This window comes from Paraburkholderia sp. SSBN10T (assembly GCF_056619545.1).
The window spans coordinates 287,406-344,750 of sequence record NZ_JBWQQI010000006.1 but is presented as its reverse complement, the minus strand read 5'-3'; the positions used below and the strand labels follow the sequence as shown (position 1 = coordinate 344,750).

General features: G+C 63.9%; 50 protein-coding genes (2 of these 50 running past the window's edge). 13 read left to right on the top strand and 37 right to left on the bottom strand.

Going from position 1 to position 57,345, the window contains the following annotated elements; genetic code table 11:
- The 3 genes in view from AC1ECK_RS12420 to AC1ECK_RS12410 are tightly spaced (at most 17 nt apart) and all read right to left on the bottom strand, a layout consistent with a single transcriptional unit that may run on beyond the window.
- Nucleotides 1-100: the beginning of a DUF2827 domain-containing protein gene (locus AC1ECK_RS12420; RefSeq protein WP_480319380.1), read on the bottom strand. 1,055 nt of this gene lie to the left of the window's left edge; 100 of the gene's 1,155 nt are visible here — the first part of the coding sequence; the start codon lies at nt 98-100; its stop codon lies off the left edge, out of view.
- A complete protein-coding gene (locus AC1ECK_RS12415) occupies nt 97-1,263 on the bottom strand; it encodes a DUF2827 family protein (RefSeq protein ID WP_480319378.1) in 1,167 nt (388 codons plus the stop codon). The genes AC1ECK_RS12420 and AC1ECK_RS12415 overlap by 4 nt, the downstream gene beginning before the upstream one ends.
- A gap of 17 nt (nt 1,264-1,280) precedes the next feature.
- Nucleotides 1,281-8,645 carry a YadA-like family protein gene (locus tag AC1ECK_RS12410; RefSeq protein WP_480319376.1) on the bottom strand — a complete coding sequence of 2,455 codons (7,365 nt, stop codon included), beginning with the start codon at nt 8,643-8,645 and terminating at the stop codon, nt 1,281-1,283.
- A gap of 797 nt (nt 8,646-9,442) precedes the next feature.
- On the opposite strand from AC1ECK_RS12410, the gene AC1ECK_RS12405 reads away from it, so the two are divergent.
- The gene (locus AC1ECK_RS12405) at nt 9,443-10,279 is read left to right on the top strand and encodes an EAL domain-containing protein (RefSeq protein WP_480319374.1); all 837 of its coding nucleotides are present in this window, start codon (nt 9,443-9,445) and stop codon (nt 10,277-10,279) included.
- Nucleotides 10,280-10,308: 29 nt separating this feature from the next.
- On the opposite strand, the gene AC1ECK_RS12400 is transcribed toward AC1ECK_RS12405, so the two are convergent.
- The 4 genes from AC1ECK_RS12400 to AC1ECK_RS12385 form a co-directional block, all read right to left on the bottom strand.
- Nucleotides 10,309-11,649: a DUF3443 family protein gene (locus tag AC1ECK_RS12400; protein WP_480319372.1), complete on the bottom strand. Its 1,341-nt coding sequence runs from the start codon at nt 11,647-11,649 to the stop codon at nt 10,309-10,311.
- Nucleotides 11,646-12,116, bottom strand: a complete 471-nt coding sequence (locus tag AC1ECK_RS12395) for a DUF2844 domain-containing protein (protein ID WP_480319370.1) — start codon at nt 12,114-12,116, stop codon at nt 11,646-11,648. Before AC1ECK_RS12395 ends, AC1ECK_RS12400 begins: the two co-directional genes overlap by 4 nt.
- A gap of 229 nt (nt 12,117-12,345) precedes the next feature.
- Nucleotides 12,346-12,663 (bottom strand): chaperone modulator CbpM, encoded by a 318-nt coding sequence (locus AC1ECK_RS12390; RefSeq protein ID WP_480319368.1) that lies wholly within the window; start codon nt 12,661-12,663, stop codon nt 12,346-12,348.
- Nucleotides 12,664-12,672: 9 nt separating this feature from the next.
- On the bottom strand, nt 12,673-13,623 hold the full coding sequence (locus AC1ECK_RS12385) for a DnaJ C-terminal domain-containing protein (RefSeq protein ID WP_480319366.1): 951 nt from the start codon (nt 13,621-13,623) through the stop codon (nt 12,673-12,675).
- A gap of 317 nt (nt 13,624-13,940) precedes the next feature.
- On the opposite strand from AC1ECK_RS12385, the gene AC1ECK_RS12380 reads away from it, so the two are divergent.
- Nucleotides 13,941-15,107: a CHASE domain-containing protein gene (locus AC1ECK_RS12380; RefSeq protein ID WP_480319364.1), complete on the top strand. Its 1,167-nt coding sequence runs from the start codon at nt 13,941-13,943 to the stop codon at nt 15,105-15,107.
- 107 nt (nt 15,108-15,214) lie between these two features.
- On the opposite strand, the gene AC1ECK_RS12375 is transcribed toward AC1ECK_RS12380, so the two are convergent.
- Nucleotides 15,215-16,204, bottom strand: a complete 990-nt coding sequence (locus AC1ECK_RS12375) for a zinc-dependent alcohol dehydrogenase family protein (RefSeq protein WP_480319362.1) — start codon at nt 16,202-16,204, stop codon at nt 15,215-15,217.
- Between the two features lie 101 nt (nt 16,205-16,305).
- Between AC1ECK_RS12375 and AC1ECK_RS12370 the strand changes: the two genes are divergently transcribed.
- Nucleotides 16,306-17,193, top strand: a complete 888-nt coding sequence (locus AC1ECK_RS12370) for a LysR family transcriptional regulator (RefSeq protein ID WP_480319360.1) — start codon at nt 16,306-16,308, stop codon at nt 17,191-17,193.
- A 33-nt stretch (nt 17,194-17,226) separates the two neighbouring features.
- On the opposite strand, the gene AC1ECK_RS12365 is transcribed toward AC1ECK_RS12370, so the two are convergent.
- Entirely contained in the window at nt 17,227-18,144 is a 918-nt protein-coding gene (locus AC1ECK_RS12365; protein WP_480319358.1) for a transposase, read from the bottom strand.
- 556 nt (nt 18,145-18,700) lie between these two features.
- On the opposite strand from AC1ECK_RS12365, the gene AC1ECK_RS12360 reads away from it, so the two are divergent.
- Complete coding sequence (locus AC1ECK_RS12360; protein WP_480319356.1) at nt 18,701-19,822, top strand: ABC transporter substrate-binding protein; 1,122 nt, start codon at nt 18,701-18,703, stop codon at nt 19,820-19,822.
- A complete protein-coding gene (locus AC1ECK_RS12355; RefSeq protein ID WP_480319463.1) occupies nt 19,822-21,660 on the top strand; it encodes a sensor histidine kinase in 1,839 nt (612 codons plus the stop codon). The genes AC1ECK_RS12360 and AC1ECK_RS12355 overlap by 1 nt, the downstream gene beginning before the upstream one ends.
- Before the next feature lie 54 nt (nt 21,661-21,714).
- On the opposite strand, the gene AC1ECK_RS12350 is transcribed toward AC1ECK_RS12355, so the two are convergent.
- The 3 genes from AC1ECK_RS12350 to AC1ECK_RS12340 all read right to left on the bottom strand — a co-directional run bounded on the left by AC1ECK_RS12350 (nt 21,715) and on the right by AC1ECK_RS12340 (nt 24,147).
- Nucleotides 21,715-22,440 carry an amino acid ABC transporter permease gene (locus tag AC1ECK_RS12350; RefSeq protein ID WP_480319354.1) on the bottom strand — a complete coding sequence of 242 codons (726 nt, stop codon included), beginning with the start codon at nt 22,438-22,440 and terminating at the stop codon, nt 21,715-21,717.
- A gap of 2 nt (nt 22,441-22,442) precedes the next feature.
- Nucleotides 22,443-23,168, bottom strand: coding sequence for an amino acid ABC transporter permease (locus AC1ECK_RS12345; RefSeq protein ID WP_480319352.1), 726 nt, complete (start codon nt 23,166-23,168; stop codon nt 22,443-22,445).
- A 166-nt stretch (nt 23,169-23,334) separates the two neighbouring features.
- A complete protein-coding gene (locus AC1ECK_RS12340) occupies nt 23,335-24,147 on the bottom strand; it encodes an ABC transporter substrate-binding protein (protein ID WP_480319350.1) in 813 nt (270 codons plus the stop codon).
- A gap of 265 nt (nt 24,148-24,412) precedes the next feature.
- Here AC1ECK_RS12340 and AC1ECK_RS12335 point away from each other — a divergent pair, with 265 nt between their 5' ends.
- The 3 genes from AC1ECK_RS12335 (at nt 24,413) to AC1ECK_RS12325 (ending at nt 25,585) form a co-directional block, all read left to right on the top strand.
- Nucleotides 24,413-24,634: a hypothetical protein gene (locus AC1ECK_RS12335; protein WP_480319348.1), complete on the top strand. Its 222-nt coding sequence runs from the start codon at nt 24,413-24,415 to the stop codon at nt 24,632-24,634.
- A 284-nt stretch (nt 24,635-24,918) separates the two neighbouring features.
- Complete coding sequence (locus AC1ECK_RS12330; protein ID WP_480319346.1) at nt 24,919-25,188, top strand: hypothetical protein; 270 nt, start codon at nt 24,919-24,921, stop codon at nt 25,186-25,188.
- Between the two features lie 67 nt (nt 25,189-25,255).
- The gene (locus AC1ECK_RS12325) at nt 25,256-25,585 is read left to right on the top strand and encodes a DUF4148 domain-containing protein (protein WP_480319344.1); all 330 of its coding nucleotides are present in this window, start codon (nt 25,256-25,258) and stop codon (nt 25,583-25,585) included.
- Between the two features lie 240 nt (nt 25,586-25,825).
- Here AC1ECK_RS12325 and AC1ECK_RS12320 read toward each other — a convergent pair whose 3' ends face one another.
- The 14 genes from AC1ECK_RS12320 to AC1ECK_RS12255 form a co-directional block, all read right to left on the bottom strand.
- Nucleotides 25,826-27,547, bottom strand: coding sequence for a SpoVR family protein (locus AC1ECK_RS12320; protein WP_480319342.1), 1,722 nt, complete (start codon nt 27,545-27,547; stop codon nt 25,826-25,828).
- Entirely contained in the window at nt 27,544-28,815 is a 1,272-nt protein-coding gene (locus tag AC1ECK_RS12315; protein ID WP_480319340.1) for a YeaH/YhbH family protein, read from the bottom strand. The genes AC1ECK_RS12320 and AC1ECK_RS12315 overlap by 4 nt, the downstream gene beginning before the upstream one ends.
- A gap of 226 nt (nt 28,816-29,041) precedes the next feature.
- On the bottom strand, nt 29,042-30,964 hold the full coding sequence (locus AC1ECK_RS12310; RefSeq protein WP_137958367.1) for a PrkA family serine protein kinase: 1,923 nt from the start codon (nt 30,962-30,964) through the stop codon (nt 29,042-29,044).
- Nucleotides 30,965-31,652: 688 nt separating this feature from the next.
- A complete protein-coding gene (locus AC1ECK_RS12305; RefSeq protein WP_480319338.1) occupies nt 31,653-32,414 on the bottom strand; it encodes a 2-keto-4-pentenoate hydratase in 762 nt (253 codons plus the stop codon).
- A 368-nt stretch (nt 32,415-32,782) separates the two neighbouring features.
- Complete coding sequence (locus AC1ECK_RS12300) at nt 32,783-34,597, bottom strand: methyl-accepting chemotaxis protein (RefSeq protein WP_480319336.1); 1,815 nt, start codon at nt 34,595-34,597, stop codon at nt 32,783-32,785.
- A gap of 381 nt (nt 34,598-34,978) precedes the next feature.
- The gene (gene rbsK, locus AC1ECK_RS12295; protein WP_480319334.1) at nt 34,979-35,905 is read right to left on the bottom strand and encodes a ribokinase; all 927 of its coding nucleotides are present in this window, start codon (nt 35,903-35,905) and stop codon (nt 34,979-34,981) included.
- A 74-nt stretch (nt 35,906-35,979) separates the two neighbouring features.
- Nucleotides 35,980-37,032, bottom strand: a complete 1,053-nt coding sequence (locus tag AC1ECK_RS12290; RefSeq protein WP_480319331.1) for a LacI family DNA-binding transcriptional regulator — start codon at nt 37,030-37,032, stop codon at nt 35,980-35,982.
- Between the two features lie 168 nt (nt 37,033-37,200).
- A complete protein-coding gene (locus AC1ECK_RS12285) occupies nt 37,201-38,232 on the bottom strand; it encodes an ABC transporter permease (protein ID WP_480319326.1) in 1,032 nt (343 codons plus the stop codon).
- Nucleotides 38,229-39,824, bottom strand: a complete 1,596-nt coding sequence (locus AC1ECK_RS12280; protein ID WP_480319321.1) for a sugar ABC transporter ATP-binding protein — start codon at nt 39,822-39,824, stop codon at nt 38,229-38,231. Before AC1ECK_RS12280 ends, AC1ECK_RS12285 begins: the two co-directional genes overlap by 4 nt.
- 317 nt (nt 39,825-40,141) lie before the next feature.
- On the bottom strand, nt 40,142-41,098 hold the full coding sequence (locus AC1ECK_RS12275; RefSeq protein WP_480319316.1) for a substrate-binding domain-containing protein: 957 nt from the start codon (nt 41,096-41,098) through the stop codon (nt 40,142-40,144).
- 335 nt (nt 41,099-41,433) lie between these two features.
- On the bottom strand, nt 41,434-42,411 hold the full coding sequence (corA, locus tag AC1ECK_RS12270; RefSeq protein ID WP_480319462.1) for a magnesium/cobalt transporter CorA: 978 nt from the start codon (nt 42,409-42,411) through the stop codon (nt 41,434-41,436).
- Nucleotides 42,412-42,573: 162 nt separating this feature from the next.
- A complete protein-coding gene (locus tag AC1ECK_RS12265) occupies nt 42,574-43,014 on the bottom strand; it encodes a hypothetical protein (protein ID WP_480319314.1) in 441 nt (146 codons plus the stop codon).
- 64 nt (nt 43,015-43,078) lie between these two features.
- Nucleotides 43,079-43,495 carry a PIN domain-containing protein gene (locus AC1ECK_RS12260; protein WP_480319312.1) on the bottom strand — a complete coding sequence of 139 codons (417 nt, stop codon included), beginning with the start codon at nt 43,493-43,495 and terminating at the stop codon, nt 43,079-43,081.
- On the bottom strand, nt 43,482-43,718 hold the full coding sequence (locus AC1ECK_RS12255) for a FitA-like ribbon-helix-helix domain-containing protein (RefSeq protein ID WP_480319310.1): 237 nt from the start codon (nt 43,716-43,718) through the stop codon (nt 43,482-43,484). The genes AC1ECK_RS12260 and AC1ECK_RS12255 overlap by 14 nt, the downstream gene beginning before the upstream one ends.
- A gap of 248 nt (nt 43,719-43,966) precedes the next feature.
- Here AC1ECK_RS12255 and cydX point away from each other — a divergent pair, with 248 nt between their 5' ends.
- Together cydX and AC1ECK_RS12245 are read left to right on the top strand one after the other, a co-directional pair.
- Nucleotides 43,967-44,140, top strand: coding sequence for a cytochrome bd-I oxidase subunit CydX (cydX, locus tag AC1ECK_RS12250; protein WP_480319308.1), 174 nt, complete (start codon nt 43,967-43,969; stop codon nt 44,138-44,140).
- Nucleotides 44,140-44,718, top strand: a complete 579-nt coding sequence (locus AC1ECK_RS12245) for a P-loop nucleotide/nucleoside kinase family protein (RefSeq protein WP_480319306.1) — start codon at nt 44,140-44,142, stop codon at nt 44,716-44,718. Before cydX ends, AC1ECK_RS12245 begins: the two co-directional genes overlap by 1 nt.
- A gap of 191 nt (nt 44,719-44,909) precedes the next feature.
- Here the strand turns inward: AC1ECK_RS12245 and AC1ECK_RS12240 are convergent, their stop codons facing one another.
- The 3 genes from AC1ECK_RS12240 to AC1ECK_RS12230 form a co-directional block, all read right to left on the bottom strand.
- On the bottom strand, nt 44,910-46,007 hold the full coding sequence (locus AC1ECK_RS12240; protein WP_480319304.1) for a saccharopine dehydrogenase family protein: 1,098 nt from the start codon (nt 46,005-46,007) through the stop codon (nt 44,910-44,912).
- Nucleotides 46,008-46,250: 243 nt separating this feature from the next.
- Nucleotides 46,251-46,715 (bottom strand): Lrp/AsnC family transcriptional regulator, encoded by a 465-nt coding sequence (locus AC1ECK_RS12235; protein WP_480319302.1) that lies wholly within the window; start codon nt 46,713-46,715, stop codon nt 46,251-46,253.
- A 47-nt stretch (nt 46,716-46,762) separates the two neighbouring features.
- Nucleotides 46,763-47,647, bottom strand: a complete 885-nt coding sequence (locus AC1ECK_RS12230; RefSeq protein ID WP_480319300.1) for a LysR family transcriptional regulator — start codon at nt 47,645-47,647, stop codon at nt 46,763-46,765.
- A gap of 189 nt (nt 47,648-47,836) precedes the next feature.
- Between AC1ECK_RS12230 and AC1ECK_RS12225 the strand changes: the two genes are divergently transcribed.
- Together AC1ECK_RS12225 and AC1ECK_RS12220 are read left to right on the top strand one after the other, a co-directional pair.
- On the top strand, nt 47,837-48,292 hold the full coding sequence (locus AC1ECK_RS12225) for a Spy/CpxP family protein refolding chaperone (RefSeq protein WP_480319298.1): 456 nt from the start codon (nt 47,837-47,839) through the stop codon (nt 48,290-48,292).
- A gap of 211 nt (nt 48,293-48,503) precedes the next feature.
- A complete protein-coding gene (locus AC1ECK_RS12220) occupies nt 48,504-48,953 on the top strand; it encodes a PGDYG domain-containing protein (RefSeq protein WP_480319297.1) in 450 nt (149 codons plus the stop codon).
- 4 nt (nt 48,954-48,957) lie between these two features.
- On the opposite strand, the gene AC1ECK_RS12215 is transcribed toward AC1ECK_RS12220, so the two are convergent.
- From AC1ECK_RS12215 to AC1ECK_RS12180, 8 genes are all read right to left on the bottom strand, one after another.
- Nucleotides 48,958-49,323, bottom strand: coding sequence for a DUF3022 domain-containing protein (locus AC1ECK_RS12215; RefSeq protein ID WP_480319296.1), 366 nt, complete (start codon nt 49,321-49,323; stop codon nt 48,958-48,960).
- Nucleotides 49,324-49,367: 44 nt separating this feature from the next.
- Entirely contained in the window at nt 49,368-50,300 is a 933-nt protein-coding gene (locus AC1ECK_RS12210) for a YhfC family intramembrane metalloprotease (RefSeq protein ID WP_480319294.1), read from the bottom strand.
- Nucleotides 50,301-50,360: 60 nt separating this feature from the next.
- Nucleotides 50,361-51,572 carry a LacI family DNA-binding transcriptional regulator gene (locus AC1ECK_RS12205; RefSeq protein ID WP_480319292.1) on the bottom strand — a complete coding sequence of 404 codons (1,212 nt, stop codon included), beginning with the start codon at nt 51,570-51,572 and terminating at the stop codon, nt 50,361-50,363.
- Nucleotides 51,573-51,579: 7 nt separating this feature from the next.
- Nucleotides 51,580-52,545 (bottom strand): 2-hydroxyacid dehydrogenase, encoded by a 966-nt coding sequence (locus tag AC1ECK_RS12200; RefSeq protein ID WP_480319291.1) that lies wholly within the window; start codon nt 52,543-52,545, stop codon nt 51,580-51,582.
- 4 nt (nt 52,546-52,549) lie between these two features.
- Nucleotides 52,550-53,833, bottom strand: a complete 1,284-nt coding sequence (locus AC1ECK_RS12195; protein WP_480319289.1) for an MFS transporter — start codon at nt 53,831-53,833, stop codon at nt 52,550-52,552.
- A gap of 126 nt (nt 53,834-53,959) precedes the next feature.
- On the bottom strand, nt 53,960-54,946 hold the full coding sequence (locus tag AC1ECK_RS12190; protein WP_480319286.1) for a sugar kinase: 987 nt from the start codon (nt 54,944-54,946) through the stop codon (nt 53,960-53,962).
- Between the two features lie 61 nt (nt 54,947-55,007).
- Nucleotides 55,008-55,844: a sugar phosphate isomerase/epimerase gene (locus AC1ECK_RS12185; protein WP_480319284.1), complete on the bottom strand. Its 837-nt coding sequence runs from the start codon at nt 55,842-55,844 to the stop codon at nt 55,008-55,010.
- A 220-nt stretch (nt 55,845-56,064) separates the two neighbouring features.
- On the bottom strand, nt 56,065-56,991 hold the full coding sequence (locus AC1ECK_RS12180; protein ID WP_480319282.1) for a LysR family transcriptional regulator: 927 nt from the start codon (nt 56,989-56,991) through the stop codon (nt 56,065-56,067).
- Nucleotides 56,992-57,114: 123 nt separating this feature from the next.
- Between AC1ECK_RS12180 and AC1ECK_RS12175 the strand changes: the two genes are divergently transcribed.
- On the top strand, nt 57,115-57,345 hold the beginning of the coding sequence (locus tag AC1ECK_RS12175) for a YeiH family protein (RefSeq protein WP_480319280.1). The gene runs 855 nt beyond the window's last position; 231 of the gene's 1,086 nt are visible here — the first part of the coding sequence; it begins with the start codon at nt 57,115-57,117; its stop codon lies beyond the right edge, outside the window.

Sequence of the window (57,345 nt, the reverse complement as noted above, 5' to 3'; positions counted from 1 at the left end):
TGCCGTTTTCCCACACCGATTGCTCGCCCTTGCGCACGTAGATCGACACGCCGACGCGCAGCTTGCGGGGCTGGGAACCCGGGCTTAGTTCAATGCTCATGAGCGGCTCGCATGGGGGGCAAATGCCGTGTCGCGGCACAGGTGCAGCAACCGGGCCGCATAGGCGTCGAGATTGGCCTGGTTGAACGGGTCCACCGCCGCGAAAATGCGTTGCGAGCGGGCGCGATAATCGGCGAGGCCATCGGCGTGCTGCGCCGCTGCGTGCTGCAGTTGCGCCGCGCCCTGGCGCGTATCGAAGCCGGGGTAGTAATAGCCCGCTTCCTTGAGCCACGGCGAATTGTGGATCAGCGGATAGTCGCCGTACAGCGCGTCGAGATAGCTATAGTTCTGTTCGTTCTGCCATTGATGCGCGACGATGGCGTCGGCATGCTGCACCATGAAGCCGACGATATCGTGGCGGCCATGGAACGTCGCCTTGTGCTCGCGCACGAGGTCCAGCGAATTGGCGAAATACAGCATGGTGGGATGATCTTTGAGGTGCAAGGTGTTGAGCACGTGCATCGCCTCGACGAGGCTGCGCTCGACACGGTAGGCCTCGTCGCAGACCAGCATCGGAATGCTCGAGGTCTTCACCACCGAAATATTCGGCTCGAAAATCGCCACTCGCAGGCCACGGCGTGCGCCGTCGCCGGTTGCCTCAGTTGCCGTGGCGTCGGCTCGATAGCCATAGCGCATACCGAGCGCCTCGACTTCCCGCACGCGCTGCTGGACAAATTGCGGATGCCAGATGAAGGGCGCCTCGTGCACATCGCAGCGGTGCAGCAGCCGCATCATCGGCGCGAAGGCGGCGTCTTTGGGCAGGTGCCAGACCTCGTCGCAGCGGTCGGGCCGCGGCGCATGAGTGGGCTTGGTGAAAATGGCCGGTTCGGCAAGACCGACATACGGCTGGCCGCAGCAGTAGAACACCACCTTCTTGCCGCGCGCGCGCATCAGGTCGAGCCACTCGATGTCGAGCGCACCGCCCATTTCGACGATCACATCCACTTCGTCCGTGGCTTCACGCGCCCTCATCAGGCGCAGGTTGCGCGCGGCCAGATCCACCTGGGCGGGCATCACGCCCTGGTCTCCGACATCGATCAACACCACCGACTGCACGAACGGCAGGCGCTGGAAGAGTTCCGCCAGAAAGATGACGTTCTGCCCCAGCCCGTTCTGCCAGATGTTCTGGCCGGTGTGTGTAATGACGGAAATCCCGATGCGCATGTTCACACTCAGATGGATTACCAGGAATACCCCACCCCGGCGTTGACCAGCACGTGAGCCCCGTTCGTCGCGCTGGCGCCCAGCTTGACGATGGTGTTCTGTGTAACCCGGGCGCTGGCGCCGATGGCGATGGCGCTGTAGCCCGCGTAGTTGCCTACCCCTGCGGCAACCTGGAAGGTCTTGCCCGGCTCGACCTGCGGCAGGCCGGCCAACGCACCGGCCATGGCCACGCCCGAGTAGGCTGCGCGCGCAACGTTGTCGATATTCTGCTCAACGCCCTGCAGTTGCGCAACGTTTACCGCATCGGTCGGGTTGACGCCCGGCGCCACGTTGGTGATGGTCCGCTCGTTACCCGGCGAGCCCACCGATACCGAATTCGCCTCCGTTGCCACCGAACCGGCGCCGATCGCCACCGAGTTCGAGCCGGACGCGGTAGCATTGGCGCCTACCGCGGACGAGCTGGACCCGCTCGCCTGGGAGCCGGAACCGACCGCGACGGTGTTGCTCGCGCTCGCCGTCGAGTTGCCGCCGATCGCCACCGATTCGGTACCGGTCGCGCTTGCTGCGCTGCCGGTGGTGTTCACCGCCACGTACTTCGAATTGCTTGACGTGGTGTTAGTGGTGGTGGTCTGCGACAGTTGGGTCAGTTGGCTGGTGGTTTGCGACAGTTGCGTTTCGAGCGCATACAACTGGCTGCCGTTGACCGCGTCGGTGCTGGTCGCGGAGATCGCGCCGGCTGCGATGTTGGTCAGTGCAACCGCGGAGGCCGCGCCAACGCCGCCGAGCGTCACGCTGGTATGCGCGGCGTTGTCGTACAGCACGGCATCGCTCGCGACCGAGGCCACCGCCTGCAACTGGCTGACGTTCACCGCATCCGTGGCCGCGGTGCCGGCGGCCACGCCGGTCAACTGGCGCGCGCCTGCCGTGCCGGTGAAGTCGACGACGGTGCCGCCCGTGTTGGCGCCCACCGTGATCGCACCGTTGCCCGGTGCGCCGCCGACCTGCTGCACGAGACCCACCGTGCCGTTGGCGATGCCCGTCGACAGCGCGGTGACGCTGCTGGTGGCCGTGTTCAGGCCAGTGGACAGCGAGGCGACGTTGCTGTTGGTCGTGTTCAGGCCCGTCGACAGCGAGGCGACATTGCTGTTGGTGGTGGTGAGACCCGTCGACAACGAGGCCACGTTGCTGTTGGTCGTGGTGAGACCCGTCGACAGGGACGCGACGTTGCTGTTGGTCGTGCTCAGACCGGTAGACAGCGAAGCCACGCCACTTTGTGCCGTGCTGATGCCGGTCGAAGTCGAGGTGGACAGCGACGCCACGCTGCTATTGGTCGTGCTCAGACCCGTGGACAGCGAGTTCACGCCGCTCTGCGCGGTGCTGATGCCCGTCGAGGTTGACGTCGACAGCGAAGCCAGGCTGCTGTCGGTCGTGCTCAAGCCAGTGGAGAGCGAGCTGAGACCGGTCGAGGTCGAAGTGGACAGGCTCGCCACCGTGCTGTTGGTCGTGCTCAGGCCGGTCGACAGCGAGCTGAGGCCAGTCGAAGTCGAGGTGGAGAGGCTCGCCACCGTGCTGTTGGTCGTGCTCAACCCTGTGGACAACGAACTGACGCCCGTCGACAAGGACGCCACGTTGCTCGCCGCGGTGTTCACCTGGGTCGCCACCGCGTACAACTGGCTGCCGTTGATGGCATCGGTGCTCGCCGCCGTGATCTGACCGGCAGCGACGTTGGTGACCTGACGCTCGGCGCCCGCTGCACCGACGCTCACCACGCCGACCGGCGCGTTACCCGCAAACGTGCCGTACGTCGTGCCGCCGATCGTGGCCGAGCTGACCGGCACGGCGGCAGCCGTCGTCGAATTGGCGCCCAGCGCCACCGAATTGTTGGTGCTGGCGACCGCATTGGCGCCGAGCGCCACGCTTTGCGTGCCGGACGAGGTGCTGCTCACGCCGATTGCGATACCCGAAGTGGCCGCGGATACCACCGACGAGGAGCCGCCGATGGCAATCGCGTCGCTCGCCGCGGCGCTCGCGCCGCCCGTCAGCGATGAGCCCGTGCCGTTGCCGCCCAGGGCGATCGAACCGGTGCCCGAGGCGCTCGCCAGACGGCCGATCGCATTGCTGTCGCCGCCGCTGGCGTTAGCCAGTTCGCCGAGCGCGGTGGACGCCGCACCCGACGCCGTGGCCGCGAGGCCGATCGCCGTACCAGCCCCGCCGCTGGCCGTCGAGGAATAGCCCAGTGCGGTGCCTTCAGTAGCCGAGGCGGTTGCAAACGAACCCATTGCCAGACTGCCCGCGCCGGTCGCGCTGGCCTGCGCGCCGATCGCGGTCGCCGGCGCCGCGGCGCTCTGACCGTTGGCGGCGGCAGCCTGGCCGATGGCGATGTCGCCTTCGGTCGAAGCGATCGCCCCGTTGCCTTGCGCAATGCTGTTGTCGCCGATGGCCTGCGACGCCGGTCCGACGGCGACGCTGTTCACGCCGAGCGCCTGCGAATCGGCCAGGGTCGAATTGGCATGGAAGTACTTGATGCCCTGGCTGTTGATGCTGTTGAGCACCGAGCCGACGTCGTTGAGCGTGCTGGTCGTGCCGTTCGCGTTGTACGTGACATACGACGGTGCGGAGATCGCGCCGGTTGTCGCGTTGTAGGTCGCGCCGCCGCCGAGCGCGGACGCCGTGCTGTTGCCGAGCGCGGTGACGTTGGTCTGGATCGAGCCGACGCTGGTCGACAGCGAGGCGATGCCGGTCGAGGTCGAGGTCGAGAGCGCGGTGACTGTGCTGTTGGTCGTGCTCAGGCCGGTTGAAAGCGAGTTCACGCCGCTTTGGGCTGTGCTGATGCCCGTCGAGGTCGAGGTCGACAGCGAAGCTACGTTGCTGTTGGTCGTGCTCAGGCCGGTTGAAAGCGAGGTCACGCCGCTTTGGGCTGTGCTGATGCCCGTCGAGGTCGAGGTCGAGAGCGAAGCCACGCTGCTGTTGGTCGTGCTCAGGCCGGTAGACAGCGAGTTCACGCCACTTTGGGCCGTGCTGATACCCGTGGAAGTCGAGGTCGACAGCGAAGCTACGTTGCTGTTCGTGGTGCTCAGACCCGTGGACAACGACGTCACGCCGCTTTGAGCCGTGCTGATGCCGGTCGAGGTCGACGTTGAAAGCGAAGTCACACTGCTGTTCGTGGTGCTCAAGCCCGTCGACAGCGAAGCGATACTGCTGCCCGTCGTACTGAGCCCCGTCGAAAGCGACGCCACGCCGCTTTGCGCGGTGCTCACACCAGTCGACAACGAACTGACGCTCGTCGATGTCGTCGTGGACAGCGAAGTCAACTGGCTGAAGTTGACCGCGTCGGTCGGATTCACTCCGGCGGCGACATTGGTCAGGGTCACCGGTGTGGTCGAACCAACGCCGCCCAGTGTCACCTTCGTATGGGTCGAGTCGTCGTACTGGACCGAATTCGCCAGGCCCGTCGACAACGAGGCCACGTTGCTGTTGGTCGTGCTGAGTCCAGTGGACAGCGAGCTCACACCGCTTTGGGCCGTGCTGATGCCCGTCGAGGTCGAGGTCGAGAGCGAAGCCACGCTGCTGTTCGTCGTGCTCAGCCCCGTCGACAGAGATGCGACGCCGCTCTGCGCGGTGCTCACGCCCGTCGACAAAGAACTGACGCTAATCGACGTCGTGGTGGACAGCGAAGCGACGCTGCTTTGGGCCGTGCTGATACCGGTCGACGTCGACGTCGAGAGCGAAGCCAAGCCGCTGTTGGTCGTGCTCAAACCCGTCGACAGCGAGTTCACACCGCTTTGTGCCGTGCTGATGCCCGTCGAGGTCGACGTCGAGAGCGAAGCCACGCTGCTATTCGTCGTGCTCAGACCCGTCGACAAAGACGCTACGCCGCTCTGCGCGGTGCTCACGCCCGTCGACAAAGAACTGACGCTGGTCGACGTCGTGGTGGACAACGAAGCGACGCTGCTTTGGGCCGTGCTGATACCCGTCGAAGTTGAGGTCGAGAGCGAAGCCACGCTGCTGTCCGTCGTACTCAGACCAGTGGACAAGGACGCCACGCCGCTCTGCGCGGTGCTCACGCCAGTCGACAACGAACTGACGCTGGTTGACGTCGTGGTGGACAGCGAAGCGACGCTGCTTTGTGCAGTGCTGATGCCTGTCGACGTCGAGGTTGACAGTGAAGCCACGCTGCTGTTGGTCGTGCTCAAGCCGGTCGACAGCGAGTTCACGCCGCTTTGAGCCGTGCTGATACCCGTCGAGGTCGAGGTCGAGAGCGAAGCCACGCTGCTGTCCGTCGTACTCAAGCCGGTGGACAAGGACGCAACGCCGCTCTGCGCGGTGCTCACACCAGTCGACAACGAACTGACGCTGGTCGATGTCGTAGTAGACAGAGAAGCGACGCTGCTGTTGGTCGTGCTCAGCCCGGTGGACAACGAGTTCACGCCGCTTTGCGCCGTGCTGATACCCGTCGAAGTCGACGTCGACAGCGAAGCCACGCTGCTGTTGGTCGTGCTCAGCCCAGTGGACAACGCGTTCACGCCGCTTTGCGCCGTGCTGATACCCGTCGAAGTCGAGGTCGACAGTGAAGCCACGCTGCTGTTCGTCGTGCTGAGGCCGGTGGACAACGAATTCACACCGCTTTGTGCCGTACTGATGCCCGTCGAAGTCGACGTCGACAGCGAAGCCACGCTGCTGTTCGTCGTGCTCAGACCCGTGGACAACGAATTCACACCGCTCTGCGCCGTGCTGATGCCCGTGGAAGTCGAAGTCGACAAGGAGCTCAAGCCCGTCGACAACGAGCTCACCGAACTGCCCACCGAGTTCACCTGGTTCGCCACGGAATACAGTTGACTGCCGTTCACGGCATCGGTGCTGGTCGCCGTGATGCGGCCTGCTGCCACGTTCGTGATCTGCCGCTCGGCGCCCACTGCGCCGACGCTCACGACGCTCGTCGGGTTGGCCCCGGCAAAGCCGCTGAAGGTGGTCGAACCGACCGTGGCGCTGCTGGTGGGGTTCGCGGCCGCCGTCACCGAGCCGGAACCCAGCGCGACATCGCCCGGGTTGTTGGCCACGGCCGTCGGTCCGATCGCCACGCTATTCGTGCCGAGTGCCTGCGAGTCCGCCAGCGTCGAGTTGGCGTGGAAGTACTTGATGCCCTGGCTGTCGATGTTGCTCAGCGCCGACCCCACGTTATTGACCGTGCTGGTCGTGCCATTAGCGTTGTACGTGGTGTACGACGGAGCGGAAACTGCACCGGTTGCCGAGTTGTAGGTCGCCCCGCCGCCCAGCGCCGCGGCCGTGCTGGTGCCGAGAGCGTTCACGTTGGTCTGGACCGTGCTCACGCCGGTCGACAGGCTGGTGATGCTGCTGTTCGCGGTGGCGAGGCCGGTCGAAGTCGAGGTCGAAAGCGAACTCAGGCTGCTGTTGGTCGTAGAAAGCCCCGTCGACAGAGACGCTACGCCGCTCTGCGCAGTGTTCACGCCCGTCGACAACGAACTGACGCTGGTCGACGTCGTGGTGGACAGCGAGGCCACGCTGCTTTGGGCTGTGCTGATACCTGTCGAAGTTGAGGTCGACAACGCCGTCACACTGCTGTTGGTCGTGCTCAAGCCGGTCGACAGTGAGTTCACGCCACTTTGAGCCGTGCTGATGCCCGTCGAGGCCGAGGTCGAGAGCGCCGTCACGCTACTGTTGGTCGTGCTCAAGCCGGTGGACAGCGAGCTCACACCGCTTTGCGCTGTGCTGATACCCGTAGACGTCGAGGTCGACAGCGAAGCCACGCTGCTGTTAGTTGTACTGAGACCAGTCGACAACGAACTGACGCTGGTCGACGTCGTGGTGGACAACGATGCGACGCTGCTTTGCGTCGTGCTGATGCCCGTCGAGGTCGAGGTGGAAAGCGCCGTCACACTGCTGTTGGTCGTGCTCAGGCCGGTGGACAGCGAAGTCACGCCACTTTGCGCCGTGCTGATGCCCGTCGAGGTCGAGGTGGAAAGCGCCGTCACACTGCTGTTGGTCGTGCTCAGGCCGGTGGACAGCGAAGTCACGCCACTTTGGGTCGTGCTGATACCCGCCGATGTCGACGTAGAAAGCGAAGTCAGATTGCTGTTCGTCGTGCTCAAACCAGTCGACAGCGAAGTCACCCCGCTTTGCGCCGTGCTGATACCCGTAGACGCTGAAGTGGACAGCGCAGTCACATTGCTATTCGTCGTGCTCAGGCCGGTCGACAAGCTGGCATCACGACTAACCGCTGTGCTCAGCCCCGTCGACGTCGAAGTGGACAATGCCGTGACATTGCTGTTCGTGGTGCTCAAACCCGTCGACAACGAATTCACCCCACTTTGCGCGGTACTGATCCCAGTAGACGCAGAAGTCGAAAGCGAAGCGATGCTGCTAGTCGCCGTGCTCAAGCCCGTCGACGTCGAAGTCGACAAGCTCGAAATGCTGCTGGCCGTGGTGCTCATGCCGGTGCTGAGCTGTGCGACCGTGACGGCGTCCTGCGGCGCGGAGCCGTCGGCGACATTGGTGATCCGGCGCAACGCAGTCGAGCTGCCTACCGACACCACAGACGACGGCGCTGTACTGCCCGTGAGATAGCCCGTTCCGGTTGGTGCAGCCGTGCCTGTGGTGCTGCCATAACCAATCGCCACGCTGTTGGCATAGCTCGCGGTGCTGTTACCGCCGAGCGCCAACGCGTTGGCCCCCGACGCCGTCGAAGTCGTGCCGATTGCCAGCGAGCTGCCGCCGCTCGCCGTGGCGGATACGCCAAGCGCCATGTCGGACGTACTGGAAGCCGTCGCAGACTGGCCCAACGCCACGGCGCCTGCTCCCGAGACTGTCGACGCATAGCCAATCGCCACGCCCGAAGTCGCCGCCGTCGACGCAACCGAATAGCGGCCAATCGTGATCGAATTGGTCGCGAGCGCGGCCGAACCGCCGGTGCCGCTGCTGTTGCCGCCGCCAATCGCGATCGAGCTAGAACCCGACGCGGTCGCATCGTTACCCAGAGCCGTCGCGCCCGTATTGGTCGCCTTGGCGCCGGAACCCATGGCAATCGCGCTCAGGCCAGTCGCAGTCGTGGCCTGGCCGAACGCCTGCGAATAGCCGCCCGAGGCGGTGGCGTTGGCGCCGATCGCGATGGACGTGGCGCCCGATGCGGTGGTTGTGCTGCCGTTCGAGCCGCCAATCGCAATCGACTGCGCGCCGGTCGCCGTACCGTTGCCCACCGCGTACTGCGCCTGCGCGACGTTCATGCCGGCACTGGCGCCCAGAACGACCACGGCGATCGCCTTGGCCACGGAAGATTTATTCGGCTTGCCACGCGCAGACGAGATTTCCGATGCGGCTACCCACGCACCAAGGGCCTCATTCCAGATGGTTCTGTATGACTTGTTCATTTTAACGAAAGCCTCTCAGGTATCGCGCGACACTAACCGACCCACCGGTATTCAACAGACAAACCGATCCGATGTTTCGAAAATCGGAACCCCGGCGCGCATTAATTTGGGATAAGCGGATTTTATTGAGTTCGCTTCTTTTAAATTGACAAGCAATGCAAATTGCCCATATCAGTTCCGTTAAACATTGTCAAAATCGACAATTCGGTCCGAAGTATCGAGACGAAGATGGGAAATGCGCGCGCAGGAGAAGTGAATATCGGATGGTCTGCCAGCATCACACTAGCAACCGTGATTCGACCAGTAACGGTTCGACAAAGGCTCTACGAAAGGCACGCGGACACCCCGCCCAAAGGCAACCCTGGCAAGGATGAAAACACTATCGAGGCATCTGCCGACGCTGACCGCCGCCTCGCTGTTTCATACGAACGTTTATTTTAAGCGATTTTATAATTACCAGACCTATATCAAACAATCCTGCCCACCAAAACTCAATCGACTTCCTGAATTGCGAACTTATCTTTCACATGCTCACTGCATCGGCACTCAATCCGTTTAAATCATACGAATTCCATCCAAACAAAACCATCACCAACCAAAACCACCACACTTAACAATATTTAAAATTTTCTAGAATTAACCTGTTAATTCTTGACAGTCTTCATCAGTAACCGGCCTTATGCTTGGGCGCATAACAACGTGGCGGCCGGTAAATCGATTTACCGGACTTCGAAACGCCGGCGAGATGACTAAAGGCTGGCCAGGGGCCGGCTACCCATATTGGAAAGGAGCGCGCAGTGAACCGCACCGCAGATGCCGTGATACGCGTGACCGATGAGGACGCGGTCGAACACGCGGCCGAGCCGTCCAGCCACGACGCAGCGCTCGCGCAGCGGATTCGCGCCGGCTTGCGGGCTGGCGAGTTCAGTGTCGCCTATCAGCCGGTCGCCCATGCGCAGACGCTCACGCTGCTCAACGTCGAATGCCTGTTGCGGTGGCAGCATCCTCAATATGGCCTGCTGCTGCCGGAATGCTTCGTAACGGCCTTCGACGATCCGCAGACCGCATGCGCGGCCAGCGAATTCATGCTCGAAGCGGTATGCGTGCAACTAGGCGAGATACGGCGGGCCGGCCAGGTTCTGCCGCCCGTCACCATCAATATCCAGCCGGCGCAATTGCTCGATGGGGCGCTCTGCGCCGCCCTGCGCGACACGACCCGGCGTCATGGCATCGACCCGCTGCTGATCGAACTGGAACTGGTCGCCACCGAAGACACGGCGACGCTGCTGTCGACCCAGGAGTTCACGCGTTCGCTGCGGCAACTCGGCGTGCGGCTCGCGCTCAACGATTTTGGTTCGGGATACTCACCGCTTTCGCTGCTGGGGGCGGCTCATATCGATACGGTCAAGCTGGCGCGCGGCTTTATGAAGCGCGTGCCGTTCGCGCCGCGTGACTGCGTCGTGATGACCGGCCTGCTCGACCTGCTCGAGAGGTTGAAGATACGTGCGATTGTGGCGGGTGTGGAAACCGAGGCGCAGTTGCGCTGGCTGCGGCAGCGCCCGGAGGTCTACGTGCAGGGTTACCACGTCGCGCGGCCGCACGCCAGGCTCGCGAACGCGCTCGCGCTCAGTTGAGCGGCGGGGTGCGCCGCCGCTCCTGCGGCCTAGCTCGAGGTGAAGGCCACGTACGGCCCCGTGCCGCCGCCTGGCGAGGTGGTGCCGGTGATGCCGTAGTAGACATGGCGCCCGTAGAAGAACGGCATGCCCAGATCGAAGGTAGCGTTCAGATACGAGGCCAGGTTGTTGAACGCATAGTTACCCGAAGCAAACAGCGTGTTCGCGTTAGCCACGTTGAAATCGATCGTGGCGTTCACGGAATTGGCGCCGGTAATCGCGACCGAGCGCGCCAGTGTCGAACTGGGCACGAAGTACTTCAGGCCATTGGTCGCGATGGTCGAGTCCTGGAAGAACAGCACGTTCGAGCCCGAATCGAAAAATGCGTTGTCGCTGAAAGTAACGCCGTTGTAGGTCGCGGTGAAGTCGCCGGACGCATCGGTCGTGAGTAGGGTCGCCCCGCTACCGGTCAGCGTATTGTTGGACTGCGTATCGATCCCGAACACCAGCGTGCCCGAGGCCGACGCGGCCCCGCTCGAGCCGACTGCGGGCATCTCCAGCACCACACCGTTGTTGTCGGTGCTGAAGTACTGGACCGGATTGCCCACCTGCTGAGCCAGTTGCCGGTTGGCGACGTTGCAGGTCGTACCGCTGCAGGCGTAGTAGAAGCCCGCCGGACTATTGCTCACGCATTGGCTGCCACAGTCCTGCGGCGCTACGCCCACACCGAGAATGCCGTTCGCTCCGAGATCCGAGGCCTGTGCAAAGGCCGGCGCCTGTTGGCAGTCGCTCGGCGCAGTCGCCGTGAGCGTCGAATCGGCCATCACCTGAATCGGCACGTTCTGGCCGATTTCGCCACCTAGCTTGATGTCGGCATTGCGCACGGTGCCCCACGAGTAGCCGCTGCCGAACAAGGCGCACTCGGCCACCGTCGCGCTGCCCGAACTCTGCGCTGCGAGCGTGTTGAGCGTGGTCGACGGGATCGCCGATGCGAACAGCCGCAAGCCGAACGATTCGGTATCGACCAGCACATTGTCGATCGTCGTGCAGTTCGATGTGGCATTCGAGCCCGCCGTGCACACGGTGACGCTCGCCATTGGCGCATTGGCGCGGTTGAACTGCGTGACCGAAACCAGCACCGGCACTGTATTCACAGCGGTGCTCGAGGTCGGCACCGCCGTGGGATTTGCCGAACTCAGCGTACTCGCTGTGGCGGTCGTACTCGCTGAGGTGGTGGTCGAGGTACTGCTGCTCGAATTGCTGGTGGTATTGCCAGTCGCCGATGCCGACGAAGAGCCGCCACCCCCACCACCGCCGCAGGCAGCCAGACTCGTGAGAAGCGCCGCAACGAGCGCCCACGTCATGGTTCGCATCATGTTGATCCAGTTCATTGCAGGTCGTCCGGGCTAGTGCCTTGTGGGAGCGCCTGGGGCAGATACGCCCGGCCCGTGAAATTGCCCATATGACCACCGGTCTGGACGACCAGGCCGTCGTCCTGGACCATCGCGGGGCCGTGACCGCCGCCTTGGGCCGCGCGTGCCGCGCTGATCCCCTGCAGGTACTGGGGGAAATAGCTGCCTAGCAAAGTATTGAGCGGCGCCATCTGCGGGCCATGCCAAACCACCGCAAAGACAGCACCGTTTTGCGCGACGTACTCGCGCACCACTGTGCCGCCGCTCAGCGTGGTCTCGTTGACGGTGTATGAAACCGCGGCGGTGCTGACGTGCTGGACCAGCCTCGTCGCCTGGCCCGCATTGCTGGCCGACCAGGTGGGCGCGCTGCCGAGTTCGGCGTGCGCAGGTATGCCGGCGGCCAGCGCCGTCATGGCGGCCGCCGCGCAAAGCATGCTGGTTCTCATTGGATCTCCCCTTGTGATTCGTCGCGCGAAGGCGCGGCATTTCACATTTCGCGCCTTACACAGAGCGAATTATTGGGGCGGCAGGAAGATTTCGATTCGCAGAAAAGAGCCGGAGAAAGGGCCCATTTGCCGGTTTGCGCGGCCTGCCGTTGCGGCCTGCTGATAGGGCTGCACAGGTATTAAGCACGGCCAATTGTTAAATCGGAAGATTGCCAAATGACGGCGTAGCCTAGCCGCTGCGCGCACGCCGCGGATTGGCTCGCAGCGCATCGATTTCGTCGAGCAGATCGAGCACGAGCGCGATACCCGGCGGATTGATCTCGAGGTCGTGCGCAAGGCGGTGGGCAGTGCGCACACGCCGCAGCGCAGCGCCGCTAAAGCGCCATTCGTCCGGTCCCGCACCGCGCGGGGCGAATGCGCCTTCCGCGACCCACAGGGTCACTTCCTCTTGCGAGGCGCCGCTCGCACGGCACAACTCGACCAGCGTGATTTCCATCTCTTCATTGACTATCTGGCCTTCCAGGTAAGTCGTCACGGACTCTTTCATGATGAGCGGTCATCCATAAAAATGGGCGCGCGGGTCGAAGTCGAACGCCTGTCGCATCACGTTGTACGCAGCGGCGGCGCGCTCGGTGTCGGCCGGCGGCAAGACGAGGTTCAACACCACATACAGATCGCCGGGCGGCGTCCCCGGAATGCCCTTGCCCTTGAGCCGCAAGCGCCGTCCGCCTTGCGAACTCCTGGGCACCGTCATTTCGACGGAACCGTCCGGGGTCGGCACGGTGACCTGGGCGCCAAGCGCGGCTTCCCAGGGCGCAACCGGCAGGTCGAGCGAGACGTCGCGGCCGTCGACACGAAAGCGCGGATGTTCGCGGAACGCGATCTCCAGATAGAGGTCGCCGGCCGGCGCGCCACCCAGTCCCGGGGCGCCCTGGCCCGCGAGCCGCAAATGCTGTCCGGCGCGGATGCCCTTTGGAAACGTGACGTTCAGCGTGCGCGTTTGCAGCGTGAGATGACCTTGCTCGTCGACCACCGGCATTTGCAGCGAGATGGCGCGCTGCGCTCCGCGATAGGCATCTTCCAGATCGATCAGGACCTTGGCGTGGTGATCCTGTCCGGCCATCGCGGCCGCGGCGCCCTGCCGTTGATACGCGCCGCGGCCGTGGCCCCGGCCGAACATCGCTTCGAAGAAATCGTTGAGATTGGCCTCGCCAGCCGCATCCCCGCCCGCCCCGTGGAACTCGAAGCCTTCGTCCCAGTTCGGCGGCGGCTGGAACTCCTGGCCGCTCTGCCACTCGCTGCCCAGGCGGTCGTAGGCCGCGCGCTTCTCCGGATCCTTGAGCACCTCGTAGGCCTCGCCCACTTCCTTGAAGCGTTCCTCGGCATCCGCCTGCTTGTTGAGGTCCGGGTGATGCTTGCGGGCCAGCTTGCGGTACGCACGCTTGACCTCGTCCTGGGAGGCGCTGCGCTCCAACCCGAGGACGGCATAATAGTCCTTGTATTTCATACGAAAGACAGCCCCATAGAAGGTGAGGACAGCACTGCGTTCGGATCCGGTTGCCCTATTACTCTATACGACAACACTGCGAACGTGCCGCCGGCCCGGCGAACCTTCATGAGAGCGTCATGGATGCCGTGCGTCCACGGTCCAGGGCCTCCGTTTTTGACTGGACTGGCATGATCCATGCGTTCCGAGCACAATGCGTAATGGCTGCAACGACCCAATCAGCGCAGCCACGACGGCCCACGGGCGGGTTGTCGTTCATCGCGCATGACGCCGGCTGTTTCGGGGCGGCGTATGCGTGAAAAAATATCGAGCCGCGCATGAACGAACCTTGCGATGCGCCTCGCAACGAGAGTTCGACCCTGCGTATGCGTATCACCGCTTTGATCCGTCTGCCGGCATTCGCCGCGGCCTGCACCTTTGCCGTCGTCCTGGCTACAGCACTCAGCACATGGTGGCTGGTACGCGAGCAGTCGCTGCAAACGGCCCGTGGCCAGTTCGAGCAGCGCGCCGCCCATATCACCAACGATCTGCAAGAGGAACTGGCCACCTGCGAGTATGTGCTGCGCAGCGCGAACGGCCTGCTGGCAGTGTTGCCGAACGTCACGCCCGAGGCCTGGCGCCAGTACGTGACGCGGCTCGATATGGACGACACGCTGTCCATCGTCCGCGCGCTCGGCTATGCCACGGTGCGGCGAAATGCGGGGGCGGCATCGGTCCAGGCGTTGCCGTTCGCGCCCGTGCAAATGATGACGCCGGTGCGCGCCGGGGCGCCCGCCAGCGGCTACGATCTGGGCCGCGACCCTACGCGGCGCGCGGCCTTGCTGCGCGCGCTCGACAGCGGTGAGCTGACGCTCGATGCACTGGCAGCGCAGGCAAGCGCGACGCTCGAGCCGGCTCACGCTCATCTCGAACTGTACCTGCCGGTGTACGGCAATGCGGCGCCGGGTGACGGTGCCGAAACAACCGTGCCGGTGGCGGGCGCGGATGCTTCTGGGGCTTCTGGGGCTTCTGGGGCTTCTGGGGCTTCTGGGGCTTCTGGGGCTTCTGGGGCTTCTGGGGCTTCTGCGGCTTCTGCGGCTTCTGCGGCTTCAGCCGTTGCCGGGGCGAGCCTCCCGGCCGACACGCACCGTGACTTCAACGGTGTGCTGATCGCCGTCGTCGATCCCCAGCAGTTGTTCGAGCGCGGCATGGCTCACCAGTCCGGCATCGATCTGCAGGTTCTGGCCGGCTCGCCGGCCAGTGTGCTGTATAGCTCAGCGCCCGGCGGTACGGCGAACGATGCAGCGCCGCTCGTGCGCAAGACCGACACGCTGCGCTTCGGCGGCGAAACGCTCACGCTGGTCTACACCACGAGCGAACGGTATCTCTCCGCCGGCAACGACTACGCCGCCATGAGGGTACTGATTGCCGGGCTTGCGAGCGCGCTGCTGCTAGCCGCTCTCGCGTGGCTGCTGGCGCGCGCTCGCGGCGGCGGCGCCGTTTGACCCGCCGCACGCGCCGCACGGAAGTCAGTCAGGGACGCCAGTCAAGGACCTCAATCAGGCACCTCAATCAGACCACCCAGCGCACGCAACTCGCGCGAGTGCCCTCCTCACACCGTGACGACAATCTTGCCGAACTGCTGGTTCGACTCCAGGTAGCGATGCGCGTCGACAATCTGATCCAGCGCGAAGGTCCTGTCGATCACCGGCTTGAGCGCGCCGCTCGCGAGGCCGTCGAGAATAAAGCGTTTGGCTCGCTCGAGCCGCGCGGCGTCGCCGACGATCTGCTTGTACTGGTAGCCGTACACCGTCAGCATCTTGCCCAGCACAGGAAACAGCGGGAACGGCGTCGGCTCGAGGTTGAGCGCGCCATACTCGAACAGCATGCCATGCGGGGCCAGCGCTTCGGCCAGCTTGGGCATCATCGGACCCGTCACCGGATCGAAGGCGACACGCGCGCCCTTGCCGCCGGTAATCTCGCGCACGCGGGCCGGCAAATCCTCGTGGTCGGTGGCGATCACATGGTCGGCGCCAAAAGCCAGCAGCGCATCCTGCTTGGCGCGCGAGCGGGTCGTGGCAATCGTGATCGCCCCCACGCTCTTCGCGATCTGGATCGCGGCTAGCCCGACGCTGCTCGACGCCGCGGTGACGATCACCGCGTCACCCGCGCCGAGCCCGGCGATCTCGATCAGCGCGCCCCAGGCGGTCACGTATTGCATCCACACCGCGGCCGCTTCGGTCCAGCCCAGCGAAGCCGGATGCTTGACCAGCAAAGCCGCGGGCACGGTCGCCACTTCGCCGTAAGTGCCCCAGCGGGTGATCGAGAGCGGCGGGATCAGACTGACCGCGTCGCCCACCGCCACCGCGGTGACGCCGCTGCCGAGCGCACTGACCACACCTGCCGCTTCATAACCGAGGCGGGCCGGAAACCTGCCCTCCTCCACGTACTGGCCCGAACGGAACATCGATTCGGCGCGGTTCAGGCCCAGCGCTTTCACCTGCAGCGTGACTTCGCCGGCGCCGGGCGGCGCCACCTCGGTTTCGTCGATCTTAAGTACTTCCGGACCGCCATATTCATAAAAGCGCACGATTTTCGGCATTTTCCTTCTCCAACACGTTGACGTGCAACCACTATAATTGCCGCCAAACGGATGATAAATCTCACTTTCAACCCTTCTATCAAAACATCTGGTTTCTAATCATGGACCGATTAAGCAGCATGGCGGTTTTCGTGAAGGCGGCGGAAACCGGGTCGTTTACTGCGGCGGCGGCGGCCCTCGGTATCTCGTCGCAGATGGTAGGCAAGCACATCCGCTTTCTCGAGGCGCGCTACGGCATGCAGCTCATCAACCGCACAACGCGCCGCCAAAGCCTCACGGAAGCGGGCCATGCGTTTTTCGAGGGCAGCAAGGCGGTCCTGCTGGAGGCCGACGCGACCGAAGCGCTCGCCGCCAATCTGCTCGCGGCGCCGCGCGGCAAGCTCAAGGTGAATGCCCCGGTGAGCTTCGGCGCGCACAGTCTCACGCCAATGCTGGCGGACTATCTGCGGCAATACCCGGAGGTGCAGGTCGATCTGACCTTGAGCGACCGGATTGTGGATCTGGTCGACGAAGGCTATGACGCCGTGATCCGCATCGCTCCGCTCACGGATTCGGGGCTGATTGCACGGCAACTGACGCTCTACCGGCTCGTGACCTGTGCGGCGCCGGCTTACCTCGCCGAACGCGGCATCCCGAGCCGGCCCGACGATCTGGCGAATCACGAATGCCTTGGCTTTGCGTTTTCGACGCGCCCGCCGATGGCGGAGTGGGAGTTCGTCAGCGCACAAGGCGTGCATACGGTGCGCGTGACCAGCCGGTTCTCGATCAACAACGGCCAAGGCCTGCGCAGCGCGGCGCTGGCGGGCCTCGGCATCATTCAGCAGCCGCGCGAGATGCTCGATGACGATCTCGCCACCGGCCGGCTGGTGCAGGTGCTGCCGGGTTATGAAGCGCCGGCGCGGCCGATCTACCTGCTGTTCGCCCAGGACCGCCGACCCACGCCGAAGCTGCGCAGTTTTATTGACTTCGTGGTGGCGACGTTCGGTTGAAACCGTCAGTCAATCGTATGATGATAGTTCGCACTACCATCTAATATGCTCGTGACAAAGCGCTTCGAGTTCGCAATTGGCCGGCTCCGACTGGAGCGGATGGGCACGCTCAAGCGCTTTCGATACCACGGTTGCAGCAGCCGGCTCGGAAACCGGCGGCACGGGACAATGCCGGTCGATCCACCTGCGAGCCCAGTCGAGCGCGTATTGCTGTGCGGCCTCGAGGTTTGCGAAGCGTGGCCCGATCAGACCGGAGCGGACGACACGCCGTCCGCTCTTCACGATCTCTGCCCAGGCGCGGAACGACGCACCCGGGACCGAATCCGCGGCCGCGTGGATGACGTAGCCTCTCGCGTCGTCCACCTGCTTTCCATGTGAATACAGGCTCATCAGCGGCGAGTAGGCAGAGCAGCCGGACTGTGGCGAGCGCCCGTCCTCCAGCGCCGTAGCCGACGCAGCCTTCCTGTGACGATCAGGTTCGCCTCCCGAGAGTTGACGCGTGATTTCCGAAAACGGGGTCGCCCCGGGTGTCCTGGCGGCCGCATCCGACGAGGTTTGCCATGCGTCCGCGCTTTTCCAGAGCACCTGCGGAACGCCGTCGTCGCGAAGGAAACGCGGACTGTATGGCGCTGCGCGTCCAGCGGCGGAGGAAGGAGATGTCGGATCATAGACAAAGGTCCGCCCGCTCCTCGACAGCAATTCGACCATTTCCGAGAGCACACCGCTCGCCAGCCACTCTTCGAAACGGCAACGGCAGGTCGGACCAGACGGATATCCGCACGGCAGCCTCGACCACGGTTCGCCGGTTGTCATCACCCACAGGACGGCATTGGCCACGAGACGGGGGTCTACGCGGGGCCGTCCTCGACGGGTCAGGTGCTTGACAGTGCCATCCGACATCATGGGGCGCAGCAGCGCCCATTCGTCATCCCTTAGCTTGTCGAAATACATGTGTTTCTCCACGCAGCCCGCCGCGGCCACGCCTTCGGAACGTCACGAATCGCGTTTGCCGATCCGTGCAGCGCTCCCGGTTGCACAATGTTCCCGTGCCTACCACCGCCTGACGACCCTCACGCTGGGTCAGCGCGGCTATTCAGGCGTTGAGGCACGGAATCTGATCTCACTCGTGCATGGAGGTCTTTGTGCAGGAAGCACGCCAGGCTCACTCACATCGGCGGCACCGAGAGTGAACCGGGCAGCGTTCCTATTCTGGCTGTCATCTCCAGTCGCATCGGATCCTGCAGCGTCGATGGGGACGCTTCGTCCCGGCACAGGCACTGCGGATGCGTTGATCGTAAGCGCGATCAAAATCTGCTCGAAGTCGGGTAACGCGAAGATTTTCTGTGAGTAATGCTGATTTTGCTGTCAGGAAATACCTAATGAATGCAGCGCCGCGGCGCGAATATTGGCGGCATCGGGCCAGCACGTAAAATGACGCTGCCACGCGCCGCACGCTATCGGAGCCTGACCGTTCGGCGCTCAGCGGGCAAAAAGAAGTGGAGACGAAGTGGATCAGCCCATCAATCGTAGAACAGCACTACTCGCCTTTGCGCAAGCCGGCCTGCTGTACATGACGCGATCCGTTTTCGCGTCCGGCCCATCGCCCCGCGTCGTCTTCCTCAATCCTGGCGAAGCCGTCGAACGTGGCACCGGACAACAATGGCAGTTGGTGTCGCGCTTCATGCACGTTGCGGCCAACACCTTCAACATGCAGCTCGAAGTCCTCTACGCCGAGCGCGATCACCTGCTGATGCTGCGCCAGGCTGCAGAAGTGGCAAATCGTGTCGATGCGCCCGACTACGTGGTGATCGTCAACGAAAAGATGGCTGCCGATCAAATGCTGCTGACGCTCGCCAGGTCGCCCGCGAAAGTGATGCTGATCCACAACGATCTCACTCCGGGTCAGCGCCGCAAGGTCGGCGACGAACGGCAGACGATCCGCAACTGGATCGGCACCGTGACCGCAAACGCCGCCCTGGGTGGCTATCGCCTGATGCAATATCTGTATCAGCGCCTGGGTGCGGGCGGAGTGCGCGTGATCGGCATTACGGGCGACCCGAACACGCCAGTCTCGCTGGAGCGCGCCGCGGGGGTCGACGCGTTCCTGTCGCACGCACCGGATGCCCACCTGTGTCAGTTGGTGTTCGGCGACTGGGGCTATGCCGATAGCGCCGAAAAGGCCCGCGTGCTGCTGGCCCGGTATCCGCAAGCCAATGTGATCTGGGCGGCGAACGACTCCATGACGCTCGGCGCCTTGAGCGCAGTCAAGGCGCACAAGGCAGACGTTCTGGTGGGCGGGATGGGCGCGTTGCAGGAGGCGCTGGCCAGCGTGATCGACGGCGATCTGGCGGCGATGGTGGGAGGCGATTATTTTATCGGCGCCTGGGCGCTGGTTTTGCTACACGACTACCACCGCGGCAAGGATTTTGCGGCATTCGGCGGGGTTCGCCAGAAGCTGGACTACCTGAGCGTGATCCATCGCGAGAACGCCGTGCAATACAATGAGGCTGTATTCGCCGGAGGACAGACGCTGGACTTCGGGCTGTATTCGAAATATCTGCATCCCCGGCCCGGCCCGTACGACTTCGGACTGGAACGTCTCCTGCACACCGCATCGAAACCCTCGTGATGCGCTTTTTTCCGCGCCGGACACTCCGCTCGCTTAGCCTGCATACCAAGCTGATGCTGGCGCTTGCCATGCTCGTCGCGCTTGTGGCTGCTACCTCCGCCTATATCGCGGCCGAGCATGAACGCGAGCGCCGGCTCGACGCGCTCGAACTGCGGGCCACACGCATTGCCGATCTGCTGAGCCGCTCGCTTGCGCAGCCGTTGTGGAACGTCGATCGCAAGGCGATTGAAGACCAGCTTGCCGCGCTCGCGCCGAATCCCGAGGTCCTGGAATACACGGTCACGGCCGCCAACTACGGCATCGTGACGACAGTCAAGGGGCCGCGTCAGAACAATTCCGGTGGCCAGGTGGTCCGCATCAGGCCGATTGAATACACGCCGCCTGGCGACGCGCCACGCGAAAAAATCGGTGAGATCCGGGTCGTCTTCACACGAGCGGTGGCCGAGCAGTCCATCAATGCCGCGCGCCGGACGATCCTCTGGACGATGGCGGCCATCGTAGCGGCGCTCTATATCGCCACGTTCGTGCTGCTCAAGCGGATGGTACGCGGCCCGATCAATCGTCTCGAGGAGATGGTCGATCGTATCGCCGGTGGCGATCTGCACGCCCGCTGCATCGTGGAGTCCGACGACGAACTCGGGCGCCTCGCCATGCGCGTGAATGCCATGGCGGACAGGCTGCGTCATTCCACGACTTCCCTGCGCGAAAACGAAAGAAAATACCGCGGCATTGTCGAGAACGCCCTTGAAGGCATCTTTCTGCTCGATCGCTGCGGGCGGCTCAACGAGGCCAACCCGGCCATGGCGCAGTTGCTCGGCTATCGGACTCCGGCCGATCTGATCGCAGCAGGCGCGGCGGCCTCTTACTCGCTGCCGTTTTCCGCGGCACAAACGAGGAAGTTATTCGACATCCTGAGCGTCAAGGGCGAGATCATCGGTTTCGAACTGCGTTTGACGCGTCTGGACGGCACCCCGATCTGGGTTCAACTGAATGCGCGCGGAGTCAGCACCGGAGGCGGCGATCCACTCTTTCTGGAAGGCTTGATGACCGACGTTACCGCCCGCAAGCGCGCGGTGGAAATCTTGCGGCGCCACCGCGACCAGCTCGAACGGGAAGTGGTGGAACGCAAACGAACCGAGGTCGAACTGCTGGGCTCGCGAGAACGGCTGCGCCAGTTGTCCGCGCATCTGGAAACCATTCGCGAAGAGGAGCGCAAACGCATCGCAATGGAGATCCACGACGATCTCGGCCAGTTGCTCACCGCATTGAAAATAGACGTCTCGCTGCTGCGGATGCAACTCGCCGGCGACTCGGCCGCCTTCCACAAAGCCGAAGGCATGCGTGATCTGGTCGAACGAACCATCGGAATCGTGCGCAATGTGGCAAGCCACCTGCGTCCCGCGGCGCTCAATTTCGGCCTCGCCTCGGCACTCGAATGGCTGGCGCATGACTTCGAGCGCTACGCCCAGATCCCCTGCCACTTTCATCTCGAGGGATCGGAGCCGCACCTGGCGGACCCGACCGCCACGGCAATCTTTCGCATCGCTCAGGAATCGTTGACCAATGTCGCACGCCACGCACAGGCTTCTCATGTGGACGTGACGCTATGCAATACCGGAAATGGTCTCGAACTGACGATCCACGATGACGGGCGCGGTTTCGATGTGGCGGCGGCACGCGACGGCTATTCGTATGGACTGCTTGGCATGACGGAACGCGCACGGCTCATCGACGCCCAACTGTATGTCGAGAGTACGGCGGACTCAGGTTCGGTCATCCGGCTCTATGTCGGAGAGCATGCGGTTGCGGCGCAAGGCCAGGCTGCCGATGCGCGATGAGCGGTGCGAGATGAGTTAGAGGAGTGCTTGCGAAGTGACGCGCAGCCCCTGGGGCTAATCCCCCGCTACCGGTTGCGCGGCAGCACGCCTATGTGCCGGCGTGGTGCGGGCGGTGCGCGTGAGCCAGTAGGTCGCCATCCGGTCGAGCGCGGTGCACATCACCAGATAAACGAAACCGACGAACAGAAAGATCTGCACGGGATACACCATCAGGCGGTTATTCACCTGGGTCGCGACGAACGACAGCTCACCCACCCCGACGATATACGCGAGCGAAGTATCTTTCACGAGCGAGACCCACTGGTTCACGAACGACGGCGTCATGATACGGATCGCCTGGGGCAGCAATACATAACGCAAGGCTTGCATGCGGGTGAGCCCCAGCGACAGTCCCGCCTGCCATTGCCCCGCGCCGACCGCGAGAATGCCGGCGTGCACCGAATGCGCGAGATACGCGCCGCCGATCAGCGAGAGCGCGCAAACCACCGCCGCGAGTCCCGGCACATCGACATGGAACACGACCGGCAGCAGAAAGAACGTCCAGAAGATCAGCATCAGCACCGGAATCGCGCGAAAGAAGCCGATCACGAGCAGCAAGGGCACGCGCGTGATACGTCCGGCCAGCGCCAGCGCAATGCCGCCCGCCATGCCGAGCAAGGCGGAGGCAAGCGCGGACGTCACCGCCAGCACGAGCGTCAGCGCCGCCCCGCCCAGCGGCCCTTCAGGAAACGCGCCGACCAGCAGATACGGTAGATTGTTGATGAACAGCGACCATTCCATCGTCAGCGCCTCGCCGGCGACAGGTCGCGCCGATGTGTGACGAACTGGGACACCGTTTCGATCAGCGCGACGGCAGCGATATAGAGCACGGTCGCCACACCGAACGCCGCGAAGGTCTGGAACGTCTCCGTCTCCACCTGACGGGCCGCATACGACAATTCCGCGAGGCCGATCGCCATGGTGAGCGACGAGTTCTTGACGAGGTTCATGTACTGTCCGAACAGCGGCGGCAGCGAGATCCGCACCGCCTGCGGCAACACCACGTAGCGGAATGCCTGCCGTGGCGTCAGTCCGAGCGCCGCGGCGGCATGATGCTGGCCCGACGGCACGCCGCGCAGTCCCGCCTCGAACTCCTCAGCGATGAAGGCCGCCGAATAGCACGTGAGCCCGAGCCAGCCCGCCACGAATTCGAACGACGGCCAATGCACCGAAAACCACACCAGGTGGACGCGATGCGGCGCGTTGAGCCATTGCATCAGGGCATCCGGCAATAAGGTCGCCACGCCGAAATACCAGAACAGCAATTGCACCAGCAATGGCGAGTTGCGAAACGCCACCACATAGGCGCGCGCGGCATGGCGCAGCGGCCGGTGACGCGCGTGCCGGCACATCGCGAGTCCGAACCCCGCCAGCGTCGCGGCGACGGCCGCAGAGAGCGCAAGACCGAGCGTGACGCCGAACCCTTGCCATAACCACATCAGATATTTCGGAGCGAGCCACGCCTGCATTGTCGGACCTGCCGGATTTCATCGAACTGTAGAACACCAACGGGCACGCGTTGGCGTGCCCGTGGCAAGTTGCTTGCGCGTCGGCCGGAGCTGGCGCTTTAGCTGTCGGCCAGAGTTAGCGCTTTAGCGCTTACTCTGGTCCCATGCAAGATCATTGCGCGGTACCTCAGACCTTGTCGCCGATCTTGAAGATGCGCACGAGCGGCGTCTTCGTCTGTGGGCCGAACCAGCGGTTATAGATCTGGCCAGCCGAGCCGTCGGCTTCAAGCCCCTTCAGGGTGGTGTTGACGAAGGCCGTCAGGCGTGTCTCGCCCTTCGGGATGCCGACGCCCATATAGTCGTTCGAGATGGTGAACGGCGGAATCTCGTAGTTCTGCTTGTCCGGCACGTTGGCCAGCAGGCCGACCAGCTTCGGACCATCCTGGGTGATCGCCTGAACGTTGCCGGCGCGCAGAGCCGCGAATGCAAACGGTGTGTCGTCATAAGCCACGATAGTGGCCTGCGGGAATTTCTCGCGCAGCGTGATCTCGTTGGTCGTGCCCTTGTCGGCGCCCACGCGCAAGCTATTGATCTGGTCGGGCGACTTCAGTACGCCCTTCTTCGCCAGAAACTGCTGACCCGATGAAAAATAAGGAATACTGAAATCGACCTGCTTGGCGCGTTCGTCCGTGATCGTGAAATTGGCCAGCACCAGATCGACCTTGCCCGAGGTCAGGAACGGAATCCGGTTGGCCGGGTTGGTGGGCTGCAGTTCGAGTTTCACGCCGAGCTTGTCGGCCAGCGCCTTCGCGTAGTCGACATCGAGACCCACGATATGGTTGGTAGCGGGATCGGCAAAGCCGAACGGCGGATTGCTGTCGAAAGTGGCGACGCGCAGCACGCCGGCTTTCCTGATGTCGTCGAGCCGATCGGCATGCGCGACGCCCGAGACCGTGAACATCAACCCCATGAACCATGCAGCGAGCGTTCTGGATTTCATTTTTATGGACCTTCTTGTGCGAGTTTGTGTGGCGGCCGGGAAGCGCAACCCGGCAATCTGGCGAAATACCTGGCACCGTTCGAGCGATGCACGGACGCCACCTTAGCAGCCATGCTCATCCAGCAGAACCAACAAATGTTCCTGTCATAAGCGGCTTTTCTGCTAAGCAAGGCGATGATTTGCAAAGGCCGATTCGTCGTTTGCCGCGCCCACGGACGCTGACTAGCATCGAGACTCCGCAGTCAGATCTCTGAGGAGAGTTGCCATGTCCGAGCGTGCCGCTTTCAAGCCACGGGTGATCGAACCGGTGGCCGTCAATCAACCCGAAGGCCTCGGACTCGCCGTCGAATTGTGGCTGGCGCGCCCGGTCGACGGCATCGCCGGGCGCGCAGTGCAGATTCATCTGCGCAGCGATGCGCGGATGGCTCAGGCCGAGGCGTTGCGCGACCTGCTGCATCAATTGGGCACGGATATCGTCGTGGCCTGACGCCAGGGCAGCGCAGCGCGGCGCCGCGCTTGCGCCCCATCTGGACAGGCCAGGCGGCGGTTACGACCGCCCGCCTGCCCTTGCGCCACCCGCTCTGCGTTGTCCGGCGGACCTGAGCGGATTAGCAGCCAATCCGAAATAGTCATTTCATCCTATCGATACAAAGTTTCGATAGCTAGGGTATACACTGCCTCCATCGACGTTGCAGACAGACCGGGCAAACCTCACCAGCCCTTGTCGCGACGCCTTCCTGAGTTGAAGTCGAAACGTATATGGAGTTCATCATGAAGACCAAGATCCTTGCTGCTTTGCTGGTTGCCGCTTCTGCCACCCTCGCTGCCCCTGCCTTTGCGAGCGGCTATGGTCCGGCGCCGTTTTATCGTCCGGCTGACGGCGCCCCTGCGTCGCAACAAGGCCAGAACGCGCAGACCGTTGCTGCGGAGCGTGCCAATGCCGCTAGCGACACTTCGTACGGCGGCGTGGCTAACCAAACCTCGCAATCGGGTTCGCGTGAACCGGTTAGCGGCCCGCGCTCGGTGTTCTTCGGCCATTAAGCCGCGCTTTGCAGCTTAAAAAGTTTGCTGCTGGCAAGCCCAAAACAATCTTCGGAGGTCAAATATCATGAAGTCGCTCATTCAAGCTGTTGCTATTGCTGCTGTTCTCGCCACCCCGGTGGTTTCGTTTGCCCAGTCGAACCAGCCCCTGACCCGCGCCGAAGTGCGTGCGCAACTGGTGCAGATCGAGCAGGCCGGTTATTCGCCCGCTCGCGGTCGTGACCCGTACTATCCGAGCGACATCCAGGCCGCCGAAGCACGCGTCGCAGCGAAGAACGGTACCGCTCAAGCCGAGACCACCGGTTACGGTCCGGCCACAAGTGGTAACTCGCAGTCGGGTCAGCGCGCCGAAATCACAGTCAGCCCGTACTCGTCGCCGGTCTACGTCGGTCATTAAGCGGCCGGTTGCATCTGACAGAGCCTGTTCAACGGCTCGCTAGAACGAAACAGGCCCGCGCTAGCCATCCACGCGGGCCTGTTTGCCAAGAATATGGAACTCCTCCGTCGCCGGGTGCCCGGTGACTTCGCCCAGCCCTTGATGACTGGGCTTTTTTTGTGATCAAGCGGCGAAGGATGCGCCTCCTCTGCGAACCGCGCTCCTCAAGGCTCGCTGCGCAAATATCCCACCTTCACCGGATCAGAGTCGTACCGCCGGCGGCACATAGCGGCACTCATAGCGCTTTCTGACCGTGCCGTTTTCATCGACGCTTTCAAGATACACGTCGAACTGCCATAGCCGCGCCATATGCTTGAGCACCTCTTCGCTATCGTTGGACAGATGGCGGTTGTCGCTCATGAAATGCCGCAGCGTCAGACTGCGGTCGCCGCGCGTATTGACCGACCACACCTGGATGTTCGGCTCGCGGTGATGCATGTCGTACTGCCGCGACAAAGCCTGGCGCACGTACTGATAACCGCTGTCGTCGTGGATCGCGGAGACTTCGAGCGCGTCGCGCATATCGTCGTCCAGCACCGAGAAGAGCCGCATTTCGCGGATCAGATGCGGGGACAGATACTGCGCAACAAAGCTCTCGTCCTTGAAATTGCGCATTGCGTAGTGCAACGACTGCAGCCACGGACTGCCGGCCAGCTCGGGGAACCACTTGCGGTCCTCGTCGGTTGGGTTTTCGCAGATGCGGCGAATGTCGCTCATCATCGAAAAGCCCAACGCGTAAGGATTGATCCCGCTGTAATACGGCTTGGTGACAGGCGGCTGATAGACCACATTGCTGTGCGAATGGAGAAACTCCATCATGAAGCCGTCTTCCAGCTTGCCCTGGTTATACAGCGTGTTGAGCAGGGTGTAGTGCCAGAAGGTCGCCCAGCCCTCGTTCATCACCTGGGTCTGGCGCTGCGGATAGAAATACTGGCCGATCTTGCGCACGATGCGAATCACCTCGCGCTCCCACGGCTCCAGCAACGGCGCATTCTTCTCCGCGAAGTACAGCAGATTCTCCTGCGGCTCGGGCGGATAGCGGTCGTCGGTTTCTTCCGGCAGCGGCGTATGCTTGGTCGGCAAGGTGCGCCACAGTTCGTTCACCTGCGACTGCAGATACGCCTCGCGCTCGCGGCGCGCCGCGGACTCCTTTTCCAGCGAAAGCTTTTGCGGCCGCTTGTAGCGGTCCACGCCGTAATTCATCAACGCGTGGCAGGAGTCGAGTAGTTCCTCCACCCGGTCCATGCCGAAGCGCTCCTCGCACTCCGCAATGTAGTTCTTTGCATAGACGAGGTAATCGATGATGGCGTGGGCATCCGTCCACAGCTTGAACAGATAGTTGCCCTTGAAGAACGAGTTGTGGCCGTAGGCCGCATGCGCGATGACGAGCGCCTGCATCGTCATCGTGTTCTCTTCCATCAGATACGCGATGCAAGGGTTCGAATTGATGACGATTTCGTACGCCAGCCCCATCTGGCCACGACGGTAGCTTTTTTCGGTAGCCAGGAAATGTTTGCCGAACGACCAGTGCCGGTAATTGACCGGCATGCCGACGGACGCATAGGCATCCATCATCTGTTCAGCGCTGATGAGTTCGAGCTGGATCGGATACACGTCAAGCTCATATTGCTCTGCAACACGAGCAATATGCGTGTCGTATTCCTCGATCAGTTCGAAGGTCCAGTCGGACGGGCACGGCAGTGGCCGCCTATCGGCTACGTTCATACGGACTTCCCTTTGCCCATCTGAGGGCGTTCCGGTGTGTCCCTGTGCTGCTGCAGCATGCTCAAGACCTGCTCCCGCGTCAACGGCCCCAATTTCGGCCGCTGCGGCTTCGGCATGCCCTGATTGCGGCTTCGGCACGCCTTCGTTGCGCTCCGGCTGATAGCCGCGCGCCTCATTGTGCAGGTGTTTGGTGCTCATGACGAAGCCACCTGCTTTTCAAACAACTCCCGGAACACTGGATAGATGTCGGCGGCCGTCTCGACCTTCTTCATCGCCATATGCGGCTGGGATAGCGCGAGTTGCGCATATTCGAGCCACAGGTTCTGTTCTTCGGGCGTTACCTGAATATACGCAAAATAGCGCACCTTCTCGAGAATGTCATCTGCAAGGATCTTGCGGCACTTGGGCGAATCGTCAGTCCAGTTGTCGCCGTCCGAGGCCTGCGCGCCGTAAATGTTCCATTCTGTAGGCGAATAACGCTCCTCCATCACTTTCTTCATCAGTTCCAGCGCGCTCGACACCACCGTGCCGCCGCTTTCCGTCGAATGGAAAAAGGTGTCTTCGTCGACCTCCTCGGCACGCGTGTGGTGGCGGATAAAAACCACCTCGATGCGTTCGTAATTACGCTTGAGGAACAGGTACAGCAGGATGAAGAAGCGCTTGGCGAGATCCTTGCGCTGCTCGTCCATCGATCCCGAGACGTCCATCAGGCAGAACATCACCGCCTGGCTCGACGGCTGCGGCTGCTTGACTCGGTTCACATAACGCAGGTCGAACGGATCGATGAACGGGATGCGCCAGATCCGCCCGCGCAGATGATGGATTTCCTCCTCGAGCACCTTGATCTCCTCGCGGCGATCAGCGGGATCGGCCTTCAGCTCTTCGAGCTTGCGCTCCAGCTCGTGCAGGTCGTTGACAAGCGGCGCGCCGAGCGCGATGCGCCGGCCGAGCGCGCTGCGCAGCGAACGGACCACATCGATGTTGTTGGGGGTGCCTTCCGCCGCCCAGCCGGCGCGAATGCTCTTCCAGGTGGGGACCGCCAGCAGATGGGTTTTCACCAGGCGCGGCAGTTCGAGGTCGTCGAAGAAGTACTGCATGAACTCTTCGCGGCTCAGTTCGAAGACGAAGTCGTCCTGCCCCTCGCCTTCGTTGCTGGCCTGGTTGCCGCCGCCTCCGCCGCCCCCGCCTTGAGGACGTGGAATCTTGTCGCCGCGGATATAGTCGGCGTTGCCCGGGTGCACCATTTCGCGCTTGCCGCCAGGACCGTGCCGGAACGACGGCTCCGCGATGTCCTTGCGCGGAATCGTAATGCTCTGGGTGTTCTGGATATCCTTGATGCTACGGTCGCGCACCGCTTCCGAGACGGCACGACGAATATAGTTCTTGACACGACGCAAGAAGCGTTCGCGGTTTGCAATACTTTTGTTCTTGCCAGCTAACCTGCGGTCGATGATTTGATGAAGCACATCCGGTCTCCCATGCAGGTACTGCGAGTCGATCGGAGTTTGTGCTTCAGCACTGGGTCCGATCCCGTGCAGCGCCTCTAATTTCGGGTTCGCGAGACGTACGCTGCTGACGCGCGTAGCAGATGCACGGTGGCATTTACAACGTTATGTCCATGCAGCTTGCGCCTCGCAAGGTGCCCGCGCAGTCTCCCTGCGCGGGCGGCACGCTATCATTTTCATGAGCAGATCACGATGACTTGCGCACGCGCAGATACCAGTCACACAACAACCGCACCTGCTTGGGCGTATAACCCTTCGCAACCATCCGGTTGACAAAGTCTTCGTGCTTGCGCTGTTCCTCCGCCGAACCCTTTGCATTGAACGAAATCACCGGCAACAGTTCTTCCGTGTTCGAGAACATCTTCTTTTCGATCACGACGCGCAGCTTCTCGTAGCTGATCCACGCCGGGTTCTTGCCTGCGTTCGCAGCACGTGCACGCAGCACGAAGTTGACGATCTCGTTGCGGAAGTCCTTCGGATTGCTAATTCCAGCAGGTTTCTCGATCTTCTCCAGTTCCGCATTCAGCGAGGCACGGTCGAAACTCTCGCCGGTGTCGTGGTCGCGGAACTCCTGATCCTGGATCCAGAAGTCGGCGTACGTGACGTAACGATCGAAGATGTTCTGCCCGTACTCCGAATACGATTCCAGATAAGCGGTCTGAATCTCCTTGCCGATAAACTCTGCGTAGCGCGAAGCGAGCACGTCCTTGATAAACGACAGGTACTTCTGCTCGGTTTCCGGTGGGAACTGCTCGCGCTCGATCTGCTGTTCGAGCACGTACATCAGATGCACCGGGTTCGCAGCCACCTCGGTCGAGTCGAAGTTGAACACGCGCGACAGGATCTTGAACGCGAAGCGGGTCGACACACCGGTCATGCCTTCGTCGACGCCGGCAAAGTCGCGGTACTCCTGATACGACTTGGCCTTCGGATCGGTGTCCTTGAGATTCTCGCCGTCGTAGACCTGCATCTTCGAAAAGAGGCTGGAGTTTTCCGGCTCCTGCAAGCGCGTCAACACCGACATCTGCGCCATCATCTTCAGCGTGCCGGGCGCGCATACGGCGCTTGCCAGCGAAGAGTTGCGCAACAGCTTCTCGTAGATCTTGATCTCTTCCGAATAGCGCAGGCAATACGGCACTTTCACGACGAAGATCCGGTCGAGCAAGGCTTCATTGTTGCGGTTATTGCGGAACGCCTTCCATTCAGACTCGTTCGAGTGGGCGAGGATCACACCGTCGAACGGGATCGCACCGAAACCTTCCGTGCCCTTGAAGTTGCCTTCCTGGGTGGCGGTGAGCAGCGGGTGCAGGACCTTGATCGGCGCCTTGAACATTTCGACGAATTCGAGCAGGCCCTGATTCGCGAGACACAGGCCGCCGGAATAGCTGTACGCGTCGGCGTCATCCTGGGCGTATTGCTCGAGCTTGCGGATGTCGACCTTGCCGACCAGCGACGAAATATCCTGATTATTTTCGTCGCCCGGCTCGGTCTTGGCGATACCGATCTGCCGCAGGATGGAAGGATAGCGGCGCACCACGCGGAACTTGCGGATGTCGCCGTTGTACTCGTGCAGCCGCTTGACGGCCCACGGGCTGAGGATGCTTTTCAGGTAGCGGCGTGGAATACCGTATTGTTCTTCGAGGATCGGACCGTCCTCGTCGTAGTCGAACAGACCCAGCGGCGACTCGTTCACCGGCGAGCCCTTGATCGCGTAGAACGGTACGCGCTCCATGAGTTGCTTCAGACGTTCCGCGATCGACGATTTGCCGCCGCCGACCGGCCCCAGCAAATACAGAATCTGTTTCTTTTCTTCGAGCCCCTGGGCCGAATGCCGGAAGTACGCGACCACCTGCTCGATCACTTCTTCCATTCCGTAGAACTCACGGAATGCGGGGTATACCTTGATGACCTTGTTCGCGAAGATCCGCGACAGGCGCGGGTCGTTACGAGTGTCGATCTGTTCGGGTTCTCCAATTGCCGTCAACATGCGTTCGCCGGCTGTAGCGTACGCGGCGGGATTGTCTTTGCAGAGCGCGAGATACTCCTCGAGCGAGAGTTCATCCTCTCGCGTTTTCTCGAAGCGGGTCGCGAAACTGCTGTAGATATCCATGCTACCTCCTCGCCAAAGTCTAGACCGATGTCGTGCGCGGCGCGCTAATCGGAAACGACATCGCTCGAATTCATCCTAAACCCTTTTAAATTTTTTTTCACGGACTACGTGATGAAAATCGTGCCGTGTTGCCCTCCCTACAATCCTCACTTGGAAACACAGATTCGGTCACCTACAATCTTCGACCGCATTGCCACGATTCGTCAGGCTCGCAGCAACAACCTGTGCTGCTCCCATACACGAACCATCCGTGCTTCGACCTGCGCTTGCACCATTGCGTGTCACGCTTTGCCTTGCGCTTTTTTTCCTCAACGCGCAGCGAAGCGTTTCCGTGTACAGCGTTGATGCAGTGTTACATGTTTGTCTGCATGCCGTGCTGTTACATCTTCGTCGCTGACAGGTTCGTCACCGCAGCGCCGCTTTCGTTCGTCTCGAATTGCAAAGCGGTGTGCGTGCTCGCACCAAGCTGCCCGATATCCACATCGGCTGCATGGTCTGCCACTTACATAACTTAACTGTATGTCGGCGCTGCGTGCGTTCGATTACATAGGTGTATACGGGGAGGCGCGCCTGGCGGATGCGTCATGCCGCGGCGTGACGGGCCATGGCAACCATGCCGGGCGGCACGGCGGCCGTGTCGCGTGATGAGTTCAGCGCACACGGCTTCCCGGAGGTAGGGCGCTGCGGGTCAGGTCAGCTCGATCTCGACTTCGCCCAGGCCGTCGATGCGGCCATACACGGCGCCCGCCCGCTCGACCCGGTGCGCGCCGACATACGAACCGGTTGTAATGGTCCATTCCGGTTCGATGGTGATGCCCATTGCCGCACAGTGGTTGACAAACCAGACCAGCAGTTCGCGTGGGTCGCCGGCCGGATTGCCGGTTGCTTCGGGCACCAGCGACGCACCGTCAAATGTCAATTCCAGCGCCGGCGAGACAAAATCGAACGTGCGCGCAAATCCCGCGTAGGCAACCGGGTGTCCGGTCACGAGCGCACCGTTGTTTTGCGCATCGGCCAGTTGCGCGAGCGGAGCGATATTGGGCCACTCGCTAAAGCGGCTATCGACAATCTCGATCGCAGGCAGCACTGCGCCGACGCGCGCGAGCACCTCATCGCGCGCATAGGCTTCGCCGCGCGGCTCGATCGCCTCGTTGAAGCGAAAGGCAATCTCCAGTTCCAGCAAGACGCGGAAAAAACCGCGATGGGCGAGCGTGGCCGGCGACCCGTGCACGAGCGAGGCCGGGATGGGCGCACCCGAGGCGGCCGCCCCCGGCGCCTTGGCGCCGATCTTCCAGGCGCCGGTCGACTGCTCGAGGCCGGCGATCACGGCCTGCTGGATCGCATAGGCGGTGGCGGCGTCGGGCGGCAGGCTGTCGGGCGGAGGAGCGTCGATCAGGCGGTGCTGCCTGCGCGCCTGAACGAGGCGTTGCGCAAGGTCGTGTGGCGTCATGTCGGTCCTTTCTGGCTGGCGCATTGAATGGGCAATCGCGCCCGACAATGTACCGGAACACAAGTCGAACCGGGGTGCTTACTGCGTCGACCATGAAAAAAGACCACGGTTGTACGCGCAACCGTGGTCCTGTTCGTGCTGCTGGATTCCGCCATGGCGGCGATGGGTGGGCCGTGCCGGCAGCGCCGGCCGTCAAAGCGGCGCGGCGTGCGCCAGTGCGCCGTAAGGCTGCTGCAATGCGCTTTGTGTCATCGCGCGCCGGAGCGGACGAGCGCTGTGCTCTCTGCGGTCTATGGCCGCATGCTTCCCATCACGCTTAAACCCTCTGCTAACGCCTGGCTAACCCTCAAGCGCCGCGTCGAAGGTCATCAGAACGTTTCCCAGTCGTTATCGCTGCCGGCGGCAATTGGCGCCTTGGCGACAACCGGTGCTTTGGCAGCAGCCGGTGCCTTGGCCGCGGCTACGGCCGGAGCGGGCGCGGACGGTGCGACAGGCGCAACACCTGTCGTTGCCGCAGCCGGCGCAGACGACGGCGTGGCCGCCGGCGCGCGGCGCGGGCTCGCTGTGGTGGCCTTCTTGCGCACCGCCGGCTTGTGGACCGCACTGCGCACTATGTGGGCAGCCGGCGCCTTGGCATCGCCATCGGCGATCTGGAACACGGCCACCGCAGTACGCAGCTTGCCGGCCTGATCTTCAAGCGACTGAGCCGCGGCGGCCGCCTCTTCAACCAGCGCCGCGTTCTGCTGGGTCACTTCGTCCATCTGCGTGACCGCCCGTGCAACCTGCTCGATCCCGCTGCTCTGCTCCTCGGAAGCCGCGGCGATTTCACCCATGATGTCGGTCACGCGCTGCACGGCGCCGATGATCTCGGTCATCGTGCGGCCGGCCTGGTCGACCAGCGCCGAGCCGGACTGCACCCGCTCCACCGAGGTATCGATCAGTTCCTTGATTTCCTTGGCTGCCGCCGAAGAGCGCTGCGCCAGGCTGCGCACTTCGCCCGCCACCACGGCAAAGCCGCGCCCTTCCTCCCCGGCGCGCGCCGCTTCGACGGCAGCGTTGAGCGCCAGGATGTTGGTCTGGAAGGCGATGCCTTCAATAATGGAAATAATGTCGGCGATCTTGGCCGAGCTCTGGTTGATGTCGCCCATCGTGCCGACCACCTGCCCGACCACCGCATTGCCCTTGTTGGCGATTTCCGAGGCGTTGGCCGCCAGCGAGCTGGCCTGGCGGGCGTTGTCGGCGTTCTGCTTCACGGTGCCGGTCAACTGGTCCATGCTCGAAGCCGTCTGTTGCAGCGCCGACGCCTGCTCTTCAGTGCGCGAGGACAGATCGATGTTGCCCGCGGCGATCTGGCGCGTCGCCGTGGCGATCGACTCGCTGCCGCCGCGCACCGAACGCACCGTCTCGGTCAAGCTGCGCTGCATCTTCGCGATGCCTTCCAGAAGTTGCCCCATTTCGTCGCGCGTCGCCACGATCACCGGGCGGCGCAGGTCGCCGGCGGCGATCGCGTCGAAATGCTCCAGAGCGTCGGCCAGAGGGCGGCCAATTGCGCGGCTCAACGTCAGATACGAAAACAGCGCCGCCAGCAGGCCGACAGCCAGCGAGACGATGCTCACGAGGCGGAACGTACCGAAGCTGTCCTGCTCGGTGTCGAAGCCCTGCTGGGCCTGGGCGAACTGCAGCTTGCGCAAGGCGTCGTCGGCAACCGCCAGGTCGTTGTACTTGACCTGCAGGTCCTTCGCGGCGTCGGGAATTTTCGACTGGTCGGTCCCGGCCACGAGCGCGGCAAACGCGTCCAGCGCCTGATGCAGCGTTTCACGTTTGGCCGCCACGTCCTGCGCCAGGCGATCCTCCTCCGCCTCACGCGGCAGGCCGAGATATTTTTTCCACCAGGCGTCCGATGTAGTGCGCATGAGGCGGGCGCGCTCCAGCGTGACAGCAACCTCCGGCGTGCCGAACATGAACGCCGCCCGGTCGAGCGCGAGACGCTCGCGCGCCGCGTACAGTTCGGCGTTGCCGATATCGACTGCACTCGGCATCTGGTTAGCGAACGTTTCGTGATGGGCGTCGTTCGCGCGGCTCATGCCCATGAGCCCGAGAACGCCGATGATCAGCAGCAATGCGGCGAGAAAAGCCATGGTCAGGCCGATCCGTGCCTTGATGGTGATGCCCTTGTTCAACATGCTGGTTCCTGTGACGTGACGAATGAGAGGGGGCGTGTGCGGCGCCAGGTACGGTTGACCTTCGCCAGGCCGGCGCCTTCTAGATGCGGCGCTCTAACAGTCGTTTACGGCATTCGGACAACATACTTAAAGTTTTTATATGGTCTGACGATTGACCGGGTTAAAGCTTGTACAAATTACAACTCGCTTGGAGCCTGGCCAGAAACCAGGCAACGCGCGCATGACGAAGCGCCCACCGGCGCGGGTTGGACCCATTGCGACCGCCGGGGCTGGCTGATGAAAAGGAAGAAAGGCGCTTGCGGGCGATGGCGCGAAGCGTTTGCGGCAGAGTCAGGCGTGGAACCCGTGACGCCCTGTCAGGCAGACGCCACGTGTTCGGCCTTAGGCGCCCAGTTCAGCGAGCGTGGGGATAGAGGTTTGCGCACCGGCGCGCGTCACGGAGAGCGCCGCCGCCCGCTGGGCGAAGCGGATCGCAGCATCGATGCTCTCGCCGCGCGCGAGTTGAGCCGCCAGGGCGCCGATGAAGGTATCGCCGGCAGCGGTCGTGTCCACGGCCGCCACCTTCTGCGCGGCGTAGAGCGTGGGCTCGGCGCCTTCGAGCGCGACCAGCACGCCGCGTGCGCCGAGCGTGACCAGTACGTTGCGCGCGCCGGCGCTGCGCAATGCCGCTGCCGCTTTGGCTGCATCCTCGGGAGAGTCCACCGGCAAGCCCGTGAGGGTGGCGGCTTCCAGTTCGTTCGGAATCAGATAGTCGATCAGTTCGAACCACCCGGCGGGGAGCGGCCCGCTCGCGGGCGCCGGGTTCAGGATCACCGTCTTGCCGAGCCGGCGGGCGCTCGTCAACGCCGCCTGCACGGCGGCCAGCGGCGTTTCGAGCTGGCAGACCACCACGTCCGCCGCGGCCAGTGCAGTTTCGTGCAGGGCGATGGTCGCCGGCGTCACTTCCCCGTTGCTGCCCGCAATGATGACGATGGCATTCTGGCTGGCGTCGTCGACCACGATCAGCGCCACCCCGGTCGGAGCCGATGGGCTCGTTTCGAGCGCGGCGCAATCGATGCCCTCGGCGGCAAGCCCGGCCCGCAGTTGCGCACCGTTCGCGTCGGCGCCGACGCAGCCGAGCATCGCCACCTGCGCGCCGAGGCGCGCCGCCGCGACGGCCTGGTTGCCGCCCTTGCCGCCCGCCACCTGGGCAAACGTGCTGCCGGCGAGCGTCTCGCCGGGCTGCGGCAGGCGCGGCGCCCGCGCGACGAGGTCCATGTTCAGGCTGCCGACTACCGTTACCCGTCCGCCTGCTGACTGACTTGCCAAGTCGCTTCTCCTTCAGATTGTCATGGGTGGATCCGCCCTCGCGGCACGCCGGGTGCGCGCCGTGGCGCGCGAGACTAAGCCGCGACGCCCGCGCGCCCCGCCCCGGCCCCGGCGCCCGTCCACGTCGCGGTGGACTCGCGCACGATCAGGCGCGGCGCGACCACGCGCCGGCGAGCCGGTGCGCCGGCCGTGCCGGCTGCGGTCCCGGTAATCCGCTCGATCAGCGTCTGCGCCGCCATCTCGCCGAGCGCGCGCACCGACTGCCCGACCGTCGACAAGGCCGGATAGGTAAACCGTCCCAGTTCGATATCGTCGAAGCCGATGATCGAACAGTCGCGCGGCACGCTGATATTACGTTCCGCAGCGGCGCGCAACGCGCCGATGCCCATCATGTCGTTGCCGGCAAAGATTGCCGAAGGCATCACGGTCTCGAACAACTGGCTCGCGGCCCGATAGCCGCCGGTGCCCGAAAAGTCGCTTTCGACAATCGCGCCCGGCGCGATCTCGATGCCGCGCTCCGCCATTGCGCGGATAAAACCGTGCACGCGCATCGCGCTGACGGCGGTCGCGACCGGCCCGGTGATGCAGCCGATCTTCACATGGCCGAGTTCGAGCAGGTGGCGCGTCGCCAGATAGGCGCCCTTTTCATGGTCGATCTGCACCAGATCCGCGTTCAGTCCTTCGATGTTACGGTCGACCACCACCAGCGGCTCGCGCGCGTCGGCGAGCGCCTGCGCGAGCACGGCGTCGTCGCCGGCCGAAGCCACGATCAATCCATCGATACGCTTTTCCTGCAGCACCCGCAGGTAGTTGCGCTGCTTGGCGGGATCGTCGTCGGAATTGCAGAAGAACACGCAGTAGCCGTTGCGCGCGCAACCGTCCTCGATGCCGCGCGCCAGTTCGGCGAAGTACGGATTCGTACTGTTGGGCACCACCAGACCGATCGTCGCGGTCGCCCGGGCCTTCAGCGAGCGGGCGACCGCCGACGGCACATAGTGGAGTTGCCGGATCGCATGCTCGACTTTTGCGCGCACATCGGCCGACACCGGCCGCGAGTTGTTCACGACGTGCGAAACCGTCGTGAACGACACGCCTGCCACGGCCGCTACATCCTTGATGGTCGCCATAACCTGTTGCTCTCCTGCCTGTTTTTCCCGCCGGCCGGTGCGACGCGCACCGGGCCCAGCGTTTGCATCAATGACAGATCCAACCTGCTGCACCCACACCCTGCTTGCTGCCCTGCTTTCCTGCCTGGCCGCCGGTACGGCCGCTCATGCGATCGCTCACATGACCGCTCAGGCCCGCTTGCGCCGGCTCCGGTAGGTATCCAGCACGACCGCCACCACGATGACCGCGCCGGTAATGATGCGTTTGGTCGGCTCGTTCGCGCCGATCTGCGCGAGCCCTGCCGCCAGCACCGAAATGATCAATACGCCGAAGAAGGTGCTGATGACCGAACCCCGGCCGCCCATCAGGCTGGTACCACCAATCACGACAGCGGCGATCACCTGCAGTTCCATGCCGACGCCGGCATTCGGATCCGCCGCTTCGAGCCGCGAAATCTGGAACAGCGCCGCGAGGCCCGCCAGCGCGCCCATCAGCGCGAACACGATCACCTTGTAGGGACGCGGATTGACGCCCGCGAGCCGCACCGCCTCCTCATTGGTGCCGATCCCGACCAGGTACCGGCCGAACACCGTACGCGTGAGCACCAGATGGGCGCTCACCATCACCACCACCGCGATCAGGAAGGCCGGCGAGATGCCGAAGGCGATCGGGTTGGACAGCACGTCGAAGGCGTCGCCGATATAGGCCGTGCGCGAGTTCGTCATCTGATAGGCGACCCCGCGTGCCGCTTCGAGCACGCCGAGCGAGACGATGAACGACGGAATCCGCCAGCTCACCGTCACGGCGCCCGTCACGGTGCCGGTCAACGCCGCTGCGGCGACGCCGAGCAAAGCCGCCGGCAACGGCGCCCATTGCCATTTCAGGGCCGCCACGCTCACCACCGAAGCGCCCAGCGCCAGCACCGAGCCGACCGACAGATCGATGCCGGCGATGATCAGCACGAAGGTCATGCCGACCGACATCACGACGAGGTCGGGAATCTGGTTGGCGATCGTGCTGAACGTGTCGTAAGTCAGAAAGTGCGAACTGAGCAGCGAAAACAGCACGATCATCGCCAGCAACGCGCCGGCCAGACCGAGGTAATTCGAAAAGCCGAGGCGCGTGCCCGCCGGCTTGCCGCCCGCGAGCGGCGCCGACGGGTCGGACACCGGAGCGGCGTTGGCCCCGCTCGAGCTGCCGCCTTGGGGTTGATGCGTCATGACAGACTCCCTGCTGAATGGGTGTCGTGGGTGTGCAGCAAGGTTTCGCGGGCGCGGTAGCCGGCGAATGCCGCGGCCAGCAATGCGTCCTGCGACCAGCTCTCGCGCTCGAAAATCCCCGTGAGACGCCCCGCCGACATCACGCCGATCCGGTCGCAGATCAGCATCAGTTCGCGCAGGTCGCTCGACACCACGACGAGCGCGCGGCCCTCGCGAGCCAGCGCGCCCATCAAGCCATAGATATCGAACTTCGCGCCGACGTCGATGCCGCGCGTAGGTTCGTCGAATAACAGCACGCGGCAATCGCGCGCCAGCCAGCGGCCGATCACGACCTTCTGCTGGTTGCCGCCCGACAGCTCGCCGACAATCTGCCCCGGCCCGGAGCTGCGAATCCGCATCGCCTCGATCTGTTGCCGGGCCAGCGCGTTTTCGCGCTTCGCGTCGACCACACCGTGACGCGCCACGTTGCCGAGATTGCCGAGCGAGACGTTGGCTGCGATCGGTTGCGGCAGCAACAGTCCTTCGCCCTTGCGGTCCTCGGTGATCAGCGCAATGCCCGCGCGCACCGCATCGACCGGCGAGCCGATCTGCACGGGCGTGGGCGCGGCGCCCGGCGTGGCGGCGAGCGATACCGTGCCGCGGTCCTTCTGGTCGGCGCCGAAGATGAGCCGCATCAGCTCGGTGCGGCCCGCGCCGATCAGACCGCTCACGCCGAAAATCTCGCCGGCGCGCACCTCGAACGACACGTCGTTCACGACCTTGCCGCGCGTGAGACCCTCGACCTTCAGCAGCGGCGCGCCGATGTTGCGCACGCCCAGATCGATCCGCTCGCCCAGCTCGCGCCCGACCATCAGCGTGACGATCTGATCGCTGCTCAACGCATTCATCGCTTCGACCTTCACCAGCCGGCCGTCGCGCAACACCGCGACGCGCTCGGCCACCTTGGCCAGTTCTTCGAGGCGGTGCGAGATATAGACCAGCGCCACGCCGCGCGACTTGAGGCGCTCGATCTGCTCGAACAGCAGGTCGACTTCGCGGGCGGTCAGCATCGCGGTCGGCTCGTCGAGAATCAGGACGCGGCAATCGCCGATCAGGTTGCGCGCAATCTCGACCATCTGCTGATGGCCGATGCCGAGCTCGCCGACCAGCGTGTCCGGGTCGATCGCTTCAAGCCCGACCTGCGCCATCGCGGCCCGCGCGTCCTCGCGCAGACGGCGCCGGTCGATCCAGCCGAGGCGCAGCGGACCGGCTTGCGGCAAACGGTTCAGGAACAGGTTTTCCGCCACCGACAAGGTCGGCAGCAAATTCAGTTCCTGCATCACCATGCGCACGCCTAGCGCTTCGGCTTCAGTGCGGCTGGCAGGCGCGTACGGCGCATCGGCAAGACGCATCGAGCCGGCAGTGGGCTCGACGAGTCCGCCGACGATCTTCGACAGCGTGCTCTTGCCTGCGCCGTTTTCACCCGTGAGCGCCAGCACCTCGCCGGCAAACAGCGAGAGCGCGATATCCGCGAGCACGGGTTCGGCATACGTCTTGCCGATCCCCGTCACGGACAGTACGGCGGGCAGTGCATGGTGGGCGGTCAATTCCATCGCGATCCTGGTTCCGGGGCCGCCTCGCAAGGGCTTCAGACGGACGGCAGCCGGCTGGAGCCCGGAGCGGGCAACCACGTGTCATGCCGGCTCAAGGCAGGTTTTGCGCTGGATTTTCCAACACACCCGGTCCCGCCGCATCCGCCGACATGGCGCTTATCTCTGAAATAACGGCGGCGGCGCAGCTTTCTTGAGCGTTTATTGAATTGAAGCGGACCGGCGGACCGGCGGACCGGCGAACCAGCGGGCCGGCGGGCCGCGCTCGCGCCGAGCGGCTGCGCGAGCGCGGCGCCCGCTTGCCGGCGGCGCGGCTGGACTTACTTCGTCACGAGATCGACGGGCGTTTCGACCACGCCCGACAATTCGGATTGCTTCTTGTGCTCGCTCAGGGCCTTGAGCGCCGTATCGATGCCGAACACGGCCTGCTTCGCCGCGTACTGATCGGCGGTGGCAAGCACGCGGCCGTCCTTCAGCATCGGCTTGATCGCGCCGATGTTGTCGTAGCCGACCACGTAGACCTTGCCCTGCTTGCCCGCGGCACGCACGGCCGAGACTGCGCCGATGGCCATATTGTCGTTACCGCACAGCAGCGCCTTGATGTTCGGGTATTCGTTGAGGATGGCCGAAGCAACGGCGTTGCCCTTGTCGATTTCCCATTCGCCCGACTGCACCGAGTCGATCTTCGCGCCGACCTTCTGCATGGCCGCCTTGAAACCGGCGGTCCGCTGCTGCGCGTTGGTGGTCGTCGACACCCCCTCGACGATGCCGACTTCGTCGCCCGCCTTCAGCTTCTGGGCCAGGTAGTCGCCGACCTTCTGCGCACCCTTGGCATTGTCGGGACCGACGAACGGCACGTTCAGGTCCTTCGACTTCAGCACGTCCGGATCAAGCCGGTTGTCGATGTTCACGACGATGATGCCGGCGTCGACCGCCTTCTTGACCACCGGCACCAGCGCCTTCGAATCGGCCGGCGCCAGCACGATCGCATCGACCTTCGAGACGATCATCTGCTCGACGATCTGGATCTGCGCCGCCGTATCGGTCTCGTTCTTGATGCCGTTGGTGATCAGGTCGAACTGGTTCGCGTTGTGCTTCTGATAGTCCTTCGCGCCGGTTTCCATGGTGAGGAAGAACTCATTGGCGAGCGACTTCATGACGAGCGCCACTTTCGGCTTTTTTGCAGCCTGGGCGTGGGCGGTGGAAAACGGCAGCGCAACAGAAGCGGTGAGTGCGACAGCAGCCGCCAGAACACGGCGGCGAATGCGGTGGTCCATGCGAATCTCCAGGTTTATAGGCTCGGGATGAGCCGTGTTTTTGACTTCGCGCAAACGTTTGCGAGGCTCATTCTCAGCGTAGCCTGTTCACCATGTCAACGACTTGCATTGTTGCACTGCACAGGCGCCACGCTCCGCCGTGCGCCGGCAATGCGGCCGTGACGGCCCGCATCCGGCATACCTCAAGAGTTCGCTTTGGCATGAGTCTCCCGCTTCGTCCGCGCTTGCTGGTTTCCCGCCGTCTGCAAGCTTTGCGGGCGGCGGGCCGCCTATCCTGGACTTATATTGCGTGCGATGCAAGGGGGAGCGACGAGGCGCGGCGCGAGCACAGGCGTCTAGAGCCAGCCGGCCTTGCGAAAGCGCCACCACAAGAAAATGTCGACCGACAGCATCACGGCCAGGCATAACGGATAACCGTACTTGTAATGCAGCTCGGGGATGCTCTGGAAGTTCATGCCGTAGATGCCGGCGATCATCGTAGGCACCGCGAACAGGGCAGCAAACGAGCCGAGGCGCTTGGTCACCTCGCTCTCGGCGAGCGAGATCATGCCGAGGTCGACCTGGATCGCCGTCACGATCATTTCGCGGCGGCCGTCGATGGTCCGCACGATGCGTTCCAGATGGTCGTAGATATCGCGGAAGTAAGCTTCCATGCCCGAGCACACCTGCGGCACGCGGCCGCCGCTCAGCTTGCCGATCGCTTCCTGGAGCGGCGCCACATGATGCTGCAGGCTGACGAGGCGGCGCTTGAGCGAATACAGATCCTCGATGATCGCCCGCGATGCGCTGACGTTGTTCCTGTCGAAGATACGGTCTTCGACTTCCTCGATTTCGGCGCCGAGCGCCTCGAGAATCGGGAAGTAGCGATCGACGATATCGTCGGCGAGCGCATACAGCACGAAACCGGCGCCCTCCTTGAGCAGCTCGGGCTCGCGCTCGCAGCGCGCGCGTACGTCGCTAAAGCCGAAGCGGGTGCGATGCCGCACCGACAGCACGTAGTTCGAGCCGACGAACACGTCGACTTCGCCGATCAGCAGTTCGTGGTCGTCGTCCATCTCGACCGTATGCAGCACTGCGAACACCGACTCGCCGTACTCCTCGATCTTCGGCCGCTGATGGCCCTGCAGCACGTCTTCGACCGCCAGTTCGTGCAGGTTGAATTCCGCTTTCATGACGGCCAGTTCTTCGGGACCCGGGTCCTTGAGCGCGACCCAGACGAAGCATTCTGGCCGCGCCACATACTCGCTGATGTCCTCGATCGGGATATCGGCGAGCTTGCGGCCGTCCTGGTAGGCCGCGCAATTGATCAGCATGGTGTGGATTACCTCGAAAACGGCGGCAGGCTGCGGCGCCGCCATGGCGCGTGCCTCGGCACTGCCTCGCCTGCACGTTTGAACAGATGACAGCCGCCATGTTAGCGGCTTTGCCAGCCGGCGATGTCCGCGAAGTGTCATCGCGGTGCGTCGCGCGCTGCGCTACTGCGCGACGCGGTGCAGTTCGATGCGGTGATCCGCGTTGAAGGTAACCGACGCCCGGTTGCTGTAACGGGTGTCGGGCGTCACGATGAAATGCATTTCGACGACCGGGTCGAACTGGGTCGAGACGGCGATCCGGTGCGCGCCGGGGCTCAGGTAGAAGACGACGTGCTCGCCGTTCAACAGGTCGGTGACCTGCTCGCCGTCCACGTAGACGAGCGCATCGCGAAAGCGCACGATCAGGTCGCGCGAGCGCTCGCGCCGCACGTCGACAGCGACGAGTCCAGCAGCGGGGTCCGTGTAGCCTGGCTGGAGGATGCGCGTAGCGGGCACGGGTTTGAAGGCCACCGGCTCGGCCGGTTCGGAGGCGCACGCGGCCAGCAAGGCGAACACGATGCCCAGCACTGCGGCTTTCCAGGCGACCAGCAGGTGCTTCGACATGACGCGTCTCCCCTTTTCTATTGCTGTGGCATGCGACGGATGCTGCGGGTTCGCAGTGGCGGCGTTAGTCGAACGGGTTCAATACGCGCACCCCGGTACCCATAAAATCCTTGACATTGCGCGTGACCACCATCAGGTCACGGGTAAGCGCTGTCGCAGCGATTAGCTTGTCCATTGGGTGCTCTGCGCGTGGGACGCGCAACCTCCCCCATACTTGCGCTGCGTCCTCGCCGATCGCAAGGATGCGGTCAGCGAACATCTCCAGTACCGAATTCGTCCACGCTTCGAGCAACATCGCCTGCGGCGCGTCGCCTCGATATTGCACCACTTCGACGCCCCGTCGTAGTTCTCCTACGGTAATCACCGAAAGATACAGAGCGTGCCCCTGGTCGGTCGCGTGTTCGAAAAATCGCCGAACACCAGGGTTGGCCCGCCCCCATCGCCTGATCTCGCTGATGACGTTGGTATCAATCAAATACAACCGGCGCCTCGCCCGTATCGTCCACCCGCTCGAAATCAGCGTCTTCGCCGACATCGGGCATGCTCATGAGCAATTTGATGAACTGGCGGTTTTCCAGCCGATGCAGTGCGTCTTCAAGAATAGCCAGGTGTTCGGCTTCGGCACTACGGCCGTGAGCCGCCGCCTCGCGCTCCAACGCCTTGACCAGCCGTTCGTCTACGCCTCTTACCAAGAGATCTGCCATATCGCCTCCCATTCACACGTCGCCATCCATCATAGCAACGTACCGGCGATCCGCCAGCCTGGCCGAACGGCCGAGCCCACGCCCTCTTGCGCGCGGCCCGCTTCTTGTTCATGATCGTGCCGTATGGGCGACACGCCGCCCGGTGTCCGGATGAACGCCCGTCACGTTCCAGCAGGTTTGCTTCGCTTCACCCACGCACCGGATGCGTCGCGCATCGAGCGCGCGGGATTTCGCTCAAGGAGACTGCAATGTGGTATTTCAGTTGGATTCTCGGTATCGGCGTGGCGCTGGGCTTCGGCATCATCAACGTGATGTGGCTCGAGGCCAACGGCAAGTTCGCCCGTGATGCGGCGCCCGGCGAGCCGCTTGCCGACACTACCAGCGCCACCACCCCGGCCGGCGCGACGAAAGGCCAAGCCTAGTGACGTACCTGGTTTTTATCTGTGGACATGCCGGCACGGGCAAGACGACACTCGCCAGACGCCTGCTCGGCCCGTTGATGAGTTCGACCGGCCAGGCCTTCTGCCTGCTGGACAAAGACACGCTCTACGGCGGCTACAGCGCCGCCGCAATGGGACTCCTCACCAACGATCCCAACGACCGCGACAGCCCGCTGTTCCTGCAGCATCTGCGCGACCCGGAATACCGCGGCCTGATCGACACCGCACGCGACAATCTCGAACTCGGCGTCAGTGCGCTGGTGGTGGCGCCGCTCTCGCGTGAAGTGCGCGAGCGCAAACTGTTCGATCGGGCGTGGCTCGGGGTGAGCGACGAGGTGGCGATTCGGGTCGTCTGGGTGCACACCTCGGAAGAGACGGCGCGCCAGCGGATACTCGCACGCGGCGATCCGAACGACGCCTATAAGCTGGCCCATTGGGACGAATACCGGCAACGCCGTTTCACGCCGGACGGCGAGAGTTGCGTAGGCCTGCTGACGTTCGACAATACCGCAGCGGGTGCGGCCGAAGACAACGCGCTGCTGGCGCAGATTGTGGGCTAGGCGCCCGTCGTGCGCTGACCAGGCGCTGACCACGCGCCGAAATCGTGGGCTGAAATCCAGCGCTGGAAATAAAAAAGCGCCCCCAATGACTGGGGGCGCCCGGGCAGCCCTCTGCGGAGCCGTTCCATTCTGCTTACCGCTTACCTACCTCACACGGCCCTCGAATTGGCCTATGACCGTCGTCTGGCTGCTTAAACCGTCGCCATCGCGTCGAGCGACTGGCCTTCGTATAGCTGTCCGAAGCGGTTCGCCAGGAAGTCGCGCAGCGACACCTGCTCCTGGCGGACAAACCCGCTTTGCGGCAGCTTCTTCTCGCGGAACAGGTCGAGCACGGCACACATCGCGCCTGCCGTGGTGATCTGGATCGCGCTCATCGGCATGCCGCACACCGTCTTCGCGAAGATCTTGCGGGTGAACACTTCTTCGACCAGTTGGCCGTTGCGCATCCCCGTCACCGTGATGAAGACCAGTACGACGTCCTGTGCGGTCGACGGCACCGAACGGCGCATGATCGACTTCAGCGTGTCGCGATCGGTGGCGAGGCGCAGGTCTTCGAGCAGGAATTTCATCAGCTCGCGGTGGCCCGGGTAGCGCACCGACTTGTAGTCGAGCGTTTCGACGCGGCCGGCCAGCGTTTCGCACAACGTACCGAGGCCGCCGGAGGTGTTGAAGGCTTCATACTCGATGCCGTCGAGCGAGAAATGTTCGAGACCTTCGAGCGGCTGCACCCATTGCGTGCGGCTGTCGCGAATCGCTTCGCACGGCTGGCAGTATTCGTTGATCAGACCGTCGACGCTCCACGTCAGGTTGTACTTCAGCGCGTTGGTCGGGAATTGCGGCAGCGCGCCCACGCGCATCTTGACGTCGCGGATTTCCGTGAAGCGCTTCGCCAGTTCATGCGCGGCAATGCCGATAAAGCCCGGTGCGAGGCCGCACTGCGGCATGAAGGCGTGGTCCGATGCGTCGGCGATCGCACGGATCGCGGTGGTGGCGCGCACGTCTTCGGTCAGGTCGAAGTAATGGACGCCGGCGCCCTTGGCGGCGGTCGCGACGTTCACGGCGAGGTAGTACGGCAGCGCGTTGATCAGCGCGTCGAAGCCTTGTACGGCTGCGCGAAGCGCGGCGGCGTCGGCCGAATCGACGCGGCGGGTCGGAATGCCCTGCTCGGCCAGCTTGTCGAGCGCCTGCTGATCGCGGTCGAACGCGACGACTTCGTAGTCGCCGGTTTCACGCAGCATATGGGCAATGGTGTGACCGATCAAACCTGCGCCAACGATGGCAACTTTCATGCGCTTCTCCTTGTTCTGTGTATGCTGTCTCCAGCTTCGAAAGTGCGCTGCGCTTGGCGCTGCGCCCGGCGGGCCGAACCCTTGCGATACAGTTTAGGGAGAAGCAAAAACAGTTTATAGGCACAAAATGCTGCGCTATGACCATTAAGATCGACGATATGACGAGTGAATACGTCAATTTGACCAAATGACGTAAAAGCAGCGTAAACGCGCCCCCCGAAGCTCGCTGCCCAATCCCCTCAGTCAGCCCCCAATCATGCCCCGATCGATCTTACGGGCCAGAATGATCGAGGTCGTCGTGCGCTCGACCCCCTCCAGCGCACCGATCTGGTCGAGCAGATCGTTCAGCCTGTCCGGGGAATCCGCGCGCAGCCACGCGACGTAATCGAACTCGCCGCTCACCGCGCACAGCAACTGCACCTCGGGCATCTTGCCCAAACGCCTCTGTACGTCCGGACCGTGCTTCGGCGCGATGATGATGCCGACATACGCGTAGATGCTCGCATCGAGCACATCCTGACCGAGCCGCACGCTGTAGCCCGCAATCACATTGGTGCGTTCGAGCCGCGCGATGCGCGCGATCACGGTGGTGCGCGCCACGCCGAGCTGGCGCGCGAGGTCCGCGACGCTTTCGCGCGCGTTGGCCTGCAACAGCGCAACGAGGTTGCGGTCGAGGTCGTCGAGTTGGTCGAGGCGCGGTGGTCTCATCGATGGCGATCTGGTTTGAAAAGAGTCAAGTAGCGGATTATCGCCGCTCACGCGCCGAGGCGCTCCATCACGAAGTCGATAAAGCTCGTCAGCTTCGGCGTCGCGCGCCGGTCACGCGGATAGATCAGATGCACGGGCGAGCCCGGCGGCAAAAATTCATCGAGCACCGGCACCAGTTCGCCACGGGCAATCTCGCTGGCGAGCAGCGCCTCCGGCTGCAACACCAGACCGAAGCCGCGCAACGCGGCCACCTTGAGCGCCTGGCCGTTGTTGGCGCGAAACCGTCCCGCCCGCAACGGACTCTCGCCTTCCGGTTCGCCGTTGAGCCGCCAGATCCCCTCGCGTCCCCAATGCAGAAAACCGAGGCACTCGTGCTGCGCCAGATCGGCCGGGGTGCGCGGCGTGCCGGCCCGCGCGAGATACCCGGGCGAGGCGCAGGCGCGCATCCGGTAAGGCTTGAGCGGTCGCGCGACAAAGCTCGAATCCGGCAGACGGCCGATCCGTACGGCCGCGTCGAAGCTCTCTTCAACGAGATCGATCACGCGGTTCGACAGGTCGAGTTCGAGACTCACGTCCGGCCACGCCGTGAGGTAGTCGGTCATCGCCGGGGCGAACACTTCGACGCCGAAGGTGAGCGGCGCGGTCACCTTCAGCAGGCCGCGCGGCGTTGCGCTCATCGCTTCGGCCAGCGACTCGGCCGCTTTCACATCGGCCAGAATGCGCCGACACTGCTCGTAGTACTGACGACCGATCTCGGTCAGACTTTGACGGCGCGTCGTGCGCGTCAGGAGCCGGGTGGCAAGGCGCGTCTCCAGCGAGCGGATATGCTTGCCGACCATCGCCGACGAAATGTCGAAGCGTTCGGCCGCCGCTGTCAGGCTGCCGGCCTCGACCACGGCCACGAAGATTTCCATGCTGACCAGTTTATCCACCCGCTGTTTCCTGTTCGTTTCGGTTGTAAGCGTTTGTCGCAATGTAGACGCATTGTAGGGATATCGTGTTACTAATAACGCGCTTGGCAAAGCGGTCGTTCCGGCCGGCGCATCAGCAGCACGCCGTACGCATGACCCGCGCCTTGTCCGCACGCTGTATCCGAATACGAACGAACATCAGGAGTTTCGATGAAAAAAGCACTGGTAATCCTGGCCTCCGCGCTTGCCATGAGCGGCGCCTTCGCACAGACCGCCGCACCGGCCTCGGCGCCTGTCGCAGCCGCCGCACCGGCGGGCAAGCACGAGCGCAACGTGGAAGACCGCATCGCATACCTGCACTCGCAGCTCAAGATCACGCCGGCGCAGGAACCGCAGTGGAACGCTTTTGCCGACGTGATGCGCAGCAACGGCGAGACCATGGGCGATCTGTACAAGCAACGCAAGGCGGCCACCAACCAGTCCGCGCTCGACGACATGAAGCAATACGCGACCATCGCCCAGGCACACGCCGACGGCATGAAGAAGCTGGTCGACGCGTTCGATCCGCTCTACAACAGCCTCTCGCCGGAACAGAAGACGCTGGCCGATCAGACCTTCCGTCAACAGCCGCATGGCGGCAAGAAGCACGGCAAGGCTCCGCAGTAAGGATGTGAGGCTGGGTTGAGCCACATGCGGAACAGGGCAGCGCAGTCCTGCTGCCCTTCTCTTGAAGCAAGACGGCCACGGTAAGCACCGCGGTCTCCATGCCCTCCGCTCGAACGCTTAAGATAACGCCTGCCCTCACCGGCAGGCGTTGTGCTTTATGCTTCTGGCATCATTCGCGTATCCAGCTTTTTCCTTACCGGCAACCTGCTTCATGATCGAACTCAAGAATCTCGACCTGCGCTCCGACGCAGCCGCTCAACGTGTCGTCAAGGACGAAACCGTCACCGTCGAATTTGCTACCGCCGACGGCGAACTGATGAGCCTCGAAGGCCCGAACCGCTACACGCACGGCGACGCGCTGATCACAGGCGCCACCGGCGAGCGCTGGGTGGTCTCGCGCGATCGCTTCGATGCGAAATATCTCCCCGCTGCCGCAGGCCTCGCCCACGGCGAGCCGGGTGCATACCGCAACCGTCCGGCGGTCGTGCTGGCTCGGCAAATGAACGAACCGTTCTCGCTGGCGCGTTCGGCGGCCGGGGGCGACGTGCTGCGCGGCACCGCGGGCGACTGGGTCATGCAATACGCGCCGGGCGACTATGGCGTTGTGCAGGCAGCGCGCTTTGCCAAGGTGTACCGGCGCGCGGACCAGGCAAGCCGCTGAACCGTCACGCGAACTGCTCGTCCAGTTCGATCGTCACCTCGCGCGGCACGGCCTCGCCGTTCGCGTACTGCTCTTCGAGCGAGCCGATGGTCGCTTCAGCGTACGCCCGCAGCACCGCAAAGCTGCGGCCACGATGCCGCGGCGGCAACGCCCGGTAGCGCGCCCATACGGCCGGCGAGCTCACCACACTCACCGTGATCCGGCGCGCCGCCGCGCCGAAGCGCATCGCAACCCAGTGGACCGCGAGTGTCGGCGTGCCGTCCTCGGCGGGACGTTCGATGAACTGGGTCTGTTCGGGAAACAGGTCGCTGATGACCCGCGCCAGCTCTTCCACATCGGGGCTCGCGCAGTCGTATTGGTAGGCTTCCATTTTTACAGGCCAAAGGTTGGAGAATTGCCGGAGGATAGCCGCGCTCAGGCGCCGCTGGCCGTGCGCCGGAACAGCTTGACGAGCACGGCGGCCACCAGCACCGCCAGCACAGCATACAGGCCATCCACTGCGTAGAGCGGTAGCACCCTTGCCTGAAACAACGCCGCGGGCACGTCGACGAGCGCGTGCGCGAGGATGGCGAGCGGCAGGATACCGCGCCAGCCGGCTCGCACGCCACGCCACATCAGCACCGACAGGCCGATCTGGAACACCAGCGCGGCCGCCCGTTCAAGCACGAAAATCCCCGTTGTCTGCGGCGACAGGCTCGCGAGGATCAGATGGATACGCATCAGCGAATCGACCGGAAGATTGCCCAGATAGGTATCGAGCTCGCTGCGGTTTTCCAGCACTGCGAAAACGATCCACTGTATCTGCACCAGCACCCCGACCATCCACGCCTCCGCGCCGCCATGGCCGATGCCGTAGCCGAGCGCCGTGCTGTCGCCCTTCGAGGTCGGCGCCGCTGTCTTCCTGCGCATCGCCACGCGCGCCTCCAATGAAGGCCGCGAGGCCGCCGTAGTGGCCTCGCGAGCGGCGCTCGTGACGGCTCCATCCGTGGTCCGGTTCGCCGACGCATCCGGCGCCGCATCAGCCGCCATGGCGCGCCGCCACATCAGCTTCATGGCGACGAAGCGCCCCACTTCCTCGCATACCCCCGCCGCCAGCGCGCCGTAGATCACGAACACAAGCGGATTGGACAACCATGCCGCGGTGGTCTCGTTCTGATGCAGGACATAACCATTCAAGGCGCGTTCGATCACCATGGCGCACAGCGCGAACACGGCAACGCCGGCAATCGCATCGCGGGCGCTCAGCCCGAGAGGACGGTGCAGGCGACGGTAGAGGACAATCGGTAGAACGGCGACGAACAGCGTCGCGAGTGCGAGACAGGTAAGCGTGAGCGGTGCAACGACCATGGGTTTCCTTGCGATGACCGGCGCGCACCCGCTGCGCGCCGCAGCCCGAATCATCGCAGATCAGCGCGAAGTTGACGCGCGCACGATCAATTCGCCGGGTAGCAGACAGTCGCGCACGGCCGTCTGAACCCCGTCGATGCGTTCATGCAAAAACTCCACCGCGCGGTAGCCGATCTGATAGGTCGGCTGGCGGATCGTCGTGATGCCGGCGAATTCGGCCCACTCGGGGTCGTCGACGGACAGCAGCGCGATGCGCTCCTGCCAGCGTGCGCCGTAGCGTGCGTTCAGATGGCGGGCGAGGCACAGCGCGACGGGAGCGTTGGCTGCAAACAGCGCGAGGCGGCGCATATCCTTGGCGGCAGTAGCGTGCGGGTGGCCGGGGACGGCGCCTGACGGCGCGTCGGACGTGGTGCCTGGTGTCGTGCCGGACGCGAGATCGACGGGGACACCGTGCACGAGGTCGAGCGTGGCGCCGGTCGTGAAGTCGAGGCTCACGCTTGGAGTAACGCCAGCCACGTCCTCGAGCGCGGTGTCCAACGCGCGATCGAGCTCGGCGAGTATCGCCTCGACCGCCGCTGCATCGCCCAGTTCCAGCACGACGGTCCGGCCTCGCGCCCGCGTTTGCCCGTCGATCGCCGCGCGAAACGCCGCCTCGCGCAAGCGCCGCGAACTGACGTGCTCGAACGGTTGCACGACGAGCCAGATGTCCTCGAAGCCGCGCTCGAGCAGATGACGCGTGCCCAGTTCGGCCGCAGCGGTATTGTCGAGCCCGACCAGATCGGCGACGAGGCCGTCCACCGTGCGGTCCACCAGCACGGCGGGAATCCCGCCTTCCCCGACCGGCCGCAAGGTCTCGTCGCGCACGCCGAGCGCGTTGACGATCACGCCCTCCACCCGGTAAGTGGTGAGCAGTTGCAGATAGCGGCGCTCCATCTCCACTTCGTTGGCCGCATGGCAGATCAAGGGCATATAGCCAAGCGCGTGGCAGGCCGCTTCGACGCCTTGCAGCACCTCGACCGAAAACGGATTGGTCAGGTCCGCGACCAGCATGCCGATCAGCCGGTTGCGGCCGCGCTTCAGGCCACGCGCCATCTGATTGGGCTGATAGTCGAGACGCTCGATCGCCGCTTCGATGCGGGCACGCAGCTCCGGCGACAACACGCTCAGCTCGCCGTTCAGATAGCGCGAGACGCTGGTCTTGCCGGTGCCGGCTTCGCGGGCTACGTCGCTGATGGTGGCGCGGCGCGGCGCGAGGGTATGCGGAGTACTCACGATGTGCTCACTTGCGTAGAACGTCGCGATTCACGACGTTGCGGGTCAGCGTGCCGGCGAGCGCGGCGACCAGATTCTCGGCCGCGTTCAATGCCATTGCGTGGCGCGTCTCGTGCGTCGCCGAACCGATATGCGGCAGCGCCACCACGTTGGGCAGCGACAGCAGCGGCGAAGCGGCAGGCAGCGGCTCGGTTTCGAACACGTCGAGACCCGCCGCGTGAATCGTGCCGGCACGCAATGCCTCCAGCAGCGCGGCCTCGTCGACGGTCGCACCGCGTGAAGCGTTGATCAGGATCGCGCTCTTCCTCATCGCGCGCAGTTCGGCCGCGCCGATCAGGTGCTGCGTCTCGGGCGTGAGCGGCACCTGCAGGCAGACGAAATCGGCCCTCGCCAGCAGTTCGGCCAGCTCCACACGGCGCGCGCCGTAGGCCGCCTCCGCTTGCGGGTTCGGGCTGCGGTTGGTGTACAGCACCTGCATGTTGAAACCCAGCGCCGCGCGCCGCGCCACGGCGCCGCCAATGCGGCCCAGCCCGACGATGCCGAGCGTCTTGCCCTGCACGTCGAGCCCGAACTGCGCGGGGCCGATGCTTTTCTGCCACTGCCCGGCCTTGACCCAGTCGGCCAGTTCGACCACCCGGCGGGCCGTCGCGAGAATCAGCGCAAACACCGTATCGGCGGTCGATTCGGTCAGCACGTCCGGCGTATGCGCGAGCACGATGCCGCGCTGCGTGAGATCGGCGACATCGAAGTTGTCGAAGCCTACCGAGATGGTAGACAGCGCCTTGAGTTTCGTCGCGCCGTCGAGCATGGCCGGGGTGATCTTCACGCTCGCGCCGATCGCGCCGTCCGCGTCCCTGAGCGCCGCGACGAACGCATCGTGTTGCGCGGCATCGACCTGCACGACCTCGGCATGCTCGCGCAGATACGCAAGCACATCGTCGGGCAGCGGCTTGTAGGCGACAATCGTCTTCATCAGCTTATTTTCCTTGCAAGGGTGAGGCGACGAGCGGTGCGGCGGCTGCCGGCTGCGGCTTCACGGCGAGCGTCAGAAGCACCGCGGCGACCAGCGCCACGCTCATGAACGCATAGGATGCAGCCGGCGAGCCGGTGGCGCCGTTCAGATAGCCGACCACGTACGAACCGACGAACGAGCCGAGCGCGCCCATGCTGTTGATCAAGGCCATCGCGCCACCGGCGACGTTCTTCGGCAGCAGCTCCGGCACGATGGCGAAGAACGGTCCGTACGGCGCGTACATCGCGGCGCCGGCGACGACCAGCAGGACATACGAAATCCAGAAATGCGTCGAGCCGATCGCATAGGACGCCGCAAACGCCACCGCGCCGATCAGCAGGAACGGCCAGACGAACACCTTGCGACGATTCAGTTTATCCGAAGCCCACGACGCACCCAACATGGCGATAGTCGCGGTCAGATACGGCAGCGCCGAGAGCCAGCCGGTTTCCACCATGCCGAGCGTCGAGCCGTTCTTCAGGATCGACGGCAGCCACAGCACGAAACCGTACACGCCGATACTCCAGCAGAAATACTGCGCGCACAGCTTGATCACCGCGGCGGAGCGGAACGCTTCGGCATAGTTGCGCACCGGCTTGATCGCGGCCTGTTCGGCACGCAAGACTTCGGCGAGATCGTCCTTCTGCTGCTGCGTGAGCCACGACACCTGCGCCGGCTTGTCCCGCACGATGAACCACCAGCACACGGCCCAGACGATGGCCGGGGCGCCTTCCGCAATGAACATCTGGCGCCAGCCGAACGAATGCACCAGATACCCGGACAGCACCGACATCCACAACACCGTGACCGGATTGCCGAGGATCAGGAAAGTGTTGGCGCGAGAGCGCTCGCGCTTGGTGAACCAGTTGCTGATAAAAATCAGCATGGCCGGCATCACCGCCGCTTCGACCACGCCGAGCAGAAAACGAATCACCATCAACGACGGGATATTGCTGACGATGCCCGTTAGCGCCGCGCAGCCGCCCCACAGGATCAGGCTCCAGAACACCAGCTTTTTTACGCTGCGCCGTTCGGCGTAGATCGCACCGGGGATCTGGAAAAAGAAGTAGCCGAGAAAGAACAGCGCCCCGATCAGCGACGCCAGCCCCTTGCTGATGCCGAGATCCTGGTTGATCCCGGCCGCGGCCGCGAAGCCGAAATTCGCGCGGTCGAGATACGCGAGGCTGTACGTGATGAATACGATCGGCATGATCGTCCACCAGCGGCGAATCGCAAGCGATGAGGTCATGGTTTGTCTCCTGTCCGTTGGATCGGGGTGCCGTCGGCTGCCGCGTACTGATACCCGCGTCTGCGGCATCTTGTTGTTATGCGTCGAGCGTTTTACGTCTAAGCGGCTAACTGCAAAGCTTGCGCCTCAGCCGACGCCGCTCAAAGCGGTGTCCGCGGCGCAGGCGTCGGCCTGCTCCAGCGCGTCGAGCTCGGCGCGGCTCGGCAGGCCTTCGGAATCGCCGATCACCTGGATCGCCAGCGCGCCGATCCGGTTGCCACGCGCCACGGCTTGCAGCAACGACCGTCCTTCCAGCAAGGCGCTAACCACGCCGACCGCGAAACCATCGCCCGCCCCCACGGTGTCGACCACTCTCGCGACCGGCTGGGAGGCGACCACGCCGGCCTCGTCCGCCGTGCGGTAGTAGGCGCCGCGCGCGCCGAGCTTGATGATGACGCCGCGCGCGCCGCGCTCCAGATAGAAACTCGCGATGTCCTCGGGCTTCGTGTACCCGGTCAGGATCTCGCCTTCGCCGATTCCCGGCAACACCCAGTCCGCCAGTTCGGCCAGCGCATTCAGGCCTTCGACCATCGCCGCGCGCGACGGCCACAGCGTCGGGCGCAGGTTCGGATCGAACGAGATCGTCTTGCCTGCCGCACGCATTTCCCGCGCCAGCAGAAAGGCCAGTTCGCGCGACGACGCGGAGATCGCGGGCGCCACGCCGGTCAGGTGTAGGTGACGCGCCGGCAGCACGTAGAACGGCGCGTAGTCGTCCGGCGACAGGTGGCTCGCCGCCGAGCCTTTGCGGAAATACTCGACCGCTGGGTCGCTGCCGTCGTCGCTTTTCGACTTCAGTTGAAAGCCGGTCGGATAGCGCTCGTCGGTCGTCACACGCTGCTGGTCGATACCTTCGTGGCTCAGGACTTCGCGGACGTACTGGCCGAACGAATCGTTGCCGACCCGGCTCATCCAGCCCACCTTGAAACCGAGCCGCGCGAGACCGATCGCCACGTTCAGGTCGGCGCCCGCGACGCGTTTGGTGAACCGGCCGACACCGGCGAGCGGGCCGGTTTCGGCGGCAACGAACATCGCCATCGCTTCGCCGTAGGTGATGACATCGAGAGTGGGGTTCATAGCGTTTCCTGATCGTACGGATTCATGCCGTGCACGGGGCCTGGCGGGTTGAGTCGGCCCATCACGCGGCAACCAGCGAGGCGACGTAGTGCGACGCGTCCGCTGCGACACGGCTCGTGTCGAACGGAAATTCGATACCGCGCGGCGCCTCGCGAGGCAAAAGCTGCAGGGTTCCCGCGAACAACGGATCGTCCGCCGCCGGAGCCACCGCAAAGCGCCGCGCGCCCTCGCCCGCGACCGCCTTGCAGTGGATGTATTCGACATGCGGCGCGAGTTGCCGCGCGGCTTCGAGGGGCGCTTCGCCAGGCCACTGCCAGTTGCCGATGTCGAACGTCATGCCCAGAATGCCGGCGTGTCCCTCGCGTTGCAACGCATCGAACAGGCCGGCGAACTGGACGATCAGTCCACCTTCGCGCAACTGGCCGTTTTCGACCACGAGGCGGGCGCGCACGCCCTGCAGGCAGGCGGCGATCCGGGCGCCATGGGCGTGGGCCGGAGCGCCGGCGGTGAAGTGGTCGAGCGCATGATCGGCATTGACAGGGCTGCCCGGTTTTTGCACATCAGCGCCGAAGCCGCCAAGCTGCAGTTTCACGAAGCGCGCACCTAGCGCATCCGCCTGCGTCACGGCTAGCCGCAAGGCGGCTTCGTCGAGCGCGCCGCTTGCCGTGTAGAGCGACACGGGCGTCGAGTAGACCGACCACAAGCCATGCGCCCCGATCGTTTCGCCGAGCGCACGCAAGGCCGGCAAGCTGGCCTGCGCCTCGGAGGCGAACAGCTCGCTGCGCACCTCGAAGGCCGCCGCGCCGGCGCGCGCCGCGACTTCTACCCAGGCCGCGTGGCCGTCGCGCCGGATCGCATCGGCGCCGAAAGCACTCGCGACAATCGCTATCTCGGACATTTGCTAATCACCCTGCTTTCTCTCGATTTCGCACAGATGGAACCGGTTCCATCTGATTATTTAAAAAAAGCGCCGATGCGCTTCTGTTACGAGATAGTGCTCCCTGAGCGAGCCTTGGCGCCATAGTGGAAATCCCTAAAACACGGGTGCAGGTTCGTGGAGCGTATCGTGCACGTTCCGGCGCAACAAGACTTCGCCCCACGCTGGGGTTCAAACGCAATCAGACCGCATCCTCGGCGGTCAGCGCCAGAAACCGCTCCACCACCCGCGACGGCGCGCTGGCGTGCGGGATCAGGATCGAGAAATGCCGTGTCAGCGGTTCAGGGCTGAGCGAGAACAGGCATAACGCCCCGCCCTCGTGGCGCATCGACATGGCCGACACGAAGCCGATTCCCATGCCCGCGCGCACCGCCTCTTTCACGCCTTCGACGCCGGCAATCTCGAGGGCGACCCGCATCGGCACGCCGGCACGCGCGAACGCCCGCTCGACCATCTGCCGCACGCCCGAGCCGGCTTCGCGCAGCACCAGCGGGTGCGCACCCAGCGCTTCCAGTTCGATCCGACCGGCCGCTGCGGCGGCGCCCGGAGCCGCGTCGCACCCGGCCGGCAAACCCTGCGCGAGCGGATGCGCGCGCGGCATGATCGCCACGATCTCATCCTCCCGCCACGGATGCACGGCGGTATCCGGTGGCAGATCGGCCCCGACCGGCCCTTCGACCATCGCGATATCGAGCGACGCCAGCGCCCCGACGATATCGGCGGTATTGCCGTCGACGGTATGCAGCGTCACCTCCGGATAGCGCCGGTGAAATCCGGCAATCAGATACGGCAACAGGTAGCTGGCCGGCGTCGTGCTCGCGCCGACGCGCAGCGTGCCGCGCTCCAGTCCGCGCAACGCATCGCGGTAGGCGTGCGCCTGCCGCCAGGTGTCGCGCAAACGGCCGGCGTAGCTGGCGAGCTGCTCGCCTGCCGGGGTCAGCCGCACCCCGCGGCCGTCGCGCTGATAGAGCGCCTCGCCGAACTCGTCCTGCAACTGGCGCAACTGCCCCGACACCGCCGGCTGCGACAGATGCAAGGCAACTGCCGCCCGGCTGATGTTGCGATGCTCGGCGACGGCGGCGAAAGTTATAAGCTGATCGGGGGTCATGGGAAGTAAATATCGTTTCAGCAGATAGTTTACGTCACAAATGACGATTTTTCATGTTGATATATTCAAACTAGGATAAGCGTACTCAATCAGAACCGCCTTCCAGGCGGGCACCCAAGCATCATGTCCACCGCCCAGATTCACGCCGCTCACGACCACGCCGTTTCCTCCACCCGAGGACAGCTCAACGGCATCCTGTTCGTCGCCCTGTTCGCCGCCGCCGTCACGCGCATCGCCGCGCTGCCGGCCATCGCCGGCCTCGGCCTCAGCCCGCTGATCGTCGGCATCGTTGCGGGCGCCCTGTACGGCAATGCGCTGCGCGACGGCATGCCCGCCAGTTGGGCGGCAGGCGTC

Bases quoted from the DNA above. Each gene is read 5' to 3' on its own strand.
- AC1ECK_RS12415 (WP_480319378.1), bottom strand. From the start codon at position 1,263: ATGCGCATCGGGATTTCCGTCATTACACACACCGGCCAGAACATCTGG.
- AC1ECK_RS12410 (WP_480319376.1), bottom strand. From the start codon at position 8,645: ATGAACAAGTCATACAGAACCATCTGGAATGAGGCCCTTGGTGCGTGG.
- AC1ECK_RS12400 (WP_480319372.1), bottom strand. From the start codon at position 11,649: ATGAACTGGATCAACATGATGCGAACCATGACGTGGGCGCTCGTTGCG.
- AC1ECK_RS12395 (WP_480319370.1), bottom strand. From the start codon at position 12,116: ATGAGAACCAGCATGCTTTGCGCGGCGGCCGCCATGACGGCGCTGGCC.
- AC1ECK_RS12390 (WP_480319368.1), bottom strand. From the start codon at position 12,663: ATGAAAGAGTCCGTGACGACTTACCTGGAAGGCCAGATAGTCAATGAA.
- AC1ECK_RS12385 (WP_480319366.1), bottom strand. From the start codon at position 13,623: ATGAAATACAAGGACTATTATGCCGTCCTCGGGTTGGAGCGCAGCGCC.
- AC1ECK_RS12380 (WP_480319364.1), top strand. From the start codon at position 13,941: ATGAACGAACCTTGCGATGCGCCTCGCAACGAGAGTTCGACCCTGCGT.
- AC1ECK_RS12375 (WP_480319362.1), bottom strand. From the start codon at position 16,204: ATGCCGAAAATCGTGCGCTTTTATGAATATGGCGGTCCGGAAGTACTT.
- AC1ECK_RS12370 (WP_480319360.1), top strand. From the start codon at position 16,306: ATGGACCGATTAAGCAGCATGGCGGTTTTCGTGAAGGCGGCGGAAACC.
- AC1ECK_RS12365 (WP_480319358.1), bottom strand. From the start codon at position 18,144: ATGTATTTCGACAAGCTAAGGGATGACGAATGGGCGCTGCTGCGCCCC.
- AC1ECK_RS12355 (WP_480319463.1), top strand. From the start codon at position 19,822: ATGCGCTTTTTTCCGCGCCGGACACTCCGCTCGCTTAGCCTGCATACC.
- AC1ECK_RS12350 (WP_480319354.1), bottom strand. From the start codon at position 22,440: ATGGAATGGTCGCTGTTCATCAACAATCTACCGTATCTGCTGGTCGGC.
- AC1ECK_RS12345 (WP_480319352.1), bottom strand. From the start codon at position 23,168: ATGCAGGCGTGGCTCGCTCCGAAATATCTGATGTGGTTATGGCAAGGG.
- AC1ECK_RS12340 (WP_480319350.1), bottom strand. From the start codon at position 24,147: ATGAAATCCAGAACGCTCGCTGCATGGTTCATGGGGTTGATGTTCACG.
- AC1ECK_RS12335 (WP_480319348.1), top strand. From the start codon at position 24,413: ATGTCCGAGCGTGCCGCTTTCAAGCCACGGGTGATCGAACCGGTGGCC.
- AC1ECK_RS12330 (WP_480319346.1), top strand. From the start codon at position 24,919: ATGAAGACCAAGATCCTTGCTGCTTTGCTGGTTGCCGCTTCTGCCACC.
- AC1ECK_RS12325 (WP_480319344.1), top strand. From the start codon at position 25,256: ATGAAGTCGCTCATTCAAGCTGTTGCTATTGCTGCTGTTCTCGCCACC.
- AC1ECK_RS12320 (WP_480319342.1), bottom strand. From the start codon at position 27,547: ATGAGCACCAAACACCTGCACAATGAGGCGCGCGGCTATCAGCCGGAG.
- AC1ECK_RS12310 (WP_137958367.1), bottom strand. From the start codon at position 30,964: ATGGATATCTACAGCAGTTTCGCGACCCGCTTCGAGAAAACGCGAGAG.
- AC1ECK_RS12305 (WP_480319338.1), bottom strand. From the start codon at position 32,414: ATGACGCCACACGACCTTGCGCAACGCCTCGTTCAGGCGCGCAGGCAG.
- AC1ECK_RS12300 (WP_480319336.1), bottom strand. From the start codon at position 34,597: ATGTTGAACAAGGGCATCACCATCAAGGCACGGATCGGCCTGACCATG.
- AC1ECK_RS12290 (WP_480319331.1), bottom strand. From the start codon at position 37,032: ATGGCGACCATCAAGGATGTAGCGGCCGTGGCAGGCGTGTCGTTCACG.
- AC1ECK_RS12285 (WP_480319326.1), bottom strand. From the start codon at position 38,232: ATGACGCATCAACCCCAAGGCGGCAGCTCGAGCGGGGCCAACGCCGCT.
- AC1ECK_RS12280 (WP_480319321.1), bottom strand. From the start codon at position 39,824: ATGGAATTGACCGCCCACCATGCACTGCCCGCCGTACTGTCCGTGACG.
- AC1ECK_RS12275 (WP_480319316.1), bottom strand. From the start codon at position 41,098: ATGGACCACCGCATTCGCCGCCGTGTTCTGGCGGCTGCTGTCGCACTC.
- corA (WP_480319462.1), bottom strand. From the start codon at position 42,411: ATGCTGATCAATTGCGCGGCCTACCAGGACGGCCGCAAGCTCGCCGAT.
- AC1ECK_RS12265 (WP_480319314.1), bottom strand. From the start codon at position 43,014: ATGTCGAAGCACCTGCTGGTCGCCTGGAAAGCCGCAGTGCTGGGCATC.
- AC1ECK_RS12255 (WP_480319310.1), bottom strand. From the start codon at position 43,718: ATGGCAGATCTCTTGGTAAGAGGCGTAGACGAACGGCTGGTCAAGGCG.
- cydX (WP_480319308.1), top strand. From the start codon at position 43,967: ATGTGGTATTTCAGTTGGATTCTCGGTATCGGCGTGGCGCTGGGCTTC.
- AC1ECK_RS12240 (WP_480319304.1), bottom strand. From the start codon at position 46,007: ATGAAAGTTGCCATCGTTGGCGCAGGTTTGATCGGTCACACCATTGCC.
- AC1ECK_RS12235 (WP_480319302.1), bottom strand. From the start codon at position 46,715: ATGAGACCACCGCGCCTCGACCAACTCGACGACCTCGACCGCAACCTC.
- AC1ECK_RS12225 (WP_480319298.1), top strand. From the start codon at position 47,837: ATGAAAAAAGCACTGGTAATCCTGGCCTCCGCGCTTGCCATGAGCGGC.
- AC1ECK_RS12220 (WP_480319297.1), top strand. From the start codon at position 48,504: ATGATCGAACTCAAGAATCTCGACCTGCGCTCCGACGCAGCCGCTCAA.
- AC1ECK_RS12215 (WP_480319296.1), bottom strand. From the start codon at position 49,323: ATGGAAGCCTACCAATACGACTGCGCGAGCCCCGATGTGGAAGAGCTG.
- AC1ECK_RS12210 (WP_480319294.1), bottom strand. From the start codon at position 50,300: ATGGTCGTTGCACCGCTCACGCTTACCTGTCTCGCACTCGCGACGCTG.
- AC1ECK_RS12200 (WP_480319291.1), bottom strand. From the start codon at position 52,545: ATGAAGACGATTGTCGCCTACAAGCCGCTGCCCGACGATGTGCTTGCG.
- AC1ECK_RS12195 (WP_480319289.1), bottom strand. From the start codon at position 53,833: ATGACCTCATCGCTTGCGATTCGCCGCTGGTGGACGATCATGCCGATC.
- AC1ECK_RS12190 (WP_480319286.1), bottom strand. From the start codon at position 54,946: ATGAACCCCACTCTCGATGTCATCACCTACGGCGAAGCGATGGCGATG.
- AC1ECK_RS12185 (WP_480319284.1), bottom strand. From the start codon at position 55,844: ATGTCCGAGATAGCGATTGTCGCGAGTGCTTTCGGCGCCGATGCGATC.
- AC1ECK_RS12180 (WP_480319282.1), bottom strand. From the start codon at position 56,991: ATGACCCCCGATCAGCTTATAACTTTCGCCGCCGTCGCCGAGCATCGC.